At 45.2% G+C, this 57,671-nt stretch carries 49 protein-coding genes (1 of these 49 cut by a window edge); 17 read left to right on the top strand and 32 right to left on the bottom strand.

Translation table 11 applies throughout. The annotated features are described in order from the left end of the window. Window positions 1-196: 196 nt before the first annotated feature. Entirely contained in the window at window positions 197-2,242 is a 2,046-nt protein-coding gene (locus JUB15_RS06335; RefSeq protein ID WP_207511488.1) for a DUF3857 domain-containing transglutaminase family protein, read from the bottom strand. 141 nt (window positions 2,243-2,383) lie between these two features. Further along, entirely contained in the window at window positions 2,384-3,718 is a 1,335-nt protein-coding gene (locus JUB15_RS06330) for a GntP family permease (protein WP_207511487.1), read from the bottom strand. 271 nt (window positions 3,719-3,989) lie between these two features. Here JUB15_RS06330 and JUB15_RS06325 point away from each other — a divergent pair, with 271 nt between their 5' ends. Then, on the top strand, window positions 3,990-4,427 hold the full coding sequence (locus JUB15_RS06325; protein ID WP_207511486.1) for a nucleoside deaminase: 438 nt from the start codon (window positions 3,990-3,992) through the stop codon (window positions 4,425-4,427). Window positions 4,428-4,625: 198 nt separating this feature from the next. Here the strand turns inward: JUB15_RS06325 and JUB15_RS06320 are convergent, their stop codons facing one another. The 7 genes from JUB15_RS06320 to JUB15_RS06290 form a co-directional block, all read right to left on the bottom strand. Beyond that, window positions 4,626-6,128, bottom strand: coding sequence for a SusD/RagB family nutrient-binding outer membrane lipoprotein (locus JUB15_RS06320; protein WP_207511485.1), 1,503 nt, complete (start codon window positions 6,126-6,128; stop codon window positions 4,626-4,628). Window positions 6,129-6,138: 10 nt separating this feature from the next. Continuing rightward, entirely contained in the window at window positions 6,139-9,699 is a 3,561-nt protein-coding gene (locus tag JUB15_RS06315) for a SusC/RagA family TonB-linked outer membrane protein (RefSeq protein WP_207511484.1), read from the bottom strand. Between the two features lie 241 nt (window positions 9,700-9,940). Then, window positions 9,941-11,368, bottom strand: coding sequence for a SusD/RagB family nutrient-binding outer membrane lipoprotein (locus JUB15_RS06310; RefSeq protein WP_207511483.1), 1,428 nt, complete (start codon window positions 11,366-11,368; stop codon window positions 9,941-9,943). A gap of 11 nt (window positions 11,369-11,379) precedes the next feature. Beyond that, on the bottom strand, window positions 11,380-14,829 hold the full coding sequence (locus tag JUB15_RS06305; protein ID WP_207511482.1) for a SusC/RagA family TonB-linked outer membrane protein: 3,450 nt from the start codon (window positions 14,827-14,829) through the stop codon (window positions 11,380-11,382). Window positions 14,830-15,083: 254 nt separating this feature from the next. Next, window positions 15,084-16,079, bottom strand: coding sequence for a FecR family protein (locus JUB15_RS06300; protein WP_207511481.1), 996 nt, complete (start codon window positions 16,077-16,079; stop codon window positions 15,084-15,086). A 72-nt stretch (window positions 16,080-16,151) separates the two neighbouring features. Further along, on the bottom strand, window positions 16,152-16,718 hold the full coding sequence (locus tag JUB15_RS06295; protein WP_207511480.1) for an RNA polymerase sigma factor: 567 nt from the start codon (window positions 16,716-16,718) through the stop codon (window positions 16,152-16,154). 151 nt (window positions 16,719-16,869) lie between these two features. After that, window positions 16,870-17,601, bottom strand: coding sequence for a 3-keto-disaccharide hydrolase (locus JUB15_RS06290; RefSeq protein WP_242696218.1), 732 nt, complete (start codon window positions 17,599-17,601; stop codon window positions 16,870-16,872). A gap of 186 nt (window positions 17,602-17,787) precedes the next feature. On the opposite strand from JUB15_RS06290, the gene JUB15_RS06285 reads away from it, so the two are divergent. Both JUB15_RS06285 and JUB15_RS06280 read left to right on the top strand, forming a co-directional pair. Next, complete coding sequence (locus tag JUB15_RS06285; protein ID WP_207511479.1) at window positions 17,788-18,396, top strand: superoxide dismutase; 609 nt, start codon at window positions 17,788-17,790, stop codon at window positions 18,394-18,396. Between the two features lie 71 nt (window positions 18,397-18,467). Beyond that, on the top strand, window positions 18,468-19,067 hold the full coding sequence (locus JUB15_RS06280; RefSeq protein ID WP_207511478.1) for a hypothetical protein: 600 nt from the start codon (window positions 18,468-18,470) through the stop codon (window positions 19,065-19,067). 121 nt (window positions 19,068-19,188) lie between these two features. On the opposite strand, the gene yidD is transcribed toward JUB15_RS06280, so the two are convergent. The 16 genes from yidD to gldC all read right to left on the bottom strand — a co-directional run bounded on the left by yidD (window position 19,189) and on the right by gldC (window position 33,444). Further along, complete coding sequence (yidD, locus tag JUB15_RS06275; protein WP_207511477.1) at window positions 19,189-19,419, bottom strand: membrane protein insertion efficiency factor YidD; 231 nt, start codon at window positions 19,417-19,419, stop codon at window positions 19,189-19,191. Window positions 19,420-19,449: 30 nt separating this feature from the next. After that, window positions 19,450-19,845 (bottom strand): ribonuclease P protein component, encoded by a 396-nt coding sequence (locus tag JUB15_RS06270; protein WP_207511476.1) that lies wholly within the window; start codon window positions 19,843-19,845, stop codon window positions 19,450-19,452. Between the two features lie 92 nt (window positions 19,846-19,937). Next, a complete protein-coding gene (rpmH, locus tag JUB15_RS06265) occupies window positions 19,938-20,093 on the bottom strand; it encodes a 50S ribosomal protein L34 (protein WP_014222732.1) in 156 nt (51 codons plus the stop codon). A 200-nt stretch (window positions 20,094-20,293) separates the two neighbouring features. Beyond that, a complete protein-coding gene (gene murI, locus JUB15_RS06260) occupies window positions 20,294-21,151 on the bottom strand; it encodes a glutamate racemase (RefSeq protein WP_207511475.1) in 858 nt (285 codons plus the stop codon). Window positions 21,152-21,477: 326 nt separating this feature from the next. After that, entirely contained in the window at window positions 21,478-22,035 is a 558-nt protein-coding gene (locus tag JUB15_RS06255; protein WP_207511474.1) for an OmpH/Skp family outer membrane protein, read from the bottom strand. Between the two features lie 124 nt (window positions 22,036-22,159). Beyond that, window positions 22,160-22,669 (bottom strand): OmpH/Skp family outer membrane protein, encoded by a 510-nt coding sequence (locus JUB15_RS06250; protein ID WP_207511473.1) that lies wholly within the window; start codon window positions 22,667-22,669, stop codon window positions 22,160-22,162. Window positions 22,670-22,860: 191 nt separating this feature from the next. Next, window positions 22,861-25,590, bottom strand: a complete 2,730-nt coding sequence (locus JUB15_RS06245) for a BamA/OMP85 family outer membrane protein (protein WP_207511472.1) — start codon at window positions 25,588-25,590, stop codon at window positions 22,861-22,863. 105 nt (window positions 25,591-25,695) lie between these two features. Next, a complete protein-coding gene (uppS, locus tag JUB15_RS06240; RefSeq protein ID WP_207511471.1) occupies window positions 25,696-26,457 on the bottom strand; it encodes an undecaprenyl pyrophosphate synthase in 762 nt (253 codons plus the stop codon). 159 nt (window positions 26,458-26,616) lie between these two features. Continuing rightward, the gene (porG, locus tag JUB15_RS06235) at window positions 26,617-27,474 is read right to left on the bottom strand and encodes a type IX secretion system protein PorG (protein ID WP_207511470.1); all 858 of its coding nucleotides are present in this window, start codon (window positions 27,472-27,474) and stop codon (window positions 26,617-26,619) included. Window positions 27,475-27,534: 60 nt separating this feature from the next. Further along, window positions 27,535-28,413, bottom strand: a complete 879-nt coding sequence (locus JUB15_RS06230) for an NAD kinase (RefSeq protein ID WP_207511469.1) — start codon at window positions 28,411-28,413, stop codon at window positions 27,535-27,537. 27 nt (window positions 28,414-28,440) lie between these two features. Beyond that, complete coding sequence (locus tag JUB15_RS06225; RefSeq protein WP_207511468.1) at window positions 28,441-29,802, bottom strand: POTRA domain-containing protein; 1,362 nt, start codon at window positions 29,800-29,802, stop codon at window positions 28,441-28,443. A 149-nt stretch (window positions 29,803-29,951) separates the two neighbouring features. Continuing rightward, window positions 29,952-30,611, bottom strand: a complete 660-nt coding sequence (locus JUB15_RS06220; RefSeq protein ID WP_207511467.1) for a CBS domain-containing protein — start codon at window positions 30,609-30,611, stop codon at window positions 29,952-29,954. A gap of 156 nt (window positions 30,612-30,767) precedes the next feature. Further along, complete coding sequence (locus JUB15_RS06215; protein ID WP_207511466.1) at window positions 30,768-31,544, bottom strand: alpha/beta fold hydrolase; 777 nt, start codon at window positions 31,542-31,544, stop codon at window positions 30,768-30,770. A gap of 127 nt (window positions 31,545-31,671) precedes the next feature. Further along, the gene (locus tag JUB15_RS06210; protein ID WP_207511465.1) at window positions 31,672-32,208 is read right to left on the bottom strand and encodes a CvpA family protein; all 537 of its coding nucleotides are present in this window, start codon (window positions 32,206-32,208) and stop codon (window positions 31,672-31,674) included. A 418-nt stretch (window positions 32,209-32,626) separates the two neighbouring features. Beyond that, entirely contained in the window at window positions 32,627-33,079 is a 453-nt protein-coding gene (locus JUB15_RS06205) for a GatB/YqeY domain-containing protein (RefSeq protein WP_207511464.1), read from the bottom strand. A 17-nt stretch (window positions 33,080-33,096) separates the two neighbouring features. Continuing rightward, window positions 33,097-33,444, bottom strand: a complete 348-nt coding sequence (gene gldC / locus JUB15_RS06200; RefSeq protein ID WP_207511463.1) for a gliding motility protein GldC — start codon at window positions 33,442-33,444, stop codon at window positions 33,097-33,099. A 593-nt stretch (window positions 33,445-34,037) separates the two neighbouring features. On the opposite strand from gldC, the gene JUB15_RS06195 reads away from it, so the two are divergent. The 6 genes from JUB15_RS06195 (at window position 34,038) to rpiB (ending at window position 40,121) form a co-directional block, all read left to right on the top strand. After that, a complete protein-coding gene (locus JUB15_RS06195) occupies window positions 34,038-34,763 on the top strand; it encodes a DUF4290 domain-containing protein (protein ID WP_242696216.1) in 726 nt (241 codons plus the stop codon). 453 nt (window positions 34,764-35,216) lie between these two features. Next, window positions 35,217-36,521 (top strand): UDP-N-acetylglucosamine 1-carboxyvinyltransferase, encoded by a 1,305-nt coding sequence (gene murA / locus JUB15_RS06190; RefSeq protein WP_207511462.1) that lies wholly within the window; start codon window positions 35,217-35,219, stop codon window positions 36,519-36,521. A 71-nt stretch (window positions 36,522-36,592) separates the two neighbouring features. After that, window positions 36,593-37,171, top strand: coding sequence for a guanylate kinase (gene gmk / locus JUB15_RS06185; protein ID WP_207511461.1), 579 nt, complete (start codon window positions 36,593-36,595; stop codon window positions 37,169-37,171). A gap of 176 nt (window positions 37,172-37,347) precedes the next feature. After that, the gene (locus tag JUB15_RS06180) at window positions 37,348-38,631 is read left to right on the top strand and encodes a hemolysin family protein (RefSeq protein ID WP_207511460.1); all 1,284 of its coding nucleotides are present in this window, start codon (window positions 37,348-37,350) and stop codon (window positions 38,629-38,631) included. Between the two features lie 150 nt (window positions 38,632-38,781). Next, window positions 38,782-39,633 (top strand): twin-arginine translocase subunit TatC, encoded by an 852-nt coding sequence (gene tatC, locus JUB15_RS06175; RefSeq protein WP_242696215.1) that lies wholly within the window; start codon window positions 38,782-38,784, stop codon window positions 39,631-39,633. Window positions 39,634-39,674: 41 nt separating this feature from the next. Next, window positions 39,675-40,121 (top strand): ribose 5-phosphate isomerase B, encoded by a 447-nt coding sequence (gene rpiB, locus JUB15_RS06170; RefSeq protein ID WP_207511458.1) that lies wholly within the window; start codon window positions 39,675-39,677, stop codon window positions 40,119-40,121. A gap of 109 nt (window positions 40,122-40,230) precedes the next feature. On the opposite strand, the gene JUB15_RS06165 is transcribed toward rpiB, so the two are convergent. Together JUB15_RS06165 and JUB15_RS06160 are read right to left on the bottom strand one after the other, a co-directional pair. After that, window positions 40,231-41,205 carry a deoxyhypusine synthase family protein gene (locus JUB15_RS06165; protein ID WP_207511457.1) on the bottom strand — a complete coding sequence of 325 codons (975 nt, stop codon included), beginning with the start codon at window positions 41,203-41,205 and terminating at the stop codon, window positions 40,231-40,233. A 286-nt stretch (window positions 41,206-41,491) separates the two neighbouring features. After that, on the bottom strand, window positions 41,492-41,947 hold the full coding sequence (locus JUB15_RS06160) for a hypothetical protein (RefSeq protein WP_207511456.1): 456 nt from the start codon (window positions 41,945-41,947) through the stop codon (window positions 41,492-41,494). A 593-nt stretch (window positions 41,948-42,540) separates the two neighbouring features. On the opposite strand from JUB15_RS06160, the gene JUB15_RS06155 reads away from it, so the two are divergent. From JUB15_RS06155 to asnB, 4 genes are all read left to right on the top strand, one after another. Next, window positions 42,541-43,125 (top strand): acyl carrier protein phosphodiesterase, encoded by a 585-nt coding sequence (locus JUB15_RS06155; RefSeq protein WP_207511455.1) that lies wholly within the window; start codon window positions 42,541-42,543, stop codon window positions 43,123-43,125. 221 nt (window positions 43,126-43,346) lie between these two features. Further along, window positions 43,347-43,916, top strand: a complete 570-nt coding sequence (locus tag JUB15_RS06150; RefSeq protein WP_207511454.1) for a DUF2911 domain-containing protein — start codon at window positions 43,347-43,349, stop codon at window positions 43,914-43,916. Window positions 43,917-43,920: 4 nt separating this feature from the next. Then, a complete protein-coding gene (locus tag JUB15_RS06145) occupies window positions 43,921-44,562 on the top strand; it encodes a DUF2911 domain-containing protein (RefSeq protein WP_207511453.1) in 642 nt (213 codons plus the stop codon). A gap of 208 nt (window positions 44,563-44,770) precedes the next feature. Beyond that, on the top strand, window positions 44,771-46,612 hold the full coding sequence (gene asnB, locus JUB15_RS06140) for an asparagine synthase (glutamine-hydrolyzing) (protein WP_207511452.1): 1,842 nt from the start codon (window positions 44,771-44,773) through the stop codon (window positions 46,610-46,612). A gap of 76 nt (window positions 46,613-46,688) precedes the next feature. Here the strand turns inward: asnB and JUB15_RS06135 are convergent, their stop codons facing one another. After that, window positions 46,689-47,129, bottom strand: coding sequence for a hypothetical protein (locus JUB15_RS06135; RefSeq protein WP_207511451.1), 441 nt, complete (start codon window positions 47,127-47,129; stop codon window positions 46,689-46,691). Between the two features lie 481 nt (window positions 47,130-47,610). Here JUB15_RS06135 and JUB15_RS06130 point away from each other — a divergent pair, with 481 nt between their 5' ends. Both JUB15_RS06130 and JUB15_RS06125 read left to right on the top strand, forming a co-directional pair. Next, window positions 47,611-48,750, top strand: a complete 1,140-nt coding sequence (locus tag JUB15_RS06130) for a cystathionine gamma-synthase (RefSeq protein WP_207511450.1) — start codon at window positions 47,611-47,613, stop codon at window positions 48,748-48,750. A gap of 28 nt (window positions 48,751-48,778) precedes the next feature. Beyond that, complete coding sequence (locus tag JUB15_RS06125; RefSeq protein ID WP_207511449.1) at window positions 48,779-49,552, top strand: TIGR02757 family protein; 774 nt, start codon at window positions 48,779-48,781, stop codon at window positions 49,550-49,552. Here JUB15_RS06125 and JUB15_RS06120 read toward each other — a convergent pair whose 3' ends face one another. Continuing rightward, window positions 49,553-52,264 carry an outer membrane beta-barrel protein gene (locus tag JUB15_RS06120; protein WP_207511448.1) on the bottom strand — a complete coding sequence of 904 codons (2,712 nt, stop codon included), beginning with the start codon at window positions 52,262-52,264 and terminating at the stop codon, window positions 49,553-49,555. A gap of 202 nt (window positions 52,265-52,466) precedes the next feature. Here JUB15_RS06120 and JUB15_RS06115 point away from each other — a divergent pair, with 202 nt between their 5' ends. Both JUB15_RS06115 and JUB15_RS06110 read left to right on the top strand, forming a co-directional pair. Next, on the top strand, window positions 52,467-52,796 hold the full coding sequence (locus tag JUB15_RS06115) for a hypothetical protein (protein ID WP_207511447.1): 330 nt from the start codon (window positions 52,467-52,469) through the stop codon (window positions 52,794-52,796). Between the two features lie 20 nt (window positions 52,797-52,816). Further along, window positions 52,817-53,941, top strand: coding sequence for a GNAT family N-acetyltransferase (locus JUB15_RS06110; RefSeq protein WP_207511446.1), 1,125 nt, complete (start codon window positions 52,817-52,819; stop codon window positions 53,939-53,941). Window positions 53,942-53,977: 36 nt separating this feature from the next. Here the strand turns inward: JUB15_RS06110 and JUB15_RS06105 are convergent, their stop codons facing one another. From JUB15_RS06105 to JUB15_RS06095, 3 genes are all read right to left on the bottom strand, one after another. Next, complete coding sequence (locus tag JUB15_RS06105; RefSeq protein ID WP_207511445.1) at window positions 53,978-54,640, bottom strand: sterol desaturase family protein; 663 nt, start codon at window positions 54,638-54,640, stop codon at window positions 53,978-53,980. A gap of 22 nt (window positions 54,641-54,662) precedes the next feature. After that, window positions 54,663-55,760 carry a fatty acid desaturase family protein gene (locus JUB15_RS06100; protein WP_207511444.1) on the bottom strand — a complete coding sequence of 366 codons (1,098 nt, stop codon included), beginning with the start codon at window positions 55,758-55,760 and terminating at the stop codon, window positions 54,663-54,665. Window positions 55,761-55,933: 173 nt separating this feature from the next. Continuing rightward, window positions 55,934-57,671, bottom strand: partial view of a bifunctional glycoside hydrolase family 9 protein/polysaccharide deacetylase gene (locus JUB15_RS06095; RefSeq protein ID WP_207511443.1) — the 3' portion only. The gene runs 758 nt beyond the window's last position; the window shows 1,738 of its 2,496 coding nt (coding positions 759-2,496); its start codon lies beyond the right edge, outside the window; its stop codon occupies window positions 55,934-55,936.

The following is a 57,671-nucleotide window of genomic DNA, read 5'->3' as shown; positions in this document are numbered from 1 at the left end:
CCAATAAATTTAATTTGAGTAAACGCGTGATGTGTGTAAGTAGTTTTGGGAACTGTAACGGTGACCTATATCCCTTCCCACCACTAAGCTATCCAATTCTTTTGGTTTTCCAAATTATTTCCACCACTTTTTCTCTTATTTTCCAACTATTCCCTTTTAGCAACCGGGCAATAGAAATGATTACAAAATAATGTAATTACCGCTTCCTTTGCGTAAACCATACTGCACCGCCGAATAACACTACCACTATTATTACAAGCAGTGCAATATTCACTTTGCCGCCCTTGTTCTTATTGTCATATAACCCTTCCATTGCTGCTTTATCGGTCGCTTTGCTCAAAGAATATTCAAGTTCATCTGCTTTATTGAAACTGATAAAGAACGCATCGGCCTCATCGGGCAGCACATGGTCCTTTAAACTTTCATACTCATACTTAAGCCTGAATTTTTTGGATCCATAATCGCACTGCATCCGCATTTTGAAAGCTGAGCAGGAAATATCTTCCATCGACTGGTCTGCCTCCCACTCTTCCGGCACATTGATCGTTATTTCTTCCTGGTATTTGGCCGGATAGTCAATGGCAAAAGGCATTGTGCGCTTTATATCCTTTGGCTTCCGTAAAACACCGTTAATAACGTAGGGTGAAAAATAAACTTTCTTCAGCCCCTTTTCCAGTTTCCACAGGTTCTGAATAGAATAATATTCACAAGTGATGAACTTTCCGGTTGAATCATTATCTGTATATGTTAAACTATCCGAGTCTATCTCCTCATAGTAACGGGCATAATACTCGCGGAATCTTTTCTTCATTTCCCCGCGGCTGTTGCTATTGAACTGTTCCCTGATGTCGTCTGCATAGGATCCGGTATATTCTGTCTGTACCATTAAGCGTGCATTGCCCGACATATCAGGTATATTGAATTGTTCCTTCACATTCACCATGCCTTTATTTTGTAGCGGGATCGCGGTTAGCATAGTAGTGGTATCACTGATGACCAGTCCGCAATGATAATCAGGATAAGAGATGGCATCTATTCTTCCCCGCGGATAAGCGATCGTGGGGTCGAACCAGTAATACCGGCCGTTATACAATACCCTCACGGTAACATGATCGAACGACTGCGGCGATGGCAACCATTGCACGATCGTTTTTTTATAATTCGTATTGATCATGACCGGGTTGGCTTCAATGCCCATGGCCCGCAAGAGCGTACATAGCAGGTAGGACTTGTCTTTACAATCGCCAAAGCGCTGCGCGAAAATTTTATCGGGACGGTTCGGCCGGTGCGAGTTCTGCCCCATTTCAATGCCGAGGTAGCGTACATCGTCCTGCACAAAATGCAGGGCGGCCAAGATCCTTTGTTCAGCAGAGCTATGGGCCGTTTCTATTTCCCTGATCTTCTTTTGTAACCCGGCCGATAACTTTCCATCGAAGGGAAACAAGGTGAGCGCCCAGTCATTTACTTCTTTCCAGCTTTTGTATTCGCTTACCATGATCATGGGATACGGATCATACCAGGAAGGCGTATGATCCTGCTCCTGCAGCGCCTTCACCTGGTGCAGCCTCCATTCATAACAGGTTTCATTACCTGTTTTTTTCATCTCATACTTTACGTCTGTCAAACTGTTTTTTATCTGCACTTCGCGGCCATCAGGCACCAGCAGTTTATAATACTGGTTGTACACCGGAACGGAGAAACCGGTTTCGAACAGTCCGGAGAATTTTCCTTTGAACACCGGGTTCCAGCCCTTGATGGTATAGCTGTACTCGATGATATCACCTTTGCGAACATCTTCCAGAAAAAGCACTGCCGAGAGAGAACCATCGTACAGGTTCATATCGAGCTCTTCTTCCTGTTGAATGACCTTTATCTTGCCGGCTTGCAGTTTATTGATCGATTCTTTGCCGCGGATGATCCTGATAGCATGAAAGACCAGTTGGTTATAGGAGGGATCGAAATTAACGTTGATCTGCGAGCTGTTCTGCACGCCTGACTCTGACAGGATCCGGTAAGCTGTTTTTACATACACCGATCGTTGTTGTATAGACACCTGCTTTTCGAGCACCAGGTTCACATAACCGTTTTCCGCTTCATCATCCAATTTGGTATTACTGTAATCGAAAGACGTAGGAGTGATCCAGGCAGGTTCTTTTTGGATCTGGGGCCGCACAGTTTGCGCCACAACAACAAAATGCGAAAAACAGCTCCAGATCAAGATCAGGCTTACAAGTTGCTTCATGTTAGGGGTTATGATCTGCCACAAAATAGAAAAATTTCCAGGCATTTGGAAGCAGTTACCGGTTGCCGGTTGCTACCGGAATCAAGCTGGGTTTAATACTCATCATTGTTGGGGATTTCTGCCGCAATTCTTAAGGCCCCGTTAGATCAGAAAAAGCGATAAAATAAATACTACCAGCAAAGTTATCAGCCCCATAAACAACGAAGCCACCGTGTACACCTGTAACATGGAACGCATGTCCAGGCCAGAGAACTTGGCAATTACCCAAAAATAAGCGTCATTGGCATGGGACAGCATCATGGAACCGCCGCCCATCGACAATACGGCCAGTAATTTGCCCATGTCAGAATCGAGGCCCAGCGAAGGCAATAAGGGCTGAATTATTGATGCTGCCGTAATAATGGCAACGGTAGATGAACCCTGGGCTGTTTTTAATACAGCTGTTAACAGAAAAGGAAAAAAGATGCCCAACGCCTGCAGGTTAACTGCCTTGCTTACATGTTCGCCTACGTGCGTAGCGGCCAGTATAGCGCCAAAAGCGCCGCCGGCGCCAATTATAACCAGGATGCCACCGGCTTTTTCCGCCGCTTCCTGCAACAGTTTACTCACCACACTCTTCTTCCAAGATTGTACCGCCAGAAAAGCCAGCCCAATACCAATGGCCAATGCTATTACCGGATCGCCGACCACCATAAAAGCAGTCATCCACGCAGGCACTGACTGGCCTGCTTCAATACCAATGAACGATTTGATACCAATTAACAGAATGGGTACTATTACCGGTAGAAATGAAAGGAACACGGAAGGCATCGGCTTGCTAAGGTCTACCACCGGAGTTTCGGTTGGTTCTTCATTCCTGAATTTTTTTCCCGCATACCGCGCCCAGCCATAACCTACCAGTGTGGCCGGAATGGCTACACCCATACCTACCAGGATCAGTTTTCCAAAATCAACACCAATGGTAGAAGCGGCCGCAGCAGCACCCGGATGGGGTGGAATTAAACAGTGTACCGAATACAAACCGGTAGCCAGGGAAACCGACATGATGATAACAGAAATGCCCGTTCGCCTGCACAACGATTTGTTCAGCCCGCTCAAAACGATATAGCCCGAATCGCAAAAGATGGGAAGCCCTACAATAAACCCGGTGATGCTCATGGCCAGCGGTGCATGCTTTTCGCCGATCCTTTTTAAAATATAAGTAGCCATCACCTTGGTGCTGCCGGTATGTTCCAGTACAACGCCGAGGGCAGTCCCCAGCACAATAATAAAACCAAGCGATTGCATGATATGGCCAAAGCCCTGCTTAGTTACATTAATGATTGTAGCTACCGGCATTTGTACACCCAGGCCAACCACAAAGCAGGCGATCAGCAGGGCAAAAAAAGCATGGACCCGGAACACCGCGGTAAGCAGTATAATGATACCAATACCCAATCCCAAAAAGATCATTACCTGTGCAAACGAAGCTGTCATATCACAATCGTTAGGGTGAATGATCTAAGATAAGAAATCTCAGGAACCAAATCACAAGAACCAGTTGGCAAGGATCAAAATACAGATCCACAAAGCAAATACAAATGTCAATGCCAAACCTGGAAACCCATTACGAATTGCCAGGCCGCGTCGGCATGTAAATGCATACGTATCTCGTCCTGATTCGAATAGAAATCGTCTGCAGGTCATTCAGTACCTTCGCCCAGGGTAATGTTTGGTTGGTTAACTTTGACGATCTAAAAGGAGCAAGATGAACGATGAACATTATATGCAACTGGCGCTGAAAGAGGCCCGGCGCGCATACGACGATGGTGAAGTGCCGGTAGGCGCTGTAGTGGTTTTGAATAACCGCATTATCGCGCGCGGCCATAACCAGGTAGAACGGCTGAACGATCCTACTGCACATGCAGAGATCATTGCCCTCACTTCGGCATTTAATTACCTGGGCAGCAAGTACCTGCCCGAGGCTTCCATATATATTACTGTAGAACCCTGCCTCATGTGTGCAGGCGCCCTCTACTGGAGCAAGATCAGCAGGATCGTTTGGGGCGCCGATGACGAAAAGAACGGACACAAACGCATTACCGAATCTAACTGGCCCTTCCATCCTAAAACAGAGGTCACCAAAGGCATTTTGAAAGATGAATGTGCCGAATTGATGAAAAGTTTTTTCAGAAGCAAAAGATAACTTAAATAAATCTCAAATTGCAAATATCAAGAACCAAACCAATCACAAAGAACCATCATAAATAACAAGAAATAAGAACAAATTACAAGAACCAAAACTCCTGGAATAATCTTTCTGTCGGGATTCTGGTTCCTGGAATTTGACTCTCGTAATTTGCCTTTTGTTATTTGGTTCTTAAAACCTGGTAGTTGGAATTTTTTATTGATCCCACCACACGCGCCCGTTCAGATCATCTTTGCCACTTAAGCCCGGTTGTGCCGAAATGGCCAGGCGGTAATTTTCACCATTGATATTTTGTTCTTTTAAAGGATATGCCTGTCGCCTGGGAATGGGGGTGCCGCCATTGTTAGGGGCAGGTGTTAACACGGGGTACCCTGTTCTTCTCCATTCGGCCCAGGCTTCGTACCCATTCATATATAAATGCAGCCAGCGCTGGTAGGCAATTTTTCTAATGGCATCAGCCGGGTTGTATGCCACTTCCGGCTGCGCCAGGTAAGCCGCCAATCCGGTGGTATCGCCTCTGTCAGTGGAGGAGTAAGGAACTCTTTCCACCTGTTTATCTGTATTGTCCCGGTAAGCCTGGAAGCTGATCCGGTTCCATTGCCGTATCGAAGCTTCGATGGCCGCTATATAATTCGCCTGCGCTTCTGCATCACCGCCAGCCAACCAACCCAGCTTGTTTGCCTCGGCAATGGCCAGTAATACCTGGGCATATGTAGTTATATAAGTAGGCGCATTTTGCGTGCGCACATGAACACCAATAAATGAAACCGAGGCATTCGGTATAGTACCCACTGCGTTACCATCCAGGCCGTATGGAACACCATTATAGTCGCCGCTGGCATTGACATAGGCAAAAATTTTAAGCCGCGGATCATTCAACGGTTTCATATAGTCGACGATGGTCTTGCTGGCCCAATACCAGGGACGGTTCTGCACATTCACCACATAATACCAGTAATTCTGGTTAGCCGCTTCGGCCAGGTGCACGTATACAGCGTTCTGGCTGTTATCGGTAAATACACCGCCGTTCAATGCGTCTGCAAACTCCAGTTTGCCTTTCCCGGCATCTGCTTTTGACAGGCGAAGGGCCATCAGCAAACGCATTGAATTGGCGAAACGTTTCCAGTGCTGCATATTACCGCCATATAAGATATCGCCGGTAACGGCATTGCCATTATCTATCTGCGCGGCTGCTTCTTTCAGCTCCTTCATCAGATCGTAATAAATATCTTTTTGCGGATCGTAGGCTGGTGAAAAATTTTCCTTTCCCTTCAAAGCATTAAAATAGGGAATATTGCCCCAGCGATCGGTCATATGCCAGAACAAATAAGCCCTTACTATTCTGGCCACGGCTTTCTGATTATTGGCAGAACCTTCAATGATGTTGAACTGCTGCGCATTCAGGATCGTTTGTAAATTTTCCAGCGCCTCGGTATAAATGGAGTAAAAATCAAAGTTCACCACTGTATACCGCGAAGCATCGGTATATGGCTTTTCCGACCAGTGCTGCACGTACAAAAGACCGGTAGGCGCCTCTATGATACCGGGCAACTGGTTAAGGGCATAAGTTAACAGTTGTGCATTGGACGCCCGGGTAGGCACACTGGGATCAACGTTTATATCATCACTGAACTTCGTACAGCCGGTTACCGTCACCAGTAATGTAACGGGCAATATTATGGAGAGTAATTTTTTCATGATCGTGATTTTAGAAGGAAACATTGAGGTTAACACCAAATGACCGGGTGGTAGCCAGCTGACCGGTTTCCAGCCAGTTGAGGGAGGAAGCGCCGGTTGCCAGCTCTGCCGGATTCAATCCTTTCGGCGCCTTCTGCCAGATCATAAACGGGTTCCTGGTAATAAAGGCCAGGTTAATGCTTTTCACCGGAAGCTTTGCCATATTTGCCTTTGTAAAAGTGTAGCCTACCCGTATTTCACGCATCCGGATATAGGATGCGTCAAACAACCATTCTTCATAGATCCTGGTGCCGATTACATTGCGATAATAATTCCTGGCATTCACAAAAACGGTCACCTCCTGTTTTGAAGCATTGGAGATGCCGGTAATTTTTATGCCGCCGCCATCCGCTAAAGGATCACGAATATTCTTACCATTTTCATTCATAGCAGCCGTTTCTGCCGCCTGCCCGCTTTTAACAGCCAGCATTTTTGTCCAGCTGAAAAACTGTCCACCACTTTGAAAATCGATTATTGCACTCAGGTCAAAGTTCTTCCAGGTAACTGTATTTTGCCAGCCGCCGGTAAACTTTGGCAATACCGTTCCAAAATTATGATTGGTAACGTACATGGGCATGTTGCTGGCATCGAGTAATATTTTTCCGGTAGCCGAATCCCTCATGTAGGCATTACCTACCAGGGAGCCGAACGATTGGTTTACATTCGCCAGCAGGAACATATCTACGCTCGAATACCGGTTCTGATCAAGTATCAGGGAATTGATACCCGGATATAACTCTTTGATTTTATTTTTGTTCCTGGCAATATTAAAGCTGCTTGTCCAATTGAGGTTCGCCATTCTAAGTGGTGTGCCGCTTACGGTTAATTCAATTCCCCGGTTTTGGATATTACCTGCATTGATCACATATTTTGAGAAGCCGCTTACGCCAGACACATCCAGGTTCATTACCGCATTTTCATTTTGCTGGTAATACCAGGTAAAGCTGAAGCCAATGCGGTCCTGTAAAAACCGCATATCCAAACCAGCTTCGTAGGCGGTACCTAATGAGGGTTTAAGATCAGGATTTCGCAAGGTATCAGGAACATACATGGGAAAATTGGTACCATAAGGTTCGCGCAGTGCAAACGAGTTGGTGGTTTGATAAATATCTATGTCTGAACCCGCCTGGGCAAAACTGGCCCTTAGCTTACCATAGGAAATGGGTGCTAGTTTCAACAGCTCACTGAAGACGACACTGGCCGAAGCAGATGGATACAAATAGGCATTATTATTTTCAGGCAATGCCGATGAAATATCTCTTCTCAAACTGACATCAATAAAATAAATATTATCAAGTCCCAATGTAATGGCGCCATAGGCGCTTCTTACTTCTTTTCGCCTTAAGACATTGCTTACGCGCGGACGGTCGAGCGAATTGGCAATATTATAAAAGCCGGGAGAAACAAAACCACCTACGGTTTCCTGCCGCAAATAGCTGTACCGCTGGGTCATTATATTGCCACCCAGATTAGCGCCGAGGGATATACGGCCAAATTCCTTATTATATTGGGCCAGAAATTCATAATTCATTTCTTTCGACTCATACTTGCCGATCCAGAATGAAGGAACGCCACGGCCACCTTCGGCATTCCTGCCATCGAGGTTTTGAACAAAACCATCCTGGCGTACAAAACCATTCACCTTTAAACCCGGCAGAATGGTATACGATACGCCTATATTGCCAAAGAAACGATCGCGGGCGTCATGGAAAGTATTCTCATAAGCATCGAAATAAGGATTGTTCCAGTCGATGGGACTGGTTCTGCCGGTATATACACCCTGGCTATTGGGAGCGCCGACGTTCCATTGGTAAAAAGTGCCATCGGCGTACTTATACTGTTTTAATTTATTCATATCGAGGTTGCGCTGAAACCACTGGTTCATGTTGCGCGAACCAAGGCTTTGATAACCCTGTGCCGGCCGCTGTCCCTTGTTATTTGCATAATTTAAACTGGTGCTTATGACGAGACTGGGCGTAACGTTTAATGAACCATTGAAAGAAAGATTGTTTCGTTTTAACCAGGTGTTCGGTTCAATGCCCTTGATATCGGTATTGTTGTAAGATAAACGGAAGGAGGTGTTTTGTCCGCCCCCTGCAAATGATATACTGTTGTTCCAGGTATGGCCGGTTTCAAAATAATCTTTGATATTATCGGGCTGCGGTACGAAGGGGGTTTCCTTTCCAAAATCCGGATCACCCGGATAAAAGCTGAACTGGTGCCTTACGGGTGTGCCATCCATTTTCGGCCCCCAGCTTTCATCCCATTCGCCATCCACATACTTTGTAGGCACCCCATTAATATTTATTGTAGGGAAGTTTAAAGTGGAACCGGCGCCATATATGTTCTGCAGGGGCATAAAATTGCCGGCCTTTTCTATTGAATAAGCACTGCTGAAATTTACCACCGGTTTTTGCGTATTTTTTCCTTTACGGGTGGTGATCAATATAACGCCAAACTGCCCACGCAACCCATAGAGCGCAGAAGCAGCAGGTCCTTTCAACACGTTGATAGATTCAATATCATCCGGATTGATATCCTGCGCCAGGTTACCGTAATCGCGGCCGTTCCGTCCTGCATAATTTGAATTTGAAATAGGCGTGTTGTCAACTACGATCAAAGGTTCTCCACCGCCGGTTAAAAAATTAGTTCCCCGGATTTGAATTTTCTGGGTACCACCCATGCTGGCGCCTGAAGACCCGGAAAGCTGCACGCCGGCAATTTTTCCGCCCAGGCTGCCGATCACATTCTGTTCCTTGGCGATCGTAAGATTGTCGCCCTTGATCTCCTGCGTTGAATAACCAACAGATCTTTCTTTACGGGTAATACCCAGGGCAGTAACGATCACTTCTTCCAGTTTACCGGAACCGCCTTTCAGCGCGACCGTTACCTCCAGTGACTCATCGTCCTTTATGGTAATATCCCTGATCTGTGTGGTAAACCCCACTGCCGATATTTGCAGTTTGTATTTCCCCGCTTTTAAACCACTTAAGACAAATTCGCCGTTTTCATTGGCAGCTGTTCCTTTGTCTGTGCCAACCACCTGCACAGAGGCGTTGGCAAGCGGTGCACCGTTCTCATCCGTAACACGGCCCCGTATGCCACCATCGAAAGGCATTTTTTCTGCAAGGGTCATCACTGCAGCCTGATCATTTTTGCGGATCTTTTTAATAATGATATTGCTGTTAACCTGGTCGTATTTCAAGCCGGTATGTTGCAGCAGGTGTTGCAGAATGTTTGATACAGGTGCATTGCTGGCAGAGTAGTTGATATTTTCGAATTCAGCCACATCTGCCGTGCGGTATGTAAAGGCCAGCCGGGTAATTGATTCTATTTTCTTGAAGGCCTGTTTTAAGGTGGCGTTTTTCAGGTCAAGGGAAATGATGATCTTACTAAGATCCTGCCGGTTGCCCGACCGCGCCATGCCTGTTGCACTAACAACGAGTAACAGGACGAGGATTGAAGTTCTCATGAGCAGCGCCTGCTTGTTCGCAAGGGAATACCAGGGAGGCGTATATGTTTTTATATACATAGGAATAGTTTTGGTTTGGTATTAGAGAGTGATGTGTATACTTAAATAGACGAAGTACCCAACACAAAGTCCTATTCGAATGATAAGTTTTTAGAAAAAAAAATCCGGAAGCATGATAAGAACAAGCGCACTTGTTCTTATCATGCTTCCGGACACCGGTAGTAACCGGCTCTAACGCTATCTTAATTTTCTCATGTAACTCACATAGCCTTGTGAGCGTTGTGCCTCGTTGCCTTTTATACTACTGATCCCACCATAAGCGTTTGGTAACATCCGTTATCCCTGGTGGCACATTGGCGCCGTTGCGGCTGGTTTCTACACTGGGGTATACCATGCGGCGAACGAAATTTCCCGCCACTGCATTTAACGGCAAGGTGAAATCCTTGTACTGATAATTATACCGCCGGGCATCGTTCCAGCTTTCAGGATTCAGGAATAAGGCCTTGTATTTCTCCCTGAATATATGGTCAAGGGTAAGGTTTGCCTCGCCTACAGCAACAGATGAATGGTTAACATATGCATTCCGATTGGCAGGCGTTACCCCCATTTTATTCATATTCGCATTGATCCCTTCCAGGAAGGCCGTATATGCCCTTGGTTTATCGTTGGCCCTGAAGGCCGCTTCTGCCTCAATGAACTTTAACTCATCGTAGGTAATGATAAACAGGGGTGAATTGGAACTGGAATAGAACCCGGTAAGATTGATATAGGTTTCCTCAAAGCTCACGCCAGACCCCGTGCGTCCTTTACCGTTAGGCGTGCCGCGGTAATCGCCGTACTTGGTTGTATCGGTCATTAACGGAAGCCGCGGATCGAAGATGCCGTAGGTCTTACCATTCATGGCATCGATGAACTGCTCCGACAACCAGCCGTCGAGCAGCAGGTTTCTGTTATTCAGCGCAACCTGGTTCCACGGATTACGCACATCCCAAGTCGCAACAGAAGCATCGTGTGCCGTTGAAGTATACGCTTCAGCCAGTTCCCCGAAAATCGCATTGGTATTGTACTCACCGGTTTTACTCAACTGGTTCAACAGCCGGGCCTTCATGGCATGGGCAGTTCGTATCCAGGCGCTTGCATTGCCTTTATGGATCAGGTCAGGGCTTTTTGCGGTGCCGCTTTCACCAGGTATTGGATAAGGCGTGGTTTCCTTCAACGCGATAATACCCTCATCGAGCAGCTTCAGGCAGCTTTGAAAAAGGTTCTGCGCGTTATCATATTCCGGCGTTAATGTGGCAAGGTCAAAGGCGGTCGTATACGGTGCATCGCCCCACAGGCTGTGAATAAACTGCAGGTTCATAGCCATTAATACCTTCGCAACTCCGCGATAATGCATGGCCCCTTTTTCAGCAGCCATTTTTTCCAGGTCGTATATATCGGTCATGTTATCGTAAAGCGATGTCCATGTAACGCTTGCATCCACATCTTCATACGTATCCAGGGGCGATGCCGTGTTTGATGAAGCCAGGTATTGAACATAATACGAAGTAATATTGGTCGACACCCGATATACATTCAATGCTGTATTCTCTGTAGTCCGGGTGAGCAATCCATTGATAGTCGCCTTGTTCGGCTGATTTGGATTCGTATTTACATCTAGGTATTTCTTACAGGAAGATATTGACAGGATCGATAAAACTAAACAGGTATAATATAACAGGCTTCTCATGTTGCTCCGATTTAAAAGTTAATGTTTACACTGAACAGGTATGAGCGAAGCGCCGGATAGGTAAACCCGGTAAAACCATCTGCATTGCTTTCTACGCTGGAGCTGCTGGTCTCAGGATCAAATCCGCTGTAATTGGTAAACAATAAAAGATTATTACCGGTAAACGTAACCGAGGCGCCCTGGATGGGGGTTCCTTTAAAGAATTTGGTGGGAACCGCATAACTGAGATTTACATTACGCAGCCGCACCCAGCTGGCATCTTCAATGAAGTTCTCCGTTACTCCGCGATGTATATTGCGGTAAAAGCCCTGGCCGTAATCCCTGCCGGTACCGTTCATTTTACCCATGCCCAGATAAACTTCCTGGGTATTGGGTGTGCCATTTGCCAACACGCCGTCAAAGACCTTGGTCTCGGTTCTGTTCTCAGTGTATTTGGCAATACCGAATGCGCTCATGAAATTGCCTAACTGATTGTACCGGTCCTGCCCCTGTTGGGTTTCCCATAAAAATGACAGGGAGATATTTTTCCAACTGAATGTATTCGTAATGCCCCCTATCCAGTTTGGTTGAGAGTTACCCAGTAAACGTTGCCTGGTATCTCTTACCGGGAAGCCGGCATTGCTTCCTGAGGTAGCAATTACCACCGGCAGACTTTTATCTAACGATACGCCATCGTCGTTCTTGGTACCGTAATACCGCTGGTAAGAAGTTCCATACATATTGCCAACGGCTGAACCGGGCACATATTTCAGCGTAGCATTGGAACTGGAATAGCCGAAATGCGAGCCCACTACAATTTCGGTAAGCCCCTCACGAATGCTCACCACTTTGTTCCTGTTACGGGTAAAATTCAGGGTAACATCCCAGTTGAAATTTTTTGTTTTAAGCGCTGTTCCGTTGAGCACCACTTCTATACCTTTATTTTCAATTTCACCGGCATTAATTATATAACTGGTAAAACCGGTGGTGGGTGATAAGCTGACCGGAATGATCTGGTCGCGGCTGTTTAATTTATACCAGCTGAAATCAACGCCGATCCGGTTGAATAATTTCAATTCAATACCGGCTTCAACGGTGGAAGTGCGTTCGGGTTTCAGTGTAGCATCACCTACCTGGTCGCTGCGTGTCCACATGATCTGCCCGCTCGAGGTAAGCGTAGTGGAACTATAATACCTGCTGAGCTCATAAGGATCCGTATCCTTACCTACTTCTGCAATGGACACCCGTAATTTTCCGAAATTAACCCAGCCTGGCATAGTCAGATGATCTGAAAATACATACGATAAACTGGCAGAAGGATAAAAGAATGAATTGTTAGCCACAGGTAACGTAGATGACCACTCGTTACGGCCGGTAATATTCAGGAATAAATAATTATTCCAGCCCAGGGTAAGATCGCCGTAGGCGCTTACAATGCGGTACTGTTCGTCTGCCTGATTGTTGGTGCGTACCTTGGCATTATTCAGCGTTAACATATCAGGAATATCCAGCTCGGTACCTGAGGCGGTAAGGCGGCTGTATTTGCGGTCGCGCACTTCATTACCAACACGCAGCACCGTGTTCAGCTTGCCAAACCATTCATGCTTGAAACTCGCCATCACATTGGAGTTCAGGATTCGGTTGCCGATCCGGTATTCATGTACAAAACCCTGTCCGTTATCGCCGAAAACCTGTTCGCCCACCAGGCCTTTGGGACCGGGCGCTGCATGGCGGCGAAAATCGGAATAATAATCCATTCCCAATTTATAATCTACATCGAACCATTTAAAAGGGGAGTAGGTAAGTGCTACGTTTCCGATGATGCGATTCACATTGTCTCTAAATTTGTTGGTGGCAGTACCATATACGGGATTGTCGTTGCCATACGCATTTTGCGTACCATCGGGTTTTATATAATCCATTACGTTCCACCGGGGCGACCAGTAAGTTAAACTTTCATTGTACCGGTCTGCATTTACGCGGTATCCCCCGGAATTGATGAAGTACAAGCCGGGGCTCATTCGCAATTTATCGCTGAACCTGAACTGACCACTCAGGCGGGCAGAGATATTCTTGTAATCCGAATTAGGCAGAACACCATTTTGTTTGAAGTAAGAGACCGAAGAGCTGAGCAGCGCTTTATCGGTTCCACCTGACATATTGATGCTGGTACGGAACTGGTTGCCGGTCTTATACCCCTGTTTGTAATGGTGATAAATTTGATCAGGATGGGTAGGATCGATGGCTTTCGCTTTTTCTACGGTTGGTCCCCAGCTCGGCCAGAAGCTTTTCGGATCGTATTCAGGTACAAATGAAGTAGCGCCTACATAACCCTGGCTGAACTTCTTTTGTACTTCCGGAAACTTATTCACTTCATCGACACCATAGGTAGTGGTAAAGTTCACGCGCATTTTACCTGCTTTGGCCGTTTTGGTGGTGATCACCACCACACCGTTGGAACCCGCCTGTCCATACAACGCCGTAGCGGCGCCGCCTTTCAGGATCGACATGGACTCAATATCATCCGGATTGATATCCGAAGCGCGGTTCGATAATCCGCGTAATGAGCCGGCATCGTTTATAGCAGTGGTGCTGTTATCGATCAGGATGCCGTCAATGACAAACAGCGGCTGATTGTTCTTGTTGGGCGCCAGGGATTTGATACCCCGGATAATGATCCTGGTTCCCTGCCCCGGGGCGCCGCCGCCACTATTGATCTGTACACCGGCCACTTTGCCTCGCAGGGCATTCAATACGTTTGTTTGCCGGGTATTCGACAGGTCTTCGCCTTTGATCTCCTGTGTTGAATAGCCCAGCGATCTTTTTTCGCGTTTAATGCCAAGGGCGGTTACTACCACTTCATCGAGTCTGTTATTGCCGGCGGCCATTTCTATGTGCACTTCTGCTACTGCATTATCTTTTACCGTTACCTCTCTTATGTTTGTTTGAAAGCCGACAGCTGATACCTGCAGGCGGTAGTTGCCTGCTTTTATACCTGTTAACACAAATTCACCTTTTGTATCGGCAGCCGTACCTATGTCAGTTCCTATCAGTAGAATGGAGGCATTGGGCAATGGCGCACCGGTTTCATCGGTTATCCGGCCACGTATACCACCATCGAATGCTACAGCCTCAGGAATGGTTATGTGAGCGGGCTGCTCATTCTTTATAACCTTTTTAATGATAATGTTGCTGTTAACCTGCTCGTATTTTAACCCGGTGTTTTGTAACAGGTCCTGCAGGACAACAGTTACAGATGTATTGTTAGCAGAATAATTGATACGGTCATGTGCAGCTACATCAACCGTACGGTAAGTAAAGGCCAGTTGAGTAAGCGATTCTATTCTTTTGAAAGCCTGCTTTAGTGTGGCGTTCTTCAGGTCGATGGAGATCATCATCTTTTTCAGATCCTGCGCACTCCCCGACCCGGCCATCAGCAGTCCGCTAAAGGTGAGCAGCATAGCCAGGATAGAAATTCTCATAATGAACGCTTTGTTTCTCATAAGCGAATACCAGGGGCGGTATCCTGCAGAAATACATGACGTACTATGCCTGTACGTTTTTACATACAAATTCATAGCTTTGAATTGTTTTAAGTAATTCTTAGAACGGGATTATTTTCAACATGTGGGAACCGCTTCCAGGTCGCAACTGGGGCGGTTCTTTTTTGGTATTTTCTATGGAGGTGTAAAACTTATAATGGTCATAGCAGTTTAGTTTTGGTATTAATATTTTATTATTCAATGACGTACATGTTGCTTATCAGCTGTAACCTGGTGTCGGTTAAATTACACAACACCTGTAGCGCCGGCTCGATGCCTATCTCCCGCCGGAAGGAGGTGGATATCCTTTCCATGGCCACGGCTTCATTCTCCAAACGAATGTTCACATCATAGATCCTTTCAAGGTCGGCCACGATATCGCTGATGGTTTCATCATCATACACCAGGTTGCCCTGTTGCCACGACGCCACTTCATTCACCGCTAATTTTTTTTGTACAACCGGTTTATTGCTATTACTTACTTTCACCTGTTGGCCCTGGGTAAGCGTGGCCACTTCTGTTTTATCATAATGCACCCGCACTTTTCCGCGGCTTACCGAAACAATGATATTCTCCCGCCCAGGGTACGCTTTAATATTAAATGCCGTGCCTAACACCATCGTGGTCACTTTGCCGGTATGGATCACAAAAGGTATTTTATCAGCATGTTTCACATCGAAATACGCTTCGCCCGTAAGGAACACTTCTCTTTTTCCGGCAGCGAATTGATTTGGATATTCCAGTGTGCTGGCAGCATTCAACCATACCTGGGTGCTATCTGGCAACAACATGTATTTATATTCTGAGCGGCCGGTCATTTTTTTAGCCAGCACCGCTTTTGCGTTACCGGTGTTTTGTTGGTCGAACGGGTAAATCAGCCAGGCAAGCCCCGCGAGTATTATCATTAAACACGCAACCATAACAACAACTGCCCGCTTTTTTGGAGGCCGTTTATCGGCGACGGCCTGCTCCTCCCAGGCCGGTTGCGGGATGATCAGGTTGCCGCTTTCATCTACATAAGTAAGGGAAGGGTCCGGGGGGCGGGTTTCTTCATACGCTTTCTGTATCAATTCCCTTATTAATTCATTATGGGAAGCTTCGTTGATATAGGAAAAGAATTCCTCAAATTCTTTTCTCGAACAGGTATTGTTCAGGTATTGCCTGAATAGATATTTTATCCTTTCTTCCATTGTAGAAATGGTTGTACCTATACAATGTAGACGAAGCAACCGGAAAAGATTCCTATCCGGAATAACAATTTTTTAAAAAAGAAATAAAAAAAGCCGGGCGCTTTTGAGCAGGAACAGCCTGATAAAATGGAGGGCGGTTGATAACTGGTTTTTCACCGTATGTTTCGAAATGGCAAGGTGGTCGGCTATTTCCTGGTAATTCAGGCCTTTTTCGCGATTCAGGTGATAGATCAGTTTACGTTGAGGAGGTAATTGTGCTACCGCTTTTTGAATGATCTGGTTATACTCCCGTGCAGCTACCTTGTCCTCGGTTTCATTGAGTTCGCCGGGCTGGTTCTTCCAAATGGCGTCTTTCAACCGGTTATCGGCGGCAGCCTTCCGTAAAAAATCGATCACTTTATTTTCTGTAAGCCGGTATAACCAGGCTTCTACATTATGAATGGAGTGAATGTGGTTCCGTTGCTCCCATAATTTCAAAAACACTTCCTGGATAATATCCCGTGCATACTGGTTAGAGCGGGTAAGTTTCAATACCAGGGTATGTAACCGGTATTCGTGTTTTTTGAAAATATCAGCAAAGAGCAGTTCCAATGATTGCTCATTTTCGTAATTATTCTTATTTGAAATAAGATCATTCATTCGTGAATCATGTGACAAATGTGATGATGTGATAATTCGATAATTTGACAGTTCTTCATTTTCCGGCGTCGCTACAAACGCGAAGCGCACGCGCAAACACGCTCAAAACCTGTATTCCATTATCAAATTTTTACATTAGCTAAGTATCAAATTATTTAAGTTTCCTGAGCTTTACATTCTTGAACCAGATGCCGCCGCCGTGGTCCTGGAAAGCGATATGCCCTTTTTTGGCCAGTCCAAACGCTTTGGCGGCCGACCATTTACCTTCTGCTTTCAGCTTTTGCCAGTCAGGCGTCCACAGATCATACTCAACCACTTTCTTCCCGTTTAACCAGTGCTCAACATGAGCGCCGTTTACGAGAATGGTGGTGTGATTGTATTCGCCGGCCGGTTTTGCGGCAATTTCCAGTGGTGGATACATGGCATAGTCTGCGCCGCTTTTTTGCCATGCTTCCAGTTTATGGGGATAACCTTCATCATCTATTAACTGGTATTCCGGCCCCGTTACATGGCTGGGGCCACTGGTTTCCTGCACGCGGTAAATAATGCCGCTGTTGGCGCCTTTATCTACCTTCCAATCTACCGAAAGTTCAAAATTATCGTACTGATCAATGGTCATCAGGTCGGCCCGTTGTGTAACGTCCTTTGCTTTGCAGTAGAGCTGTCCGTTTGTGACTTCCCAGCTATCGAAGGGTTTATTACCGTAGCCGCGCCAGCCGTCGGTATTCTGGCCGTTAAATAAGAGCACCCAGCCCGCTCTTTTCTCTGCTGCAGTAAGTACATTGTCTTTTTCCTGTTCGGGCTGAAATGCCCCTGAAAAAGCGCTGGACAGTATGGTTGCAAAAAACAGCATCAATTTTTTTGTCGTAATGGTATTCAACATTTTGATTGATTTGATAAGGATCAACAGGGCTCACCTGCTTTCTAAAATACTATAAAATTGCCATAATCAGACGCAAAATTTTCTGTTTCGTAAAGAGAATGAATTGGTTAATCAACCATTGACCTGTACTTTTGTTACCGTTTGAAAGAACAACCATAAATCTTCAACAATTAAAATTTTAGTGTTATGGCATTTACACTACCGGCGCTTCCTTATGCACCCGATGCACTGGAACCGCATATTGACGCACAGACGATGCAGATTCATCATGGCAAACATCACCAGGCTTATGTAGATAACCTGAACAAAGCTATTGCGGGTACTCCCCATGAAAATAAATCGCTGGAAGAGTTGATAAAAGCTGCCGGCACTATCAGCCCGGCCGTTCGTAACAATGGCGGTGGCCACTGGAACCACTCTTTCTTCTGGGAACTACTGGCTCCCAACGCTGGTGGACAGCCTACAGGCGCTCTGGCAGCAGCCATCAACGATGTTTTTGGTTCTTTCGATAGCTTTAAGGAAAAGTTCAATACGGCCGGTGCTACCCGTTTTGGTAGCGGCTGGGCATGGCTGATCATCAACAATGGTACGCTCCAGATCACCTCTACGCCCAACCAGGATAATCCCCTGATGGATGTGGCTGAAGTGAAAGGTACGCCGCTGTTAGGTGTTGACGTTTGGGAACATGCCTACTACCTGAAATACCAGAACCGCCGTCCCGAATACATGAATGCTATCTGGAACGTGATCAACTGGAATAAAGTAGCTGAAAATTTTGCAAAAGCCGCCAAGTAATCAGCTAACCAATAATAGCCAATCCCGGTTCTGCCGGGATTCTTTTTTTTAACCTTTCAAATTATAGCCCAATGAAATGTACCTTGTTTAGTACGATGTTTGCCGTGGTATGCTTTGCCGCCTGTTCGCCCGGCGTTCAAAAGAAAGTAAAAGTGATGTCGAGCGGAAAAATCCAGGTTGATGAAGCTACTAAAACAGTTACCCTTACCCCGGGAACCCAACACAACGAAGCTGACCTGGTGCTTACCGAAAAAGATAAAGGCATTACCGTAAAAAGCCCCGAAGGCGACCAGACTTTTGAAGTTCCTGATGCCGGGGTTTATATTCTGAATTTAAAGACCGATACCCTCATTGGTAACCTGGTGAACTTTGGCGATGGTGGCGCGCCTACCTCTATCAGTACTGAACAGTTGGAACATATCATTGACAGTACCCAGCAGCTCATCAATGGGCAAAATGCCAGTGATGAAAAAAAGACCTATTTCATTGTACCCAAGACCATCAAGAAACTTACTACTAACACGAACGCGCAGTTGATCAACCCTTACAAAAACATTCCTTATTCGGTAGATGTAGATAAAGATGGTAAAGCCCCTGAGATCTACAAATTCTTTACGGCCAAACAAAAAAGAGAGTCGCTGAATGAGTTAATTGAGCGAATGAAGAAATAGAGGTTTGAAGTCGGAGGGCTGAGGTCCGATGTTTCGAATACAAGAATGCCGAAATAAGAGCTATTTCGGCATTTACTTTTTAGGTTCGAATAAGTTCTGGCCTTCGATTTCCGGCTACCGGCTACGGCACCGGATCATAACCATGACCGCCCCAGGGATGGCAGCGGCAAAGCCGTTTAACGGTGAGCCATAGTCCCTTAAATACGCCATGCTTTTTCAGCGCTATGACAGCATATTGTGAACAGGTAGGTGTGAAGCGGCATTTGGGCCCCAGTATCGGCGAAATGATCCATTGATAAAGTTTGATCAATGCAATGAATGGGAGACTCAATATGCGAAGCAACAGTTTCATTCAATTGATTAATTTTTCAGCTTTACTTCACTACGACACGGCATTCACGGTTTGCAGGAGTTTCTTCAACACCACGTCCACCTTTTCTTTTATGAGGGTGAATTCCGGCAGTTCTTTACCGGTATAGATCAGAAATAACGCCAGTTGTTGCTGTTTTGTTTGCAAAGCCTGTTCCAGGGGCGCTTTTTGCAGGCGCCAGGCTTCGCGCATCAACCGCTTGATGCGATTACGGTCGACAGCCCTTTTAAAATTGCGGCTGCTTACACTGAAGCCGGCCTGTAGTGGAACCGGTAGCAACTGATCGACCAGTTTATATTGTACCCTGATGGGAAATGCAGCCACAGCGCGGCCCTCACTGAACAACTGCTCAATGATCTTGCGGCGCTTCAGCCGTTCAGTTTTGTTTAAAGTAAACTTCTTCACCATCGGATTATCCCAAAAATAAAAATAGCCCCGGTAAAACCGGGACTATTACGTATTTAAACTGTTACCCATTGCCAGTGGCGTGGTAAACAGGTTTATTTTAATTTTCTTTCGTCGGAAACAGTCAGTTTCTTACGACCTTTTTTGCGACGACTGGCCAGTACTTTACGGCCATTGGCATCCTGCATACGTTTACGGAAACCATGAACGGTTTTGCGACGACGGCGGTGCGGCTGAAATGTACGTTTCATAATTAATTTCTTTTTTTATATCCGCCGAAGCCTTGGCCCAAGGCGGACTCGATTCTTTTTTGAAATATGATCCGGGAGAAGCGGATCAGGTTCCAGTTTTCGCAGACGGGTCACCATACCCGCCCCGCCATAAGCGGATGAAAGGACCGCAAAGGTATGGAATGATCATTTAACAATGAAACGGTACACGCAAAAATGTTTCAATAATTATCATCCGCTACGGGTATATTACTATCCAGGTCAACATGATTGGACCGCACCGGTTCACCAAAGAATATACTGGCATGGTTATCAAAGTCTTCTGTTGAATCGGTAGTATAAAAGACCCTATGACCGTTCTTGCTGCAACGCGTTTCGAGATCTGTATGCCGCTGCAGGTAATCTTCCAGGCTGTTGGCAACAATTTCACCCTGCGATACCACATTTACACCTGCCGGCAAAAACTGCAAAATCTTGTCACGCAGCAGCGGATAGTGAGTGCAGGCCAGCAGCAGGGTATCTATATCCTTATCGGCCGACATGATATGCTGCACATGCTTTTTTACAAAATAATCGGCGCCTGGCTGGTCATGTTCATTGTTCTCGACAATGGGCACCCACATGGGACAGGCTTCCTGATATACTTTGATATCGGGAAAGAATTTTTCTATCTCGATGAGATACGAACCTGATTGAACGGTGCCATTGGTGGCCAGTATGCCTATTTTGCGCGAACTGGTAAAACTTCCTATGATCTCTGTAGTAGGCCGTATAACGCCTAAAACCCTGTTATCGGGCGCAATATGCGGCAGGTCGTTCTGTTGTATGGTGCGCAATGCTTTTGCTGAAGCGGTATTACAGGCCAGTATCACCAGTGGGCAGCCCTGTTGAAAGAACCACTCCACACATTGCAATGTGTACCGGTACACTGTATCGAAGGAACGGTTGCCATAAGGGGCCCGGGCATTGTCGCCCAGGTAAATATAATCGTACCGGGGTAACTTTTTTACGATCTCCTTCATTACCGTTAATCCACCATAGCCTGAATCGAATATGCCAATTGGCTGCGTAGTAACCATAATACAAATATACCCACTAAGTCACTAAAAACCCCCTAACCCCCTGAAGGGGGAACAATGAACTCCCGTTGCATCCTGAGGCAGACATGCCCGTCGCCCGCTAACACGGGAACTAATACGGCTAACCCCCTGAACCACCCGTGAACTCCCCTAACCCGCTGAAGGGGATTAAAACCACCGGCCACCTGAAGGTGGAACAAGAATTTCCCGTAGCCGCCCCAGCGGCTTACCCCCATTAAGGGATGGGGGCAAAAAAAAGCCGTCCCGCGTTAGACGGAACGGCTAATAATTTATAACTGTTACACCCCGTTCAGGGGCTGAGGCGTTTACGGTTTTGCGCCAGTTTTAGGTGCGGCCGCAGGGGCAGTACCAGGTGTTGGCAATTTGATATTCAGCTTTTTGGCAACCATCGGCAGAATATCATCACCCGGAGGAGCTACCAACAGGGCTTCTTTTTCAAAGATATAACCATAACCATTTTCTTTGGCTACAGCCTGTACAGCATCATAAGCCTTCTTGTTGATAGGGCCCAGCAATTCCTGCTGACGTTGCTGTAATTGTTGTTGAATGCGCTCTTCTTCACCGCTTAATTCCTGACTCATCTTGGTCAACTCGTTTTTCTTTACGGTTTTAACAGAAGCTGAGTAAGTGCTAGAATCTTTGTTAAATTTTTCGTAAGCGGCGTAAAATGCGTTTTGTTTTTCAGTAGCGCTTTGAATTAACGCATTGCGCAATTCCTGCAGGGAAGAGTCGGCTTTCCTTGTTTCGGGCATTACGCTCACCAGCTCCTGAGAGCTGATATACCCTATTTTAGATTGTGCATTTACTTCACCAGCCGCTACCAGGCACAGGGCGAACAACGTTACGGAAAAAAACTTTTTCATTGAATTTCAATTTTGTTTGGCACACCCTGAGCCCTTGATCGGTTGCTTTAGGGTGGACGGTTATTTTTGTTTTTAAGTTGAAAAAAACCTGCTACTGGTTGCTTTCTTCTTTTGGTCTTATGTTTTATTTAACGCCTAATTCTTTTAAAATATCCTCACTACGATCCAGTTTAGGGTCGGCAAAGATAACGGTAATTCCTTCACTTTTATCCAAAATAAAATCCAGTGAACGGTTAACTGCCAGCTTTTGAATGGCGTTGTAAACCTTGTCCTGTATGGGTTTTACCAGCTCCTGCCGCTTTTTAAACAGATCACCTTCAAAACCAAAGCGTTTGCGCTGCAGGTCACGTACTTCCTTCTCTCTTACAAACAGTTCGTCTTCTCTTTTTTTCTTTAATTCGGGGCTCAGCATTACCTGTTCTGCCTCAAAATCCTTATACATTTTATCCAGGGCACTCTGCTTGCTGTCAACTTCTTTTTGCCACTGTTCGCTGAACTGATCCAGCTTCTTCTGCGCTTCTTTATACTCCGGTAATTTATCCAGAATGTATTTGGTGTCAACAATGGCATACCGCTGGGCCTGTGAAGCAACCGCCAGCACCATCAGACAGGCAATAACTAGTATCTTTTTCATGGTAAAATTCCTCCTAAGGTTTTATCGTGAATGGTCAATGGCCAATCGTCATAGTCAATGGTCAATGGTGAATAGTCAATAACCGGATCGTTAAAGCTAATGTCCCACACTTACGCCTCCTGATCTTTCTGCCTTTTTGCCTCGTTACCTTTTTGCCTTTTGTCTATTGTCTTTTTCTATTGTCTATTGGTTTATTCAGGTTCGTAACCTAACATAAAGGTAAAGCGGGTTGCATCGCGTAACCGGCCACCCTGGGTGATCCGGTCAAAGCCCACACCGTAGTCAAACCCAAGCAAACCGAACATCGGCAGGAAGAAACGCATACCTACACCGGCACTTCTACGCAGGCGGAAAGGATCGTATGTTTTATAATCGTACCATCCGTTGGCGGCTTCAAACCAAACCATACCAAAAATGGTGCTGCTTGGGTTGGTTGTGAAAGGATACCGCAATTCAAGGGTGTACTTATTGAAAATGGTAAAGAACTGGCTGGCATTCTGCTGATCGGGATTGATCTTGGGATCAGAGTACTCATACACGGGGTAACCGCGATGCGCAATGATATCGTAACCCAGGATAAAGCTACCGTTTGCCAAACCGGCGTCACCCACCTGAAAACGTTCGAATGGTGAATAATTCAGTTTGTTGTTATACCGGCCCATAAAACCATACTTGGCTGCAGCCCGCAATACAAACTGGCGGCTTCTGTCGGCGCCCATAGCACGGCCGATAGGAATGAACCACTCGGCATTCATTCGCCATTTATGGAATTCAGGTAATTTATAACTATCCAGGTCGGTAGTATTGTTCCTGAATAATGAATAAGGTGGTGTGAACTGTCCGCTCAGTAAAAAGTTAGAACCGCTGGTGGGGAATATAGGGTTCGGACCAGCAGAATTACGGTTCAACGCAATCTTCACACTCAGGTTGTTGGAAGTACCATTGTTGAAGTCAGCAGTGAACAAACGATAATTCGTCAGTTTATACTGCGTATAACTGAGTGAATACACCAGGGTAAAGAAGTCATCGGGCCATTTCAACTGTTTACCCATTGAAATGCTGGCGCCGAAGTTTTTCAGCCTGTTGCTATCGCTGAAGAAATATCTTCCGCTGGCATCGATACCGCCGGTACGGAATACGCTCTTGTATAAGCTAAAGGTCAATGAGTTCCTTTTCTTACCACCTAACCAGGGCTCGGTAAATGAGAAGTTGTATGACTGATACGCACGGCCGTTCGATTGCACGCGCATGCTCAGCTTTTGTCCGTCACCGGTAGGTAAAGGATCCCATGCCTTTTTGTTGAAAATATTTTTAATAGAGAAGTTGTTGAACGAAACGCCGAGCGTACCGGTTAAACCGATACCACCACCCCAACCGGCGCTAAGCTCCAGCTGGTCTGAAGATTTTTCTTCAACGGTATAATGTATATCCACTGTTCCATCTTCCGGATTGGGAACAGGGTTAATGCCGATCTTTTCCTGGTTAAAGAAATTCAGCTGCGCAATTTCACGCTGAGAACGGATCAAGTCCTGACGGCTGAATTTTTCGCCGGGCAGTGTACGCAGCTCGCGACGGATAACGTGCTCTTTCGTTTTTTCGTTACCGGAAATGGTTACGTTCTTGATAGTAGCCTGCGGACCCTCTGTTAAACGGATCTCAAAATCGATGGTATCATTATATACCGCCGTTTCTACCGGTTCAATTCGGAAGAACAGGTAACCATCATCCATGTACAGGCTGCTGATATCGCCACCTTCCTGTGACATTTGTTTACCCAGTTTCTTGTTCAGGATCTCCAGGTTATACACATCCCCTTTTGCAATACCTAATAACATGGTAAGCACCGAATCTGAGTATTTGGTATTTCCTTTCCAGGTAACGTTACCAAAATAGTAGCGATGACCTTCATCTACTTTAATATCCAGTTTCAGGTTTCCTTTCTTGTTATAATACTGGGTATCGCTGACAATGGCCGCATCGCGGTAACCTAGCGAGTTATAATATTCCAGTACTTTCTCTTTATCTTCTTCGTATTTCTTGGCGTTGAATTTGGCCGAGCTGAACAATTTAAAACGGAAGTAAGGATCGAGGAATTCCTTCGTACGGGTAAGCGACAAAAAGCCGGCCTGGCTCAGATACTCTTTGAAAGAAGGCTGTTTTGTTTCACCATATGAACTTGAATCCCTGGTAGGAAACAACGTGATCTTGGTCATCTCCTTGGTACCCTTCAATTGCTTTTTCAATCGTTGTTCTCTCACCTCGTTATTACCAAAAAAGCTTACGTTATCAATACGTACTTTATGGCCTTTTTCCACACGCAGGTTCAGGATAACCGAATTCGGCAAAGCCGGATCCTGGATCTCGTCTATCTGAACCTGTGCGCTTTGAAAACCTTTTTCGGTATAATATTTTTTAATGGCTTCTTCTGCAGTTCGTTTGGTGTTCTCGGTTACCACCCGGCCGATCACCAGCCCTGTTTTTGGCTTCAGTTCGTCCTGGTCGGCTTTACGTACCCCTATGATATTGTATTTGGAAAGAGCAGGTCTTTCAAAAACCTGTATCTCAATAAATAGTTTATTGCCTTCAAGTTTGGTAAAGTAGATCTGTGCGTTTGAAAACAGGCGCTGGTTCCACAGGTTGGTAAGCGCCTTACTAAAATTATCGCCCCCCGGTATCATTACTTTATCGCCCACATTTATGCCCGCGATGGAAACAAGCAGCTGCTGATCGTACCGTTTAGTACCGGTAACAGTGATACCGCCGATAATATATTCTCTGGGTGATTTTGAGTTGAGGATGTTCTCTAATTCCGGATCGATAGACGTAGGAACTGTGTCGGAAACTACCTGGGCATGGAGTGAGCCGACTGTTAAACATGCAAATACCAGTAAAAAAATACTTAAAGTACGCGAACGCTGCATTCCGGGGAGTTTAAAGTGGAGCAAATTAAGGGGGATTTGTTAAAAGGGTTTGTTAAAAAGGACACGAATCGACGGATTCATAAAATCTTCATGAACAATTCGTAATTATCCGTTTATCTGTTCCTTTTGTACCTGCTCACCGGTCTTTCCAAACCGTCTTTCGCGCCTTTGAAAGTCGAGGATGGCTTCATACAGGTTCTCCTTCCGGAAATCGGGCCAACGAACATTGGTGAAATACAATTCTGCATAAGCTAATTGGTATAATAAAAAGTTACTGATGCGGTACTCACCGCTGGTGCGAATCATTAATTCCGGATCGGGAAAATTACTGGTAGCCAGGTATTGCTGCAGGGTGTTTTGGGTGATGGCCGCAGGATCAATTTTGCCGGCTTTTACATCTTCGGCAATAAGCTGAACGGCCTGTACCAGTTCCCAACGGCTGCTGTAACTGAGGGCCATTACCAGGTTCAAACCGGTATTCTGGCTGGTTATCTGCAGTGATTCGTTCAGTTCCTTTTGTGCATATTCGGGCAACATTTTTACGTCGCCTATCACATGCAGTTTAATGTTGTTCTTATTGAGTGTTTCTGTTTCCTTGCGAATGGTTTCTACCAACAGCTCTATGAGGCCGGTGACTTCGTATTGCGGACGATCCCAGTTTTCGGTAGAGAACGCATACAGGGTAAGGTATTCAACGCCCAGCTCGGCGCAGCCTTCTACAATGTTGCGCACACTTTCCACGCCATGAAAATGGCCGTAGAGGCGATCCTGCCCCTTTTCTTTAGCCCAGCGGCCATTCCCGTCCATAATAATTGCTATATGGCGAGGTAGTCGTTGAAGGTCAATTTGCTCCCGTAGGCTCTGCATACCCTTTTTTTGAAGGGCACAAAGGTACTAAAAACAAGTTTATGGTTGGTGGTTTATGGTTTGCCGTTAAATTCCGGAATGCAAACGGCCCGAATGCTATTCGGGCCGTTTGCCATCTAAATAGTATGTTTTATAATTAGCTGTTAATCAGTAACGAATTTAGTTCGCAGAAGGACAACGATAGGAAGTAAGGTTAAATGACAAAGTAATTTCGGCTAACACATAGGCATCCTTTTGTTTCGAGTAACCGCGCTGCCGGCCTTCAATGCCAATGATATCACCTGTTTCATAGGAGCGGTCCTGTAATAACTGGGCCGCAGATGGCGTACCATCGGGTAAGGGCGGAAATTTATCGGAGCCCACATAGGTTTTGCTCACGTCATCGAGATAATCGGTAGTGGTATAGCGGTACACCACTTCAAAGCCCAGGTTCATGCGTTCGTTCAGCGCATATTTAACCCCTACGCCAATTGGAATGCAAAAGGCCATGGTGTTATAAGGTTTCCGGTCGGGATAAGCCGCCGTGCCCTGGCCCTCGGTACCGAGTGGGCGCAGAAAATATTTATCGCCATTCAGATAGGCGAAGGGATCGTAGCTGAAAATGCCGGCGCCCACGGTTACATATGGGGTCCAGTTGTAATATGGATCGGCAGGAACAAATTTAAAGAAGTTGAAATCACCTTGCAGGGTGAGCTCGAATATATTGGAATTGAAGCTCAGGTTGCGTCTGCGTTGGTATTCGTTCTGGGTATTGTATACATCTGAATAACCCAGGCGGGCATAATGCGCTGCTACTCGCAAGGCTGTATAATTACCGAATTGTTTACGAAAGAATACTCCGAATGCGGGCTTGGGCCTGTTGAGCTTTGATCTTGTGTTCAGGTCGCCAAAATAATGTCCTGCCCCGGCCGATATCCCGAACTCACCTTGCTGAACAATACTTTCATATTGGGCGGTAACCTTTTGCACACTTAGTACGGAAATAAACAGGAGTGCTGTTACAACCAATTTCTTCATAATTCGCAATTTAAACATTAAGAACCGGAATAGCCGGTTATTTTCTTTTGTATTAAAATGTTAATTCCTGGTATCCAAGCCCCATGATAATTTGTTACGCAGGGTTTGCAGGAAATTATTTTCATTCAACCGTACCAGGCTCAGGGTAAAGGATTCGCGACGCACTGCCAGTTGTACTTTTTTATCTACGAGTTCTTTGCGCGAATCGAGCGCGCAAATAAAATGATCGGTTCGCCCTTCTATTTCAAATGAAATAATATTATCATCTGGCACTATAATGGGCCGAACGTTCAGGTTATGCGGGGCTACGGGGGTAATAACGAAACTGGAAGATTCAGGAAAAACCACAGGACCATTACAGCTTAACGAATAACCGGTTGAACCGGTTGGTGTTGCTACGATCACGCCATCAGCCCAATATGTATTTAAAAATTCACCATTGAGGTATGTGTGAATCTTTATCATGGGTGACGTATCCGTTTTATGGATAGCAAATTCATTTAATCCGTACGGAACATCGCCGAATAATGGTTTACTGGCATCCAGATGAATTAACGATCGCTTGTCGATTAGTATTGTGCGCTTCACCAGTGATTGTACCGCAATGTGCAATTCTTTACTGCCTATGCTGGCCAGAAAACCTAAACGGCCAAAATTGATGCCTAATATTGGGATATTCTTATTGCGAACCAGGGTAACGGTATCCAGCAGGGTGCCATCGCCACCCAGGCTTATTAAAAAATCGATCGATTCTGTGAGGTCGCTTGAGTCGGTGAAAACGGTGGTTTTCTCGGAGAAACGAACCGAGCTCTGGATCATCTCAAAGAAAGGTTTGTATATAACCGGCTGAATGTTTTCCCTGGCCAGCTCATCGAGCAATTGCTGCACTTTACCATACTGGTCATCATCTATAACCCGGCTATAAATAGCTACCTTCATACTATGCGGTTAAAATTTACCTGTCGGTTAAAAATCGTTCTTAATGTGTAAAAATAATCCGTTTTGTCCTAATTGGTTGAAGCTGTAATCGAGCCGCAGAATGAAGTCATAGAATGTTACAATATCTACCCCAGCGCCATAAGTATACAAGATGCGGTTCGTGAGGGAATTGTTGGTAAAGTTCTTATTATAGGAATACCCTGCATCGCCAAACACCCGGGCGTAAATGCGGAATGGTATCCGGTCATGCGATTTCGATTTAATATATGTGGGAACGCTAAACTTCAGGAACTGATGCCGGAAACTATGACGGGATAAAAATCCTGCCGCCCCGTCAATTACATAATCTTCCAGTCCGCGCAGGTACATATCGCCGTAACCAAACATCCGCTGGTTAATATAAGGCTGACTGAAGGGGAACCGCAGAGTACCCAGCAACTGCCAGCTGAAAAAATCTTTCTTACTTAGCTGAAAACCCTTGGTAGCTTTTCCCACTACCTGCCACATGTTCATTTCCTTGTTGAATCCTCTTTTCGTAATGCTTCCTTCCGCCAGCACACCGGTAAGCGGGAAAGGTTTGTAATCAACATTCACATAGCTTACGTTATAGGTTAATTCGGGAAAACTGATACGATTGCGTTGATAACCGTAGTATTTCGGGTTCAGCTCGTTAATGCGCGGGTCAACCGACTGGTGGGTATACGACAATGAAACGGAATGCACGGTTCGCAAGCCCGGGCGGTAAGTATAATCAATATGGCCCGACCATTGTTTAATGCCCTCGTTCAGCGAATCGACAAAGCGTTGCTGATTGTCGATGGTTGCATAATTGATCTCACGGTTGAACGAATACGAAAAACCTACGCGGTAACCATGTTTAAGGGTTTTATCGGCATAGGGTTGATCGTACTGAAATTGTATTTGCTGCGTATAACCGGTGATCAGCCAGAGTTTCAGCTTGTCGTTGCGGCCGGTGAAATTGTTGTAGGTGAACTTAAAACCATAGTTCACGCGATCGAGCCCATAACCCTGCTTGGCCCACTCATTCAAATTGCGGTCAACCGGTTTCAGGTAAGGGATGGGGAAAATATACCACCTTTCTTTCACCTGGATGTTAATATCAACTATATATCCCCGAAAGGATTTAAGGGATACGATCACCTCATTGAACAGCGTGGTGTTCATCAACTGCTGGCGGGAGATCTCAAATGCTTTTACCAGGTCGGGAAGGTAAATGGAGTCACCCGGTTTAAAGGGCAGCTCGCGGGTAATAATGTAAGGTTTGGTCCTTTTATTTCCTTCGATGATGATTTCGCCTACAACAAAAGGCGTAGAGTAGTTGTTACTATATTCAGATGCGACAAAACTGGTGGATTGCAAAGAATCCACAGGGGAGGGTTGGGCATACGCAAGTGCCACGCAACACAACAAATTCGCTAGTATGCAGTAAAATTTCTTTCCCATTCACATGCCCCGGCAAGCAGTTGCTTGTGTTTACAAATTTTAAAAATAAAACTGGCCGATATCCTGATGTTGTGCTAGATATTCAGATAATTCATCAAATGGTCGTAATTGTTCCGCAGCTCGTTCTCGTATAGTTCTTCGCCAAAATAATATTTCACGTTGTATTCGTATCGCTGAAACGTGGCAACAATATCAGAAATCTCGAATTTATTGATTTTTATGGCTACAAAAAAGGAACTGGTGTTATTATCCCAATAACTGTTTAACTGGGTTATTTGGGCATCATTGGTCTCTACCAGTTTGCTTAGTTCGGAGAATGAGAAATTGCGTTGCTCCATTTCCAGCACGATCAACCCGCCGGGCTCGCTGGCCCCTGTGGTTTTACCCAGTTCTTTTAACAGGTCGATGGCGGCAATACAGCCGACAAATTCATTTTCCTTGTCTACAACCGGTACGAGGGAAAGATTATAATCATTCAACATTTGTACCGCCTCAATAAAATGGGTGTTGGCGTGTACAGCTACCTTTGAAAAGTGAGTATCAAGAGATTGGAGTGTTGCGCGTTCGTCGCTGTTCATCAGGTCGTCTTCAAATACCAGGCCAAGGTATTTATCTTCTTTTACCACTGGCAGTTGCATAACATGGAACTCCGACATCAGGTCCATCGCCTGAATAACCGTATCGCTCAAATTGAGTTTGGGAATCGAACCTGATATTAAAAGTTTGTTCAGCAACTGATCAGAGTTTACCTATTATATAGTGTTATACGTAAAAAACCTGTGCCCGGTTTGTACCAAAACCAAACCAAATAAATAATTCAATAGGTATAAACCTTATTAAATTTTCCAGGTAATTACCTAACCAAATATAATAATTTATGACGACTGCATTCAGGCAACCGCTGCAGGCTCATTCAATTTTGTCAAAAATTTATGGAGTATCCGATTGAACTCATCAGGTACTTCCATCATTGGCGCATGGCCGCATTTATCGATAAAATGCAGCTCGCTGTTTGGAATTAACCGATGAAACTCCCGGCCTACAAACGGCGGGGTAATGGCATCATTATTACCCCAGATCAATAACGTGGGTTGTTTGATTTGATTGATATCTTCGCCCAGATTATTGCGGATGGCGCTTTTCGCCAGTGCAATTATTTTTATGGCTTTCAGACGGTTATTTACGATTTCGTACACCTCATCTACCAGTTCTTTGGTAGCGATCTTGGGGTCGTAAAAGGTTAACTCCGTTTTCTTCTTTATATAGTCGTAATCTCCTCGCTTGGGATAAGTGTCGCCCATACCGTTCTCAAATAAACCCGAGCTGCCGGTTAAAATGAGCGATTTAATGCGCTCGGGTTGTTTCAGCACATGTAAAATGGCTACGTGTCCGCCCAGCGAATTACCCAGCAGATGTACATTCTGGAAATCGTGGAACTCAATAAATTTATGTACGAACTTCTGCAGGCCTCCTACTGATGTATGCAAGAGGTCCATATCAAGCAATGGGAGAATGGGAACCACTACTTTATTATGGTTCTTGAAGTAATTGATCAAATCACCAAAGTTGCTGAGGGCGCCGAATAACCCATGCAGAAGTATCAGCGGTTCGCCTTCGCCTTCTTCAATATACTTGAATTTATCCACTTGTTTGATCGTATAATTCATCAGCTATGTCTGTTCAAGTCAGTCAATTAATCGCTAAAATAAACGTTTTACTGCAAATAATACATCCTTGCAGTTTTTCCACATTCAATTTTAATGTAAGCTACTGATTTTTTCACGGTTTTGCATATCACCCCTTTGGTGTGGCTAACCGGTCAAAAAAATTGCTTAGCTCTGTAAACATATTCTTAAAAGCCGGGATCAGTTTGCCGAAGCCATCTATTACCCAGGGGCCTAAGGGCTGTAACCAGGGCCAGGTAACCGAATTGGCAAGGGACTCATCGCTGATCAGCTTAACTTTTTGTACAAAGAACAGGACTACACTGAGTGTAAACATATACAAAATAGTGTACAAAATAATCCCCCCTATTTTGTTTGCCCACCCCATCATAGCCATTTCAACCGTTGATTCCAGTAAGCTGGCTGCCCATCGCACCAATATCACTACGCCTATAAAAACCACTGCAAATGAAATGAATGGCAACCACTTCGCAGATATATTAACGGAATCTTTTAAATAATCTGCTACAACAACCGATAATTTCATTGCAGCCGCTATGCCTGCAATAAACGCAAAAATGGAGAATACTGCAACAATAAGTCCACGCCGTAATCCTTTGATAACGGCCATAACCAGAAATATTAGAACTAATATATCTATGATCATAATGCTGAGGTCGGAAGCCTGAAGCCTGAGGTCTGATTTCTGATTTCGGGATTTCGAGATTTAGAGATTTCGAGATTTTCCTATGTGCGGCACGCACTAAAAATCTCAAGAAGCCCTCTCTCATTTCTGACTTCAGACCTCCGACTTCTGATTTCTGATTTCGAGATTTCGGGATTTCGGGAATTCGGGATTTCGAGACTTTCCTATGTGCGGCATGCACTAAAGATCAAGACGCCCTCTCCTACTTCGGATTTCAGACTTCAGACCTCCCACTTCCGATTTCTGATTTCTGATTTCTGATTTCGAGATTTCGGGATTTCGGGATTTCGAGATTTTCCTATGTGCGGCACGCACTAAAAATCTCAAGAAGCCCTCTCTGATTTCTGACTTCAGACCTCCGACTTCCGATTTCTGATTTTTATTTAGCCAGCAACTCTTTCACTACAGCGCTAATAGCCTTCCCATCGGCTTGGCCTGCCAGTTGTTTGGTGGCTACGCCCATTACCTTACCCATATCGGCGGGTGAACTGGCGCCGGTTTGCGTTATAATGCCGGCAATAACCGCCTTCAACTCTTCCCCGCTTAACTGCTTGGGCAGAAATTTCTCGATCACCTCAATTTCTTCCTGCTCTTTTTGTGCCAGGTCGGCGCGGTTCTGCTGCTGGTAGATCTCGAGTGAATCCTTACGCTGTTTTACCAGCTTTTGCAATAATTTAATCTCGTCTTCTTCTTTGATCTCGCCGGCTGCTCCTTCCGATGTTTTGGCCAGTAGGATAGCGGCTTTGATGGCACGCAAACTACGTAACGCTTTTTCATCTTTGGCCAGCATGGCTGTTTTCAGCTCGGCCGTGATCTTTTGTTCTAAACTCATACAGCGGCTATTTTGGATTATAATTTATTTTCCTTCAATTGAATGTCACGGAAACGGTTATAAAAATCCTTGGCAAAATTCTTCATCATATCCACCAGTTCTGTCTGGTGCGTAGCCCGGTTAAAGCTATCGGCCATGGTCATCATGGTTTGATAATAAAAGTCAGCCATTTCATCTACCATCATGTCCTTGGTCCACAGGTCCATACGCAGGGCCGATTTATCCGCGGCGTCCCAAAAAGCCAGCATCATGGCCCTGGCCTTCTGGGCCTGGTCGGCGGTGCTGTCGGTAGCTTTCCATAATATTTGGTTGGGAATATTTTTTTCGTCCAGCGCTACCTCAATAGTTATAGTAGATTGCCTCATTTTATTTTGATTATCAGTTTTTTATATTTTGGAACCGCAAAAGTACACCGATTTTTAATAGTTTTTTGTACCTGTATAGTGGTTAGCATCGGGTAATTGAAAATTAAACCGGTTGGGGCCGTCGAATGTTAAATCATATAAACGTTTTTCACAATACAGGTGTTTATTAGTTCCCCGGACTAAAAAAAGGGCCAACCCGTTGGTAAATACAAGTTTATTTGATAATTTGGTGAAATCGCTTCAAAATCTTCCAATTTTAAAAAACCTTTACCTTATTTGTTTTCCTGTATCCATGAATTGACTTTCGATCAACGCTAATCTATCTATTAAGGTTTATTTGCAGCCTGAAAAGCACAGAAGGAAGTTGTGTGGTTACCTCTTCACCGTTACATTTTGAGTGGCTTATCTCCTAGACCGGATAAATTATTTCTTCTATTATCAATCCGTGCCTTTCCAACCTGTTGCACCGTTGGAGGCATGGCCAAAATAATTAACCTGTGGAAAAACCAATCCTTTATAGATAAGGCCTTTAACAAAGGCCTTTTCTTTTTGTTAACTTACTTTGTTACTTTTGTTTACTTTATATTTATAGAATGAATAGTACTAAAGAAATGGAATATAATACTACCAGAAACCATCTGGTAATGCGTGAATATGGAAGGCATATTCAAAAAATGATTGAATACCTGGTGACGATCGAAGATCAGGAAACCCGCCAACGCAATGCTTATGCTGTGATTGAACTGATGGGCTTTCTGAACCCCCATTTAAAAAATGTAGAAGATTTCAGACATAAACTGTGGGATCACCTGTTCCTGATCTCTGATTTTAAACTGGCGGTGGATTCGCCCTACCCCATTCCTACCCGGGAAACGTTAAAATCAAGGCCTGGACCACTGCCCTATCCCAAGCGCTATCCCAAATTTTCGCACCTGGGTAAAAACCTGGAGCTGGTTATAAATAAAGCCCTGAAAGAAGAAGTGAGCGAAAAAAGACAGGGTTTTGCCAATGCCATTGCCTATTATATGAAGCTGGCTTACAATAACTGGCATAAAGAAACCGTACACGACGATGCCATCCAGGGCGAACTGACCAATATTACCGATGGCCAGCTCACCTTCACCAATACACCGTATGTGCGGCAGCATCGCCCCAACGAGAGCCGCGAACGTGAGCGTGACCGCGGAGGCTATGGCGATTACCGGAATAAACGCGGCCAGAAATTCCAGGGCCGTGGCGGACGTGATAACCGCGATGGCGGCGGCGGACGCGATAATCGCAACGACCGCGGCGGCAAGTTTAAGAAGCGCTATAAATAGAAGTCGGAGGTCCGAGGCCTGAAGTCGGAAATCTGAAATACCGAAATCAGAAATCGAATATCGGAGAGGGCTTCTTGAGATTTTTGGTGCGTGCCGCACATAGGAAAATCTCAAAATCCCGAAATCCCGAAATCAGAAATCGAATATCGGAGAGGGCTTCTTGACATTTTTAGTGCATGCTGCACATAGGAAAATCTCAAAATCCCGAAATCCCTAAATCAGAAATCGAATATCGGAGAGGGCTTCTTGACATTTTTAGTGCATGCTGCACATAGGAAAATCTCAAAATCCCGAAATCAGAAATTGATTTCAAAAGCCCAGCGATCGGGCCTAAGGATAAAAGAATAAAGAATAAATAAAACCCTGACAGTAAAACCTATTGTCGGGGTTTTATATTTGCACCTTAAATAACGGGCTACCCATCGAGGGTCATAAAAACCAGCACAAGTATCTATGAATTCCTTTGAAGTCATCGGCGGTAAAAAATTAAAAGGTGAAATAGTTCCGCAGGGCGCCAAGAACGAAGCATTGCAGATCATCAGTGCCGTATTACTTACGCCCCAGAAGATCACCATCACCAATATTCCCGACATTTTAGATGTAAACCTGCTCATTGAACTGCTGGGCGAAATGAATGTAAAGATCGAACGCCCGCAACGCGATACCTGCATCTTTCAGGCCGATGATGTAAATGTAGATTACCTGCGCAGTGACGCCTATAAACAAAAAAGCGGTCGCCTGCGGGGCTCCGTTATGCTGGCCGGCCCCATGCTGGCCCGGTTCAGAAAAGCCTATATTCCCAAACCCGGTGGCGATAAAATTGGCCGCCGCCGGCTCGATACCCATATCATAGGGTTCGAAAAACTGGGCGCCTCCTTTAACTACCTGCCCGAAGATGGCTTTTTTGAACTTCAGGCTCCCAACCTGAAAGGCACTTACCTCATGCTCGATGAACCTTCCGTTACCGGAACCGCCAACATCGTTATGGCAGCGGTTATGGCCGAAGGTGTTACCACCATTTATAACGCCGCCTGCGAACCGTATATCCAGCAGTTGTGCAAAATGCTCAACCGCATGGGCGCCAGGATCAGCGGTATTGGCAGCAACCTGCTCACGATTGAAGGCGTACCCGCTTTACAGGGCACCGAACACCGGATGTTACCTGATATGATAGAGATCGGTTCTTTTATCGGACTGGCCGCCATGACGCAAAGCGACATCACCATTAAAAATGCCGGCATTGAACACCTGGGCATTATTCCCGATAAATTCAGGCAGTTGGGCATTCAGTTACAATTTGAAGGCGACGATATTCATGTGCCGGCGCAGGAAGTATACGAAATTCAGACTTTCCTCGATGGCTCGGTGCTCACTATTTACGATCACCCCTGGCCGGGTTTTACCCCCGACCTGCTGAGTATTGTGCTGGTAGTAGCTACCCAGGCGCGTGGCAGTGTGCTCATCCATCAAAAGATGTTCGAAAGCCGTTTGTTCTTTGTAGATAAGCTGCTTGATATGGGTGCGCAGATCATTTTGTGCGACCCCCATCGCGCCGCTGTAATTGGCCTCGGCCGCGAGCAAAAACTGCGGGGAATACAGATGAGCAGCCCCGATATCAGGGCCGGTGTATCGCTGCTGATCGCAGCCCTGAGCGCCGATGGTAAAAGCGTGATCCAGAATATTGAGCAGATAGACCGCGGTTACCAGTATATTGATAAACGCCTGCAACAGCTGGGCGCAGATATAAAACGGATATAAGAATTGGTTAGCAGGTTGCAGCTTGCCTCGATGCGTAACCTGTAACAAAATAATAAACTATAAATTCGTACATGCCCTTTCAACCCAACAACAAGATCATCATTATAACCGCTCCCTCAGGCGCCGGTAAAACCTCTATTACCCATTTCCTGTTGAAGAAGTTTCCCCAGTTGTCTTTTTCCATATCTGCAGCCACCCGTAAAAGAAGGGAGAATGAAACAGAAGGGAAAGATTATTATTTTATGGCTGAAGAAGAATTTAACCAGAAGATCCAGCACAATGAGTTTGTAGAATGGGAAATGGTGTATGAAGGCAAAAAATATGGTACGCTCAAATCGGAACTCGAACGCATCTGGAACAACCAGCAGGTACCCGTACTGGATATTGATGTAAAAGGCGCGATTCACGTACAGCAGCAATACCCCGGCACTACCCTGTCGATATTTGTTGATCCGCCTTCTGTAGACGAATTAAAACGCCGTTTAAGTTCCAGGGGCACCGAAACCGAGGAAAGCCTGCAGCAAAGGATCAACAAGGCCTCCTACGAAATATCGTTCAAACACCACTTTACGGCAATAATCCTGAACGACAACCTCGAGCGGGCCTGCCAACATGCCCAGCAGGTAGTTCAACAGTTCCTGGAGTCATGAACCGGCAAACACACAATTCCCTTAAAAGACAGATAAGTTCCTGAGTGCCTGCTCCGGCCCTGGCAGGCCGGAAACCTGGAACCTGCAATGGTGTTACCGTACCTGGTATCCGGAACCCTGAAACCGGTAACAGGCATTGATTCTTGCGCTTTTTTTATATTTTCGTAACCCGAACTATGGATTTTCTTACCATTATAGGCATTTGCATTGGCATAGCCTTTTTGTTGGTCGCCTATTTCGCTGGTATCGAGGTAGCTTTTACCTCAGCTAACCGGCTGAATATCGAATTGAAAAAGAAGCAGGGCGCCAGCAGTGGTATACTGTTATCAAACCTGTTCGACAATCCCTCGCGTTTCATAGGCACCAATGTAGTAGGTTTCAGCTTTTTTCTCACCATCGTCATATTATTAGGGTCTGAGTTCTGGAATGAGGTGCTGAACTGGTACAAGATGGACTTTTCCAGTCGTTCATTCATCACCTTTTTCCGGCTGATCATAGAAATTATTCTTTCTTGGCTCATCATCATCCTGCTGGGCGAGTGTATCCCAAAAGCCATTTTCAAGGCTAAAAGCGATTCCCTGCTTTCCTTTTCGGCCCGTGTAGGCCTGCTGGGTTTCTTCGACTCGTTATTTTACTGGATAGCCGCCGCCTTCGTAAAGCTGTCGATCTTTATTCTGAATGTGATCTTTGATATGCGCATCGACAAGCGCAAGGAACCTTTTTCACGCAGCGACCTCGATCATTTCTTTCAGCAGACCAGCGAGTACGACAGCGACGGCGCCGACATGAATACGGAGCTGTTCGAAAACGCCCTGTCGTTACCCAAGATCAAGGTACGTGAATGCCTGGTGCCCCGTAAGGAAATTGAAGCTATTGAGTTGAATACCACGGTAGAGGACGCCCGCAAAAAGTTTATTTCAACCAAGTTGAGCAAACTCATTGTATATGGTGGCAATATCGACCAGATCCTCGGTTATATTCACCAGCTCGATCTGTTTAAACAGCCGGACCATATCAAGGAGATCCTGCTGCCCATTCCCGCCATCCCCGAAAGTATGAGCGCCACCGACCTCATCAATAAATTCACCCGCGAACGCAAAAGTATTGCCTGGGTAGTAGATGAATTTGGCGGCACAGCCGGCGTTGTTACCATGGAAGACCTGCTGGAAGAGATCTTCGGGGAAATTAAGGACGAGTACGACGTGGAAGAGTTTGAAGAGAAAATGATCTCTGAAGACGAGTACATTTTATCGGGCCGCCTCGAGCTGGATTATTTGATAGAAAAATACAAACTGGAGTTTCCCGAGAACGACTCGGAGACCCTCTCAGGCTTTATCATTCACCAGCACGAAACCATACCCCGCCTGAAGGAACGTATTATCATTGGTAATTATGAATTCGAGATCCTGAATGTGAGCGATACCCGCATTGAAATGGTGCGGCTCAAAATCCTGAAATAGCAATAAAATTCCGCAAATAAATCATTCTCAATCACCTGCTGCCCGCTTTCGATTTCAAACCCTTAACAAGCTTTCTGTGAATTCCAATCTGATAAGCCTTAAATTTGCCCCGCTTTTACTATTTTTCAGACTTTATGCGATCCTATGGCGATGACCTTTTTAGAAAGAAGGAGTAATGACAGCGAGATGACCTTTATCGATCATCTTGAGGAACTACGCTGGCATATAATGCGTTCTGTGCTGGCGATTTTGATAGCGGCGATAGTTATTTTTATCAATATCGACTGGGTATTTGATAATGTTGTAATGGGGCCTGTGCGCAATAATTTTGTTTCGTACCGGCTGCTGTGTGATTTTAGTCATTTCCTGCATATTGGCGATGCGCTTTGTATGCCGCCAATTCCCCCGGGCTATAAACTGCTGGGTAATACGGTTAGCGGTCCGTTTATGTCGGCCATTCAGATCGGCATCATCGGCGGTTTTATATTTGCCTTTCCTTACATCTTCTGGGAATTCTGGAAATTCGTGAAACCGGCTTTATCGCCCAAGGAGTTAAAGTATTCCCGGAACGCCATATTCTTTGTTTCACTATGCTTTTTCCTGGGGGCTGCCTTCGGCTATTTTGTGCTCGGTCCTTTTACTTTTAACTTCCTGGCCAACTTTACCTTGGGCAAATCGCAGTTGTATGAATACAAGCCGGCCCTGGGCGACTATATCGATAACCTGGTAAATATCATTTTAGGCTGCGGTATCGCCTTTGAACTGCCTGTTCTGTCATACGTGCTTACCAAGGTGGGTTTAATTACACCGCAATTCCTGACCACTTATCGCAAATACGCTTATGTGGCCATCCTGATGGTGGCGGCCATTATTACTCCCTCGCCCGACTGGACCAGCCAGATGATCGTATTCCTGCCGCTGGTCTTCCTGTATGAGTTAAGCATCATCGTTTCAAAACGTGTATTTAAAAAAGAACAGGAAGAAGAGGATAACTGGCAATAAGAATCCGGAACAATCGTATAAATAGTTAATATAATCAATATATGTTCGATCTCTCAAGACCAATAGCCATCGGCAGCGATCACGCCGGGTTTGAGTATAAAGAGGCTATTGTAAAATGGTTAACGGAAAAAGGCTACCAGGTTAGCGACAAAGGCGTTGACGCCAATAAATCGGTTGACTATCCCGATTACGCCCATCCCGTTGCCGAATCAGTAGAAAAAGGCGAAGCCGCTTTTGGTATTTTATTATGCGGAAGCGCCAACGGTGTTTGCATTACCGCCAATAAACACCAGGGCATTCGGGCCGGTTTGTCATTTGAAACGGAAGTGGCCAGGTTGATCCGCCAGCATAATGACGCCAATGTCATTTGTATTCCCGCCCGCTTTGTGTCGCTGGAATATGCCAAACAAATGCTCGACATCTTTATAACCACGCCATTCGAAGGTGGGCGTCACCAGACGAGAGTAAATAAGATCTCCTGCAATTAATGCATCATATAACGGCCCCGCAACAACGGGGCCGTCTTGTTTACCGAAAGTGCTGTGCATAAAAAAACCCCGACAGTATTGCCGGGGTCTGTTACAGCAATTAAATAAGTTACCAACCTAATACATAAGCAAAAATGAGCGGCGCTACAATGGTAGCATCACTTTCAACAATGTATTTTGGCGTATTGATATCCAGTTTGCCCCAGGTGATCTTCTCGTTGGGAACAGCGCCGGAATAAGAACCGTAAGAAGTCGTAGAATCAGAGATCTGGCAGAAATAATTCCAGAAAGGAACATCATGCCATTCCAGGTCCTGGTACATCATGGGCACCACGCAAATGGGGAAATCACCGGCGATACCGCCACCGATCTGGAAGAAGCCAACGCCTTTGCCCGCACTGTTGTTACGGTACCAGTCGGCCAGCCATACCATGTACTCGATACCGCTCTTCATGGTAGTAGCCTTGATCTCATTTTTAATTACATAAGAAGCGAAGATGTTGCCGAGTGTGCTGTCTTCCCAGCCACCTACAACAATGGGCAGGTTCTTTTCAGCAGCAGCGATCATCCAGCTGTCTTTGGTATTGATCTGGTAATTCTTTTCCATTACCTTACTCAGTAACAGCTTATACATAAACTCATGCGGAAAATACCGCTCGCCTTTGGCATCGGCATCTTTCCACAGTTTTACAATGTTATGCTGAATGCTGCGAAAAGCCTCTTCTTCCGGAATGCAGGTATCGGTAACGCGGTTCAGCCCCTGCTCCAGCAACTCCCATTCCTGTTGAGGGGTAAGATCACGGTAGTTGGGAATACGTTTATAGTGATCATGAGCCACGAGGTTCATGATATCTTCTTCGAGATTGGCGCCGGTGCAGCTGATAATATGCACTTTGTCCTGACGGATCATTTCGGCCAGTGACACACCCAGTTCGGCAGTACTCATAGCACCTGCCAGCGTAACCATCATCTTTCCACCTTCCAGTAAATGGGTTTCATATCCTTTGGCGGCATCTACCAGCGCAGCTGCATTGAAATGCCGGTAATGATGCTGTATAAATTGCGAAATGGGACCTTTACTCATGATAGTTTTTTATGTGGCGGCAAAGGTAGGGAATCAATTGGCAATAGACAATGGACAATTGGCAAAATGCCAACCTGAAACACTTACAGGTTATAAGGTTCAGCTTACTGGTGTATATTTCAAACCTAAGGACAAAGATCAAAGTGCCTCAAACCATGGCACCTGGAACTTCACTTCGCGAGGCCTGAGTCAAAACCCGGTAACCGGCAACCGTTACCAACAATGAAGGCCCCCGAAAAATCGGGAGCCTTTTCTTTCCAACTAAAACCAACTATAAGAAAAAAACTTAATTATCGATTTGTTTCTTCTCTTTTTTAAATGTGTCCCAGCCATAATTCCCATTCGACTTCAGGATGATCTTATGATCGCTGTCCTCTAAAGTCAGGTAATACACATTCTCGTTATGATTGGCTATTTCAAAGAGATCAGTGATCCAGTATTTACTGTAATTTTTCTTTACGTCGGTGAGCAGGTTCATGGGCAGCTGGCCCGATACAATATTACGCGTTACACCCAACAGCGTTCCGTCAAGCGAATAATACGCATGTACCACCTGTTCATTCAAGGTAAAACTCGCTTTTACGAATTCTTTTGAACGAACCCATTGCACATGCTGTGCGCCAGTAAAATCTTTTTGGAAAGACTTAATGATCTTGTCACTTACTTCTTCATTACCGTTGGCAAATGCACTGCTGATGGCGGTTATAAGAATAAACACGCCAAGGAGAATTTTGTTTTTCATGATGCTAATTTTTGCTTTTGATTTCAATTAATACCAGGCAATATGATGCACCCTGGCTATATGGATGCCAGCCTGGTTGATGTTATTTTTAAATTATCTTTCTAAGAGGTATGAATTATAGGTAGCTGCTTTCGGGAAATTATTACAGGTACCGGAAGGATCTTTTTGGGAGCTTAAGTTTCCCCGGTCTTAGGCATTGTGCACCCCTGGTTACACAATGCAATAAACGAAGCAAAATACTTTTTCATGGCTATACTTTTTAATGCTGACTGACCCGTTGCTTTATTGATTAGTCGACACAAAAGTAAAAGAGGTTACACAGGTATCACGAAAATTATGATTAATGGTACATTACGTTAAACGAGGTTAAACAAAACGCCATTCCGATTGTTACAGATATCAGCGAAATGCACTCTGGTAAAGGGTTGCAGTCAATTCTTTAAATATTTCCTAAAACAAGGTTAACTGATCGTTAAAAAGGAATTGTGGAAATTAATGGACGAACAGGATTGTATTTTATTCATTCTTTTTTGCTGTTTTATTACGCAAACCGGCCATAAAACATTATATTGTCATTATAACAATCAACATTCTTGAATTACCTGGCGCACGCATATTTATCCTTTAATCAACCGGCTGTTCTGGCCGGAAACCTCTTCAGTGATTTTGTGAAGGGGAAGCAGGTGAATCAGTATCCTGAAGAGATACGGAAGGGCATTTTGCTGCACCGAGCCATTGATTCCTTCACCGATGAACATCCTGCTACGCGGGAAGCCAAGATCATCTTCAAGCCTTATTACCGTTTATACAGCGCTGCTTTTATTGATGTAAGCTATGATCATTTTCTGGCTAACGACTGGCAGCAATTTACCGACGACTCCTTACAGGAATTCTCACAACAGGTATATGTTTCGCTGGACAAATACCTGGATGTTTTTCCCGAACCGTTCAGGCAGCTGTTCCCTTACATGAAACAATACAACTGGCTGTACAATTATCGCAACAGGTCGGGCATTGAGCGCAGCTTTGCAGGCGTCGTGCACCGGTCGCAGTATTTAACAGACAGCCAAACAGCTTTTAAATTGTTTGAAGACAATTATCATAAGCTGGAGCAGTACTATGCAGATTTCTTCCCTGCACTGCATAAGTTCACCCGCACTACATTAGAAAGAATGTAAGCGAGGGGTTAAAATCTTTTTAAAAAGTTATTCACGCCGCAGGAATTTTTCTTTCCCAATCGTTTAATGAATACAAAGTGTTAGCAGGGAATCCTGTTAACTTTTATTTTTGCCGATTATTTACGAATGCAGGGAATGCAGCATCGTTTTCCCATGGAATACACCGGGCAATACAACGCATTACCTGCATTAAGCCGTCTTAAAACCTAAATATTACGAAGATGAAGCAGTTGGTGGTTTTAATTGTTGGATTAACCGTGTTTTGTGCGACCGTAGATGCTCAGTTTAAAGCGCCGGCCCTGGATAAATCACCGATGGACCTCAGTTATTTTCCGGCCAATTTTCCCGTTCTGAAGATCCAGAACAAAGCCACCGAACCCCTGTTGGCCCGGGTATTGTACAGCAGGCCACAAAAAAATGGCCGGACTGTATTTGGCGACCTGATCGAATATGGACAGATCTGGCGGCTGGGCGCCAACGAATGCACTGAGATTGAATTGTATAAAGATGTAAAAATTGATAATGCGCGCCTGAAAAAGGGCCGTTACAGCATCTACGCCATTCCTTATCAGGATAAATGGACGCTGATCTTTAACAGAGAAACCGATATTTGGGGCGCTTTTCAATACGACGATAAAAAGGACGTGTTGCGTACAGATGTGAAACTGGAAAAACAACAGGAACCAATCGAGGCTTTTACCCTGCTTTTCGATAAAACAGATTCCGGCGCCAATATGATCATGGCCTGGGACAATGTAAAAGCCACATTGCCGATCACCTTTATAAAATAACATCATGTTTCAAACCAGGCCGTTTATTAAGCTTTGCTGTTTAGTTTGGATTTTAGCCATTGTAACGGGTTGTGATCACAATGCTACTTCTGGAAGTAACACCGTAACAATTAATCCCAACGTAACTACCACCAAACCTACTGAAAAGGATCCGCAGCCTGGCCTGGATAAATCACCAATGGATATGGCCTATTATCCGGTCGATTATCCTAAATTGAAAATGTCGGGCAGTGTGAACGAGCCGCCTGTAGCCCGCGTCGTATACAGCAGGCCGCAAAAAAATCATCGTTCAATTTTTGGTGACATAATAAAGTATGGTTCCCAATGGCGCCTGGGCGCAAATGAAGCGTCGGAGATCGAATTCTTCAGGGACGTGATCATCACAGAGAAGAAAGTACAAAAAGGCCGTTACGTTATTTACTGCATTCCCCAGGAAAATACCTGGACGGTTGTATTGAACAGCGATCTGTACACCTGGGGCCTGAAGATCGATACTACAAAAGACGAATATAAATTCACCATCCCCATAGAAAAGACCCGTTTCCCTTACGAGCTGTTCACCATGGAATTTGAAAAGGCCGGTAAAGGCATGCAGCTGGTCATGGAATGGGACAGTATCAAGGCAACCTTACCAATCACCTGGTAAAAAATTCGGGATTTCTGATTTCTGGATTTCTGATATTTGGATTTCCCGATTTCGCGATTCGGAGGGTTCAAATCCCGGCAAATCTTAACATCCTGCAATCCCGAAATCTCAAAATCTCCGAAATGTTGATGTTTATCGGGAAGCTCAAACCTGAGCAAATCTCAAAATCCCGCAATCTCGAAATCAGAAATTGTTTTATCTTGTTGGTATGTGTGGTATTGCTGGTATTATAACCAATCAGACAGCGCTGTTATCCGTTCAACACCTGAAGAAAATGACCGGGGCGCTCGCCCATCGGGGTCCCGACGGAGAGGCCACCTGGATCAATACCAACCACACCACCGGCTTTGGCCACCGCCGTTTGTCCATCATTGATCTTGGCCCTGCCGGCGCCCAGCCCATGCATTATCTCAACCGGTATACGATCATCCACAACGGAGAAATTTACAATTACCCGGAAATAAAAGCATCCCTGCAGCAAAAGGGATATGTTTTTCACAGCCAGTCAGATACCGAAGTGATCCTGGCGGCTTATGATTGCTATAAAGCCAACTGCCTGCAGTATTTCGATGGCATGTTCGCTTTTGCCATTTGGGACGAACAGGAACAAACCCTGTTCGCGGCCCGGGACCGGTTTGGGGAAAAGCCTTTTTATTATTACTTCGACGGCGATCAGTTTGTATTCGCCAGTGAAATGAAAGCCCTTTGGGCCATAGGTATTGAAAAGCAGCTCAATGAAAAAATGCTTTTTAATTATTTCACCCTCGGTTATACGCAGAACCCTGCCAACGGGGAAGAAACATTTTACAACGGCATCAATAAATTGCCTGCCCGCTCCTATATCCAGTATCATTTACGGGAAGGCCGGTTAACAAGATCGTTGTATTGGAACATCGACGTTGATTTCAGAGATGAAACAATTACCGACCAGCAGGCAATAGCCCGGTTCAATGAACTGTTCGGCGAATCGGTAAAAAGGAGGTTGCGAAGCGATGTTCCTGTTGGCACTTCGTTGAGCGGAGGCCTGGATAGTTCGTGTGTGCTGGCCGCCATTCAATCGCTGGCCCCCCGGCCTTACAAAACATTTTCAGCTGTATTTCCCGGGTTCAAACAGGATGAATCAACCTGGATCAAAAAAGTAGCCGGTCATTACAACGCACCCAATTTTACAGTTCAACCCGATGCCGACCGGGTGATCGGTGATTTTGAAAAAATATGTTATCACCAGGAAGAACCATTTCAGTCGGCCAGTGTGGCAGCACAATTCCATGTTTATGAACTGGCCCGTCAACAGCAGGTTACCGTATTACTTGATGGCCAGGGCGCCGATGAAATACTGGCCGGTTATCATAAATACTATCACTGGTACTGGCAACAATTGTTCAGGGAAAACAAGAAAAGCCTGCAGCATGAATTACGTAATGCCCGTCAGCATGGTATAACCGCACCCTGGAGTTTAAAAAACAAACTAGCAGCAGCTTTGCCCGCTTATGCCGGCTGGTTCCTGCGAAAGCAAAGAGCCCGTCAGCAATTGCAGGTAGCCGATCTTGATCCCGCATTTATTCATGAACATGGGGAATCGTATTACGATATTGCCCATTTTGATGACCTGAACAATATACTTTATTACAACACTTTTGTGAACGGACTTGAAGAGCTGTTGCGTTATGCCGACAGGAATGCCATGGCCTTCGGCATTGAAGTGCGGCTGCCCTTTTTGCAACATGAGCTGGTACAACTCCTGTTTTCCTTACCTGCCGGTCTCAAAATAAGGGATGGTTATACAAAGTGGTTATTGCGAAAAAGCATGGAAGAAAAACTGCCGGCCAGCCTGGCATGGCGAACCGATAAGATAGGATTTGAACCACCACAGCAGCAATGGATGCACGATGCGCGGTTGCAGGAATACATCATTGAATCGAAGCGAAAACTTTGTAAGCAGGGTATACTGAAAGAACAGGCCCTGCATAAAAAAATTCAGCCGCTTGAGGCCCATGCGGCTGACAATTATGACTGGCGCTACCTTGTAGCCGGACAGTTACTGTGCTGAAACTTATAAAAACACCTCGGGAGCTTTGCCTTGTCTGACCCCGGCAAGGCCCTCGAGGTGGCTTAACTACCTTAGCTTATACTTTTCTGTATTTTTCAGTCAACTGGCTGTTGCCATCGGTATCTACCTTCAGCGTGTACCAATGAGTGTTATCCTCCAGCTTAATATAATAAGCGATCAAACCACCGTGGCTCACTTCAGTTACACCGAATAATTTTTTACGGGGATTTTCTTTATTGATCTTATTCAGGATATATAATGGGAGTAATTGCGGGTTGTAGTAGCGAATGGAGCTGATCATGTTCCCCTCCTTGTCGTAATTTACTTTTGCCCTGATGCCGCCGCTTACAAAGCTAACTGCATAATACTTGGGAAATTCTTCCCAGCGCACTTCCTGTACGCCGTTAAAAGTTTCATTGAATGCTTTTAAGACTTTCTCGTTCGGATTAAAAGGATCGAATGCAAAGGCGCTTCCTGTAACCAGCGCGGCGAATACAATGGCTATCACTTTTTTCATGGCTTTTACTTTTTAATGCGTGATTGATGAACCAAAAGTATAGCGGATAAGAGGTCAAGTCAAGATAATTAGTACCGGCGGAGAGCTCATGACAAGAACTACGAACATTTTCGCACATTTATGGCAGATCAGCATTTGGCTCCATGCAAGCAAAAGCAGGCCAGTACAGCGTTTGCAGAATGTTTCACTTAATTTCAAGTTGTGGGTTAAGCTTCTGTTAAACTGGAAATAAGGAGGAAAGGCTTAAGGCGAAAGGCAAAAGGCGAAACGCTGAAGGCGAAGGCTGAAGGCTCAAGGCTGAACGCTGAAGGCAAAAGGCTGAGGGCTGAAGGCACAAGGGTGAGGAATTTGGGCCTCGTGCCCTTAAAAGCTTGTAAATTGTGCCTTCATTTTACGCATATTTGCACATATCAATGGCCATACATCAAAGCACGCAAGTTAGAGATCCACTTCGGCCAAATAACAATTAAACAAACTACAGATGAAACCAGGAACCAAATGCATTCATGCCGGCGCTGAACCTGATCCATCCACCGGAGCAATTATGACACCCATTTACCAGACTTCCACTTTTGTGCAAGCTGCACCCGGTAAACATAAAGGATTTGAATATGCCCGCTCGCAGAACCCGACACGGTTTGCGCTTGAAGAAGCCCTGGCTGTAATTGAAAATGGAAAATACGGGCTCGCCTTCAGCAGTGGCGTGGCCGCCACCGACGCCGTTCTCAAATTATTACAGCCTGGTGATGAGGTTATTGCAGCCAACGATATGTATGGCGGCACCTACCGGCTCTTCACCAAAGTGTTCGAAAAGTTCGGCATCCGCTTTCATTATATAAACATGCAGCAGGCCGAAAACATACAGTCTTATGTCAATAAGCAAACAAAACTTATCTGGACTGAAACGCCTACCAACCCCCTGATCAATATCGTAGATATTGCGGCCGTAGCAGCCATTGCCAAAGCAAATAACATACTACTGTGTGTCGATAACACTTTCGCTTCTCCTTACCTGCAAAACCCACTCGACCTCGGCGCTGATATCGTAATGCATTCGGCGACGAAATACCTGGGCGGCCACAGCGATGTTATCCAGGGTGCGCTTGTTATGAACGACCAGGCCCTCCGCGACCAGTTATACTTTATTCAAAAAAGCTGCGGTGCAGTACCCGGTCCCATGGATTGCTTCCTCGTATTGCGTGGTATAAAGACTTTGCATGTTCGCATGCAAAGGCATTGTGAGAACGGCGAACAGATAGCGCATTTCCTGCGCAATCATCCTAAAGTAGGACATGTTTACTGGTGCGGATTCAATGACCATCCGGGTTATACCGTTGCCAAAAAACAAATGCGGGGCTTTGGCGGCATGATCAGCTTTACATTAAAAGACGATAGTGTTGAAACGGCGATGAAATTATTATCCTCCACCAAAGTGTTTTCCCTGGCGGAAAGCCTCGGCGGGGTGGAATCGCTGATCAATCACCCGGCAACCATGACACATGCTTCCATACCGCGGGAAGAACGCATCCGGAACGGTTTGAGCGATTCGCTGATCCGTCTGAGCGTAGGTATCGAAGATGCGGAGGATCTCATAGATGATCTGAAAGCAGCAATCGGATAATGGAATATTTTTAAACGTTGATCTAACAATGAAGCAGCCATCTTTAAAGGATTTTTTGAACCGCAAAACGGAGGAATATAACCAGCCTTCGTTCATAAAAGATGATCCTGTTTCAATACCCCATTTATTTTCAAAACAGCAGGACATTGAGATCGCCGGTTTCTTTGCCGCAGTTTTTGCCTGGGGTAACCGCACCATAATAATTAAAAAGTCGAACGAACTGATGCAGGCGATGGACATGGCGCCGCATCAGTTCGTATTGCAACACAATGATAACGACCTGAAAAAACTGCTGTCGTTCAAACACCGCACTTTCAATACAACCGATCTGCTTTATTTTATCGAATTCTTAAGATCCCATTATACAAAACACGCCAGCCTGGAAACCGCGTTTACCCTTGGCATGGAAAAAAACGATGCGACCATAGAAAACGGGTTAGCCCGCTTTCACCATTACTTTTTTTCCTTGGAAGATGTACCGGCGCGTACCCGCAAGCATATTGCAACGCCTGAAAAGAACTCAACCTGCAAACGGCTGAATATGTTCTTACGCTGGATGGTGCGCCGTGATAATAATGGTGTTGATTTTGGCATCTGGAAAACGATCGCGCCCGCACAGCTTATCTGCCCCATCGACTTACACGTAGCCCGCGTTGCCAAACGCTTTAACCTCTTGCCCAGAAAACAGATCGACTGGCAGGCAGCCGTTGAGCTTACAATTCACCTGCGCAAGCTGGATCCTGACGATCCCGTTAAATATGATTTTGCCTTGTTCGGACTGGGGGTGGTAGAGAAATTCTGATCATTTCTTATTGAACTTGCGCAAATTGTAAATAAAGGACAGCAGGAAATATTGCTGCAACACCTCTGTTTGCCGGTCTTCGATATAAGTTTGCGTAATACTGCGCGATACGCCTGCATTCTGGCGCAGGATATCGTACACCGCCAGCCGTAATATCGCCTGCTGCTTCTTAAATAACTGGCAATTCGCCGCAGCACTCCACATCGTAACACTTTTGTTGAATCCCGGCGCAATCTGGCTGTTATAACTGTATTGCAGGTTATTCTCCAGGATCAGCCATTGCGGTTTATTCCAGAAAGCACTTAACCCAAAGGTCTTTGTATTGAACGAAGCAGCCTGTACCGATTCTGACGAATAACTCGTTTTATTGAACCGGATATTGAACGAAGGCATAATGCTTAAGTGTTGTTTATACATAAAATTCAACCCGACTGACTGCGATAAACTATACGCATTGGAAGTAACACTCACCCTGTTGACGAAAGTATTATTCCGGTTATAGTAGCCATTGCTGCCCAGGTTCACCCGCAGCAGCATATCCCTTCTCTTCAAAGTAAGGCTGTACTGCAGGTTGCCCGACATACCAATATTTCCATTTACATTCACCGGCTGGCTGAACTGTTTACCCACATCATCGAACCAGTTCTCATAAATGATCTGGTTTTGGGTGGTGTTCAAACTCAAACCTGTAAACCAGTAGTTATTGCCTTTCGATTCGCGCACCTGCACATTTACGTTATGGTAGAACGAAGGGCGCAGATCAGGATTCCCCAATTGTACATATAGCGGATTGCTGTTATCGGGTACCGGTTGCAATTGTTGAATGGATGGCTGCTGGCTGCGGCCATTATAAAAAATGGCTACATTGCCGGTCTTGCTGAAGTTGTAACCGATGTTTGCAGAGGGCGTTATGTTCACGTATTGCTGTTGCAATAATTCTCCGGTTGTAATCGTGTAATTATCCTGCCTTAAGAACTGGATGCCTGTTCCTATGGACGCCCGGTACTGGTTTTTATTGAACGTAATGCTCACATCAGGCGTGTGGGTTTCATTTAAGTTACGGAAGGCATTGGTAAAGGCCGTGTCTTCGAGGTCGTATTTACCTGTTGTAGCGTTGAACCGGTGGGTGATCTTATCAGAAAAGCTGTTGTTGCGGGCATAATTATACCTGAAAATAGCATTGAGATATTGGTTCAGCGGCTCTGCATAGGTTGCCGTCAGTGTTAATCCCTTGCCCCAGTTGGTGGTATTACTCCGTTGATTAACCACATCTATGCTATCGGGTATGCCATTTTTGTAAAAATCATTCTGGCCTATATTATCGTTAAGCGATGCCTGATCACTGTAGTTGTAGGTTACACCAAGTGTTAATCCGCGGCCCTGTTTCCTGAAACGATGACTAAAGAAAAACTCGGTGCTGATATTTTTGCCATCGCCTTTTGTGCTGTAGGTGTTGCCACTGGTATTGATCAGCTGGCCGCTCTTTCCGATCGACTCGGCCAGCTTGCTGTTAATGGCATTACTCGTGTTCGTGTTAACGTATGAGTTAATATGAATTTCCGTAAGCGTATCAATGGTATAATTGGCGTTGAGCGAAAGCCGGTGATTGTCATAGTCGTTAACGCTGTTATTATCGGCATTGTAAAAGAAAGTAGTATCAGGCAACCTGTTCTCCCGTTGGCTTTTTGAAACGTTATCAGTATGGCTGTTGTTATAAAAATAACTGCCGTTCAGTTTAAGCTGCCGCCCGATATTCTCGCTGAAGTTTAAACCTCCGGAAGCAGCCCGCGTAAGGCCGCCCCCACCTCCGTCGAGCGTACTGCGGCTGTTGGAAATATCAAAGTCGCCGCCTGAAATACTCCCTCTGTTGGTATTATTGGCATTACCGATAAGACTGAATTGTTTGGCGCCATTGAAAAAATTCACCATGGCCGATCCCTCATACCGTTCATTGGTGCCATAACCGGCACTCAGCCGGCCAAACCAACCTCTTTGCGCCTCTTTCCGCAACGTAAGATTTATAGCCAGGTCTTCATTACCATTAGAGGTCTTGTTGAAACGGGCCTCGCGGCTTTTATTGTCTACCACCTGCAGTTTATCAATAACATCTTTAGGCAGGTTCTTGAGCGCAACTTTGGGATCGCCGCCAAAGAACTCCCTTCCGTCTACCATAATCTTCGACACTTTTTTTCCATTGATGGTGACGTTGCCATCCTTATCAACGTCCACTCCCGGCAATTGCTTCAGCAGGTCTTCAACCATCGCATTGGGTATGGTCTTAAAGGAAGAGACATTGAACTCGAGGGTATCGGGTTTTACCGAAACGGGCGGCCGCAGCGCGGTAACAGTCACCGCTTTCAATTCATTGTATGCTTCCACCATTTTGATGGTATCCAGCAGCAATTCCTTTTTATCCCCAGCCAGGGTTATTAACCGGGAAACAACTTCATAGCCCCTGTGTGTAATAACGATGGTACAATGGGTATTTAACGGAACATTTGTAACGGTAAAATCGCCCTTGCGGGTAGTTAAAGCATAATTCACCAAAGAGGAATCGGAACTAAGATAAACGGCCACTGAAGTAGATTCAAGTGAACGGCGGGTTAATGAGTCTATAACCGTACCTTTAACAGTACCATAACGTGTACGCTGTGCCTGAACACAGGTACTTATCAACAGTAAGCATACAGTTATCCCAGCACTCCAACGCATATCCGGAGAATAAGGTTAAAATGTTTGTGAAGTGAGGGTCATTGTTGCTAAAATACACCATTCGCTCCTGGTGCATTCCATTGTAAAAGTAATCAATTGAGGCCACATGAATTAGCGGCCGTTAAATATTTATTCGGGTGACTTTTGAAGGAAATGAACAGCTGGATCTTTTTTAATATGCAATGAATTTATTTACATAGTTATGCAATTATCCACGGAAAATATTCCATTTGTACAGGAACAATTGAGTGGCGATTTTAACCTTCCTGTCACAAATAATGAACAGCAGCTGACCGATGCGCTCGCGGCGGCTGTAAACCAGTTAATTCAAACTGATTTTGCACGGCTTATCAACATCTTATACCGGATAGATATTTCTGAAAAAACCCTTAAAGAAACCCTTGAAAAGCACGCCGGTGAGGATGCCGGGGTGTTAATTGCCCGCCTCATTATAGAGCGGCAGCTGCAAAAATTAAAAATGAGGGCCCAATTCAAACCGCCGCAGAACATTCCGGATGACGATAAATGGTGAATAATTCCTAAGTTCGCTACATGAACCTGATAGAGGTAGCCAATTTGAAGCAGGCCCGTGCGTTTGTTGACCTGCCAAAACGACTATATAAAGACGATCCGCACTGGATTTGCCCATTGGATAGTGATGTGGAAGCAATATTCGACCCTTCCCGTAATGTTTTTTTTTCGCATGGCATTTGTAACCGCTGGCTGTTGACCGATAAGAATGGCCAGATAATTGGCAGGATAGCCGCCTTCATAAATTACGAAAAATCACATAAGAACCCGCAGCCAACCGGCGGGGTAGGCTTTTTTGAATGTATTCAGGACGAAAAAGCCGCTTTTTTGTTGTTCGATACAGCCAAATCCTGGCTGAAAAACAAGGGTATGGAAGCCATGGATGGCCCCATTAATTTTGGCGAAAATGACAAATACTGGGGGCTGCTGATCCATGGATTTAAACCCCCAAGCCTGGGCATGAACTACAACCCGCCTTACTACAAGGATTTTTTCGAAGCCTACGGTTTTACCAAACTATACGACCAGTTTACCAATTTTTTAGACGCCACCACCCCGCTGCCCGAACGGTTCACGAAGATCGCCGATTGGGTTATGAAGAAACCGGGCTACGAGTTCCGGCATTTTGACAAATCAAAATTCGATCAGTTTGCAGCCGATTTCAGGGAGATCTACAACGATGCATGGAGCGACTTCGAGAACTTCACCCCCATTGAAATGGGCACCATTAAGGAATCTTTCCGGCAAATGAAGGCCATTATGGATGAAAGGATCATCTGGTTTGCCTATTATAAAAACGAGCCTATTGCCGTTGTGCTTTGCTTGCCCGATGTAAACCAGGTATTGAAACACGTTCATGGCAAACTAAACCTTTGGGGTAAGCTAAAATTCTTCTGGTATTCAAAAACAATGACCGTTGACCGGCTCCGCATCATTATCATGGGCTGTAAGAAAAGATTTCAAAACCATGGCATTGAATCGGCGCTCATTCGCTGTTTACAACTGGAGGTATTGCCCCGCAATACAATCACCGGCGTGGAGCTGGCCTGGGTGGGCGACTTTAACGACAAAATGATTGCCCTGCATGAAGCCACCGGCGCCAAGCAGGACAAGATACACCGAACTTACAGGTATATATTCAGTTAACTGGTTAACTTGTCAACTGGTTAACTCGTCAACTGGTTAACTTTTAAACATAAGGTCCTTCACCTTCTCTTTGTCTTCTTTTTCTTTTTTAAGATCGAACATGGTTCCAAAGACCCTGTCCCAGATCGTGGTGCTTACACCATACCCTTTATTCTCATCTTTATAGTGATGGAGGTGATGGTTGCGCCAAAGTGGTTTCATCCATTTAAAAGGCGGGTTCCAGGCATGAATGGCGTAATGCATGCTGCCGTAGAGTAAGTAGCCGAGAATAAAACCGGGAAAGAACATAAACACGTTTGCACGCATAACCAGGTACATCAGGAAAAATATGGCCGAAGCCATAATAATGCTGGGTACCGGCGGCAGGAACAACCGTTGCTTGTCACGGGGATAATGGTGGTGATTGCCATGCATGGTGTACACAAACTTTTGTACCCGCGGATTTTCACTTACCCAATGATACAGGAAGCGGTGGGCTATATATTCAAAGAAAGTCCAGAAGAGCAGCGCCCCAATAAACGTAAGGGTAATACGCAAAGGCGAAAAACCTAAAGTATTACGGCTGTAGTACAGCATGTAAATGATCACCGGAATATACATACCCCAAATAACAAGCGGGTGTGTCTTGGTGAGCATTTCCAAATATTGGTTCTGAAATAACCTCGCTTGTCCCTTATTATGTATCTTCTCAAATTTCATAACCCAGTAGTTAAAGGCAAAATTACATAGTTTCTTCAAAAATATCGTCCGTTACACCATTCTCTTTCAACAACCGGTAATGTTTACCCAATGACACCCGCAACGAATACTGGCGGTAAGGCAGATCGTATTTTTCTGCATATTTTTTTAACAATCCGGTTACTTCAGGATAATATATATGATTCACATTCGGGAAAAGATGATGCGCCACATGATAGTTAAAGCAACCCATGAAAAACCGGATGAACCAGCTGTCATTTGAAACATCGTTGGTGGTATATAACATATGCATCATCCAGTTATGCGGCAGGCTGTTGTTCCCATCGGGCAATGGGAACTCAGAACTGGTGTTGGCGTGCGGACTTAACAACACCATCAGTGAAAATACACTGGCTGTTAACAGCATTAAAGCAAACCCGGTTATTACCTGCAACCAGGAAACAGGTAATGCCAGTTTGGGCAATACAATTAAATAAAACAGGAAAACTGCTTTGAATGCAAACAACTTTACATATTCAACCGACGGTATGGTCACCAGTTTCCAGATCGTTTTTTTCTTATTGAAAAAGTCCTTAAAATCCCGTACCAGCAGCCAGTTAAACAGGTATAACGGATACAGCACGGGCAAATAAATGTGTTGATACCGGTGAATACGCAAGGTTTTACCCGTAGGAAATATACGCGCCAGTTTACTTTGTTCAATATCGGTATCCCATCCGTTCACATTAGGATAATTATGATGGAAACGGATATGCCGCTGCCGCCATACATAACTGTTCGCGCCCATGAGATCGAACAGGTACACATACCATTGATTCAATTTTTTGCTGTGGAAGATGGTGCCATGCACTGCATCATGAATAATGTTTAAAAATATCATGACCAGTAAAACACCTAGTAAGAAATAGCCGGTGAAAAAGATACTACGCTGGCTGCCGAAAGCCAGTATAGCTATATACACTAGGAAATACAGGGCGGGGAACAAAACAGCTTTAAGCATGATACTGCCCCGTCGTTGAGGTTCCAATTGCTGCACAAGGTTACTCACATCCTGCCGCAATTGATGAAAAATGGCTTCATCGCCGCTTTTCGCATAGCGTGGTTTGGTTACCTTTTCCATTGGTAATCGCTTTTAGATCAAATCCTTTCTTAATTAATTACTTGCCGAGGGTACCGTTTAGTAGGAAAAGTTGATGCATCGCTTATAACAACCTTTGTGATTTAAAAAGGTTCAATAAAAATCTAGAAAACCGTGGAATAAATATTTTTCTAATAAATGAAACAAAACAGCCCTTATTTTATCAACTCATTGACGTAAGTCAACACATATCTTTTTTCTCGCAGGTACTCGATCAATAGGGGTAACTGGTGATAGAACTTATCGGTACGGGCAGGATGCGTTCCTAAATGCAATAATAATATAAATCCGTTTAAGCCGGCAGCATTTCGCTGCTCATAATTGATTATTGAATCTAATATGGAAGCGCTGCTGCGGTAGTTCTTCATATCAGGGGTTGTATAATCGGCATTGCTGTAGGTACCGGGTGTGAAGTTTACAAGCTGTATCCCCAGTTGTTTCGACCAGGCAGCTATAGTATCATTATACCATTCGAAGGGTGGCAGAAAAACGGAGGCATTTTTCCGGCTAATGCCATGGGCTTCCATGGCTTTGTAATTACGGTTCAGATCGTCGTTGAATTGTTCTTTCGTGACAAGCAGACTGTCACGTTTTTTCCAGTCGCAGTACAACAGGTGTGCATCGGAGTGAGGTCCCAGGTAATGACCCTGCTTTTTCAACTCCCTGATCACTCGTTTAAATGCCGGGTTGCGGTAAAAGCGGCCGGTAAAGAAGAACGAGGCTTTGATATTTTGCTGTTGCAGCAATTGGGCAATATAACCGGCACCATCGCCATATTCATCGCCGGTAAATACCAGCGCCAGTTTTTTTTTACCCGTGTCGCCACGGATGATAGCGCCCTGCTCATAGGTTAACTGCTTTGACTCTGCTGTATGCTGGCCTCGTTGCCCGCCCGCTTCTTTTGCAGCCAGCAGATATATAAGCGAGGCGGTGCCATCCATGGTAGGCTCGTTGGTTGAATAGTCGCCATAATCATCATGATACACTACCAGGTCGCTTTGAAAATCGGCATATTCATCGGGTTCATTCAAAGTAATACCTATGAGGTTTTTGTAAATATTTCCATAAACAGGCCCGTCTACCAATCCGCCGTCTATGGGATAATGGCCCAAATGCGTAAAAGCAGAATGCGGATCGGCGGGCGTGTCGCCCCCTGCGGGTAAACCATACACCATACTTGTACCCCAGGGATTGCAGCCAAAGAGCCAGTCAAAATTGGCCTGCTCCAGTTCACTGTAAACTGTTTCTCCGGTAAGCTGGCGGTACCAATAACATTGAATGGCAAAAGAGGTGGTTAAGTTGTTGCTGCACCAGATAAAGGGTATTCCCCGGTAAAAAGCATTCTTTTTAGCCTTTTGCCATACCCGTTCAATGCCCTGCCTGTAATAACCCATTAATTGTTTTTTCTCTTTTCTGCCAACCTGCCTGGCCAGTTCATAATGTCCTGCATTGATAAACGGGTACCACTGGTAATGCCTCGCCGTATCCCTGCCCAGCCAGGGTGTAACCGTTTCCTGTTGTGCATAGGCATAGGCTGCTGACAATTGCTTTTTATAAGCCGTATTCATTGAATAAATAGAAGCGCCAGCCAGCTCCATATCGTCTGTCCAGTTATCTTCTTCATAAAAATAAGGCGACCTGCCGGGGGCGGTCTGACAAACACCGGGCTTTGCCACGCCCAGTTCCCAGGCCGAAAGGGCCTTACTTTGTAAAAGGGTATCCCGAAAAAGCACAGCACCCAGAGCAAATGCGCTGGCAAATTTTCCCGCCGTGGAAGCTACTCCGGTCGACCGGTTCTTATACCTGCCAAAACCCTGCGGCTGCCCTGTGCAGAAATATACCGGCCGTTCATAACCCCGGCCATAAAAGCTGTCTTGTTTGGGTATACGCATT

The organism is Longitalea luteola (genome assembly GCF_017356035.1).
Classification (GTDB): domain Bacteria; phylum Bacteroidota; class Bacteroidia; order Chitinophagales; family Chitinophagaceae; genus Niastella; species Niastella luteola.
The sequence above is the reverse complement of the archived record's forward strand: the minus strand, read 5'-3'. Positions and strand labels throughout refer to the sequence as shown.

What these genes read in the sequence shown, in the direction of transcription:
- uppS (WP_207511471.1), bottom strand. Translation starts at nt 26,457, where the DNA reads ATGCAGAGCCTACGGGAGCAAATTGACCTTCAACGACTACCTCGCCAT.
- JUB15_RS06160 (WP_207511456.1), bottom strand. Translation starts at nt 41,947, where the DNA reads ATGAAAAACAAAATTCTCCTTGGCGTGTTTATTCTTATAACCGCCATC.
- JUB15_RS06290 (WP_242696218.1), bottom strand. Translation starts at nt 17,601, where the DNA reads ATGTTGAATACCATTACGACAAAAAAATTGATGCTGTTTTTTGCAACC.
- JUB15_RS06310 (WP_207511483.1), bottom strand. Translation starts at nt 11,368, where the DNA reads ATGAGAAGCCTGTTATATTATACCTGTTTAGTTTTATCGATCCTGTCA.
- JUB15_RS06270 (WP_207511476.1), bottom strand. Translation starts at nt 19,845, where the DNA reads ATGGTGAAGAAGTTTACTTTAAACAAAACTGAACGGCTGAAGCGCCGC.
- JUB15_RS06180 (WP_207511460.1), top strand. Translation starts at nt 37,348, where the DNA reads ATGGATTTTCTTACCATTATAGGCATTTGCATTGGCATAGCCTTTTTG.
- JUB15_RS06110 (WP_207511446.1), top strand. Translation starts at nt 52,817, where the DNA reads ATGAACCTGATAGAGGTAGCCAATTTGAAGCAGGCCCGTGCGTTTGTT.
- JUB15_RS06255 (WP_207511474.1), bottom strand. Translation starts at nt 22,035, where the DNA reads ATGAAAAAGTTTTTTTCCGTAACGTTGTTCGCCCTGTGCCTGGTAGCG.
- gmk (WP_207511461.1), top strand. Translation starts at nt 36,593, where the DNA reads ATGCCCTTTCAACCCAACAACAAGATCATCATTATAACCGCTCCCTCA.
- JUB15_RS06245 (WP_207511472.1), bottom strand. Translation starts at nt 25,590, where the DNA reads ATGCAGCGTTCGCGTACTTTAAGTATTTTTTTACTGGTATTTGCATGT.
- JUB15_RS06165 (WP_207511457.1), bottom strand. Translation starts at nt 41,205, where the DNA reads ATGAGTAAAGGTCCCATTTCGCAATTTATACAGCATCATTACCGGCAT.
- JUB15_RS06295 (WP_207511480.1), bottom strand. Translation starts at nt 16,718, where the DNA reads ATGAATGATCTTATTTCAAATAAGAATAATTACGAAAATGAGCAATCA.
- tatC (WP_242696215.1), top strand. Translation starts at nt 38,782, where the DNA reads ATGACCTTTTTAGAAAGAAGGAGTAATGACAGCGAGATGACCTTTATC.
- yidD (WP_207511477.1), bottom strand. Translation starts at nt 19,419, where the DNA reads ATGAAACTGTTGCTTCGCATATTGAGTCTCCCATTCATTGCATTGATC.
- JUB15_RS06105 (WP_207511445.1), bottom strand. Translation starts at nt 54,640, where the DNA reads ATGAAATTTGAGAAGATACATAATAAGGGACAAGCGAGGTTATTTCAG.
- JUB15_RS06300 (WP_207511481.1), bottom strand. Translation starts at nt 16,079, where the DNA reads ATGGAAGAAAGGATAAAATATCTATTCAGGCAATACCTGAACAATACC.
- JUB15_RS06215 (WP_207511466.1), bottom strand. Translation starts at nt 31,544, where the DNA reads ATGAATTATACGATCAAACAAGTGGATAAATTCAAGTATATTGAAGAA.
- asnB (WP_207511452.1), top strand. Translation starts at nt 44,771, where the DNA reads ATGTGTGGTATTGCTGGTATTATAACCAATCAGACAGCGCTGTTATCC.
- JUB15_RS06130 (WP_207511450.1), top strand. Translation starts at nt 47,611, where the DNA reads ATGAAACCAGGAACCAAATGCATTCATGCCGGCGCTGAACCTGATCCA.
- rpiB (WP_207511458.1), top strand. Translation starts at nt 39,675, where the DNA reads ATGTTCGATCTCTCAAGACCAATAGCCATCGGCAGCGATCACGCCGGG.
- JUB15_RS06315 (WP_207511484.1), bottom strand. Translation starts at nt 9,699, where the DNA reads ATGTATATAAAAACATATACGCCTCCCTGGTATTCCCTTGCGAACAAG.
- JUB15_RS06120 (WP_207511448.1), bottom strand. Translation starts at nt 52,264, where the DNA reads ATGCGTTGGAGTGCTGGGATAACTGTATGCTTACTGTTGATAAGTACC.
- JUB15_RS06325 (WP_207511486.1), top strand. Translation starts at nt 3,990, where the DNA reads ATGAACGATGAACATTATATGCAACTGGCGCTGAAAGAGGCCCGGCGC.
- JUB15_RS06135 (WP_207511451.1), bottom strand. Translation starts at nt 47,129, where the DNA reads ATGAAAAAAGTGATAGCCATTGTATTCGCCGCGCTGGTTACAGGAAGC.
- JUB15_RS06125 (WP_207511449.1), top strand. Translation starts at nt 48,779, where the DNA reads ATGAAGCAGCCATCTTTAAAGGATTTTTTGAACCGCAAAACGGAGGAA.
- JUB15_RS06335 (WP_207511488.1), bottom strand. Translation starts at nt 2,242, where the DNA reads ATGAAGCAACTTGTAAGCCTGATCTTGATCTGGAGCTGTTTTTCGCAT.
- JUB15_RS06210 (WP_207511465.1), bottom strand. Translation starts at nt 32,208, where the DNA reads ATGATCATAGATATATTAGTTCTAATATTTCTGGTTATGGCCGTTATC.
- JUB15_RS06100 (WP_207511444.1), bottom strand. Translation starts at nt 55,760, where the DNA reads ATGGAAAAGGTAACCAAACCACGCTATGCGAAAAGCGGCGATGAAGCC.
- JUB15_RS06280 (WP_207511478.1), top strand. Translation starts at nt 18,468, where the DNA reads ATGAAATGTACCTTGTTTAGTACGATGTTTGCCGTGGTATGCTTTGCC.
- JUB15_RS06330 (WP_207511487.1), bottom strand. Translation starts at nt 3,718, where the DNA reads ATGACAGCTTCGTTTGCACAGGTAATGATCTTTTTGGGATTGGGTATT.
- JUB15_RS06305 (WP_207511482.1), bottom strand. Translation starts at nt 14,829, where the DNA reads ATGAGAATTTCTATCCTGGCTATGCTGCTCACCTTTAGCGGACTGCTG.
- JUB15_RS06320 (WP_207511485.1), bottom strand. Translation starts at nt 6,128, where the DNA reads ATGAAAAAATTACTCTCCATAATATTGCCCGTTACATTACTGGTGACG.
- murI (WP_207511475.1), bottom strand. Translation starts at nt 21,151, where the DNA reads ATGGTTACTACGCAGCCAATTGGCATATTCGATTCAGGCTATGGTGGA.
- JUB15_RS06115 (WP_207511447.1), top strand. Translation starts at nt 52,467, where the DNA reads ATGCAATTATCCACGGAAAATATTCCATTTGTACAGGAACAATTGAGT.
- porG (WP_207511470.1), bottom strand. Translation starts at nt 27,474, where the DNA reads ATGAAGAAATTGGTTGTAACAGCACTCCTGTTTATTTCCGTACTAAGT.
- murA (WP_207511462.1), top strand. Translation starts at nt 35,217, where the DNA reads ATGAATTCCTTTGAAGTCATCGGCGGTAAAAAATTAAAAGGTGAAATA.
- JUB15_RS06145 (WP_207511453.1), top strand. Translation starts at nt 43,921, where the DNA reads ATGTTTCAAACCAGGCCGTTTATTAAGCTTTGCTGTTTAGTTTGGATT.
- JUB15_RS06285 (WP_207511479.1), top strand. Translation starts at nt 17,788, where the DNA reads ATGGCATTTACACTACCGGCGCTTCCTTATGCACCCGATGCACTGGAA.
- JUB15_RS06250 (WP_207511473.1), bottom strand. Translation starts at nt 22,669, where the DNA reads ATGAAAAAGATACTAGTTATTGCCTGTCTGATGGTGCTGGCGGTTGCT.
- rpmH (WP_014222732.1), bottom strand. Translation starts at nt 20,093, where the DNA reads ATGAAACGTACATTTCAGCCGCACCGCCGTCGTCGCAAAACCGTTCAT.
- JUB15_RS06195 (WP_242696216.1), top strand. Translation starts at nt 34,038, where the DNA reads ATGAATAGTACTAAAGAAATGGAATATAATACTACCAGAAACCATCTG.
- JUB15_RS06150 (WP_207511454.1), top strand. Translation starts at nt 43,347, where the DNA reads ATGAAGCAGTTGGTGGTTTTAATTGTTGGATTAACCGTGTTTTGTGCG.
- gldC (WP_207511463.1), bottom strand. Translation starts at nt 33,444, where the DNA reads ATGAGGCAATCTACTATAACTATTGAGGTAGCGCTGGACGAAAAAAAT.
- JUB15_RS06230 (WP_207511469.1), bottom strand. Translation starts at nt 28,413, where the DNA reads ATGAAGGTAGCTATTTATAGCCGGGTTATAGATGATGACCAGTATGGT.
- JUB15_RS06205 (WP_207511464.1), bottom strand. Translation starts at nt 33,079, where the DNA reads ATGAGTTTAGAACAAAAGATCACGGCCGAGCTGAAAACAGCCATGCTG.